At 59.8% G+C, this 55,426-nt stretch carries 56 protein-coding genes and 2 rRNA genes (2 of these 58 only partly in view); 29 read left to right on the forward strand and 29 right to left on the reverse strand.

What is annotated here, in order from left to right:
• From EY643_RS02005 to EY643_RS02015, 3 genes are all read left to right on the forward strand, one after another.
• Positions 1-1,829 (forward strand): 23S ribosomal RNA (locus EY643_RS02005) (it extends 1,073 nt beyond the left edge of the window).
• Positions 1,830-1,999: 170 nt separating this feature from the next.
• Positions 2,000-2,115 (forward strand): 5S ribosomal RNA (gene rrf / locus EY643_RS02010).
• 163 nt (positions 2,116-2,278) lie between these two features.
• Positions 2,279-2,497, forward strand: coding sequence for an EF-hand domain-containing protein (locus EY643_RS02015; RefSeq protein ID WP_152660636.1), 219 nt, complete (start codon positions 2,279-2,281; stop codon positions 2,495-2,497).
• A 14-nt stretch (positions 2,498-2,511) separates the two neighbouring features.
• Here the strand turns inward: EY643_RS02015 and EY643_RS02020 are convergent, their stop codons facing one another.
• The 3 genes from EY643_RS02020 to EY643_RS02030 all read right to left on the reverse strand — a co-directional run bounded on the left by EY643_RS02020 (position 2,512) and on the right by EY643_RS02030 (position 6,364).
• Complete coding sequence (locus EY643_RS02020; RefSeq protein ID WP_152660637.1) at positions 2,512-4,740, reverse strand: patatin-like phospholipase family protein; 2,229 nt, start codon at positions 4,738-4,740, stop codon at positions 2,512-2,514.
• A gap of 78 nt (positions 4,741-4,818) precedes the next feature.
• On the reverse strand, positions 4,819-5,490 hold the full coding sequence (locus EY643_RS02025; protein WP_152660638.1) for a Fe2+-dependent dioxygenase: 672 nt from the start codon (positions 5,488-5,490) through the stop codon (positions 4,819-4,821).
• Positions 5,491-5,530: 40 nt separating this feature from the next.
• A complete protein-coding gene (locus tag EY643_RS02030) occupies positions 5,531-6,364 on the reverse strand; it encodes an SDR family NAD(P)-dependent oxidoreductase (RefSeq protein ID WP_170287243.1) in 834 nt (277 codons plus the stop codon).
• Positions 6,365-6,441: 77 nt separating this feature from the next.
• Here EY643_RS02030 and EY643_RS02035 point away from each other — a divergent pair, with 77 nt between their 5' ends.
• Positions 6,442-6,813, forward strand: a complete 372-nt coding sequence (locus EY643_RS02035) for a VOC family protein (RefSeq protein WP_152660640.1) — start codon at positions 6,442-6,444, stop codon at positions 6,811-6,813.
• Positions 6,814-6,825: 12 nt separating this feature from the next.
• On the opposite strand, the gene EY643_RS02040 is transcribed toward EY643_RS02035, so the two are convergent.
• Complete coding sequence (locus tag EY643_RS02040) at positions 6,826-8,040, reverse strand: dipeptidase (RefSeq protein ID WP_152660641.1); 1,215 nt, start codon at positions 8,038-8,040, stop codon at positions 6,826-6,828.
• A 331-nt stretch (positions 8,041-8,371) separates the two neighbouring features.
• Between EY643_RS02040 and EY643_RS02045 the strand changes: the two genes are divergently transcribed.
• Entirely contained in the window at positions 8,372-9,208 is an 837-nt protein-coding gene (locus EY643_RS02045; protein WP_205743124.1) for a hypothetical protein, read from the forward strand.
• Between the two features lie 40 nt (positions 9,209-9,248).
• Positions 9,249-9,917 (forward strand): LOG family protein, encoded by a 669-nt coding sequence (locus EY643_RS02050; protein WP_152660643.1) that lies wholly within the window; start codon positions 9,249-9,251, stop codon positions 9,915-9,917.
• A 22-nt stretch (positions 9,918-9,939) separates the two neighbouring features.
• Here the strand turns inward: EY643_RS02050 and EY643_RS02055 are convergent, their stop codons facing one another.
• Together EY643_RS02055 and EY643_RS02060 are read right to left on the reverse strand one after the other, a co-directional pair.
• The gene (locus EY643_RS02055) at positions 9,940-12,264 is read right to left on the reverse strand and encodes a Tex family protein (protein ID WP_153240863.1); all 2,325 of its coding nucleotides are present in this window, start codon (positions 12,262-12,264) and stop codon (positions 9,940-9,942) included.
• Positions 12,265-12,373: 109 nt separating this feature from the next.
• A complete protein-coding gene (locus tag EY643_RS02060; RefSeq protein WP_152660644.1) occupies positions 12,374-12,775 on the reverse strand; it encodes a CBS domain-containing protein in 402 nt (133 codons plus the stop codon).
• Positions 12,776-12,841: 66 nt separating this feature from the next.
• On the opposite strand from EY643_RS02060, the gene EY643_RS02065 reads away from it, so the two are divergent.
• The 5 genes from EY643_RS02065 to EY643_RS02085 all read left to right on the forward strand — a co-directional run bounded on the left by EY643_RS02065 (position 12,842) and on the right by EY643_RS02085 (position 16,002).
• Positions 12,842-13,345, forward strand: a complete 504-nt coding sequence (locus tag EY643_RS02065) for a SixA phosphatase family protein (protein WP_152660645.1) — start codon at positions 12,842-12,844, stop codon at positions 13,343-13,345.
• 72 nt (positions 13,346-13,417) lie between these two features.
• Entirely contained in the window at positions 13,418-13,651 is a 234-nt protein-coding gene (locus EY643_RS02070; RefSeq protein ID WP_152660646.1) for a hypothetical protein, read from the forward strand.
• The gene (locus tag EY643_RS02075) at positions 13,648-14,952 is read left to right on the forward strand and encodes a dicarboxylate/amino acid:cation symporter (RefSeq protein ID WP_152660647.1); all 1,305 of its coding nucleotides are present in this window, start codon (positions 13,648-13,650) and stop codon (positions 14,950-14,952) included. The genes EY643_RS02070 and EY643_RS02075 overlap by 4 nt, the downstream gene beginning before the upstream one ends.
• An 83-nt stretch (positions 14,953-15,035) precedes the next feature.
• Positions 15,036-15,686 (forward strand): MBL fold metallo-hydrolase, encoded by a 651-nt coding sequence (locus tag EY643_RS02080; protein ID WP_152660648.1) that lies wholly within the window; start codon positions 15,036-15,038, stop codon positions 15,684-15,686.
• Positions 15,679-16,002, forward strand: a complete 324-nt coding sequence (locus EY643_RS02085) for a DUF2288 domain-containing protein (RefSeq protein WP_152660649.1) — start codon at positions 15,679-15,681, stop codon at positions 16,000-16,002. The genes EY643_RS02080 and EY643_RS02085 overlap by 8 nt, the downstream gene beginning before the upstream one ends.
• A gap of 9 nt (positions 16,003-16,011) precedes the next feature.
• Here the strand turns inward: EY643_RS02085 and EY643_RS02090 are convergent, their stop codons facing one another.
• The 13 genes from EY643_RS02090 to EY643_RS02150 are packed head-to-tail and all read right to left on the reverse strand — an operon-like array spanning position 16,012 to position 30,486.
• Positions 16,012-17,736 carry an amidohydrolase gene (locus tag EY643_RS02090; protein WP_240732796.1) on the reverse strand — a complete coding sequence of 575 codons (1,725 nt, stop codon included), beginning with the start codon at positions 17,734-17,736 and terminating at the stop codon, positions 16,012-16,014.
• A 31-nt stretch (positions 17,737-17,767) separates the two neighbouring features.
• A complete protein-coding gene (locus EY643_RS02095; RefSeq protein ID WP_152660650.1) occupies positions 17,768-19,138 on the reverse strand; it encodes a M48 family metalloprotease in 1,371 nt (456 codons plus the stop codon).
• A 4-nt stretch (positions 19,139-19,142) separates the two neighbouring features.
• Positions 19,143-19,817 carry a hypothetical protein gene (locus EY643_RS02100; RefSeq protein ID WP_170287245.1) on the reverse strand — a complete coding sequence of 225 codons (675 nt, stop codon included), beginning with the start codon at positions 19,815-19,817 and terminating at the stop codon, positions 19,143-19,145.
• Complete coding sequence (locus EY643_RS02105; protein ID WP_240732797.1) at positions 19,814-20,473, reverse strand: hypothetical protein; 660 nt, start codon at positions 20,471-20,473, stop codon at positions 19,814-19,816. Before EY643_RS02105 ends, EY643_RS02100 begins: the two co-directional genes overlap by 4 nt.
• Positions 20,445-21,443, reverse strand: coding sequence for a VWA domain-containing protein (locus EY643_RS02110; protein ID WP_152660652.1), 999 nt, complete (start codon positions 21,441-21,443; stop codon positions 20,445-20,447). The genes EY643_RS02105 and EY643_RS02110 overlap by 29 nt, the downstream gene beginning before the upstream one ends.
• Positions 21,443-22,534 (reverse strand): vWA domain-containing protein, encoded by a 1,092-nt coding sequence (locus EY643_RS02115; RefSeq protein WP_152660653.1) that lies wholly within the window; start codon positions 22,532-22,534, stop codon positions 21,443-21,445. Before EY643_RS02115 ends, EY643_RS02110 begins: the two co-directional genes overlap by 1 nt.
• A 3-nt stretch (positions 22,535-22,537) precedes the next feature.
• The gene (locus EY643_RS19630) at positions 22,538-23,896 is read right to left on the reverse strand and encodes a hypothetical protein (RefSeq protein ID WP_205743126.1); all 1,359 of its coding nucleotides are present in this window, start codon (positions 23,894-23,896) and stop codon (positions 22,538-22,540) included.
• A gap of 1 nt (position 23,897) precedes the next feature.
• Positions 23,898-24,692 (reverse strand): MotA/TolQ/ExbB proton channel family protein, encoded by a 795-nt coding sequence (locus EY643_RS02125; protein ID WP_152660654.1) that lies wholly within the window; start codon positions 24,690-24,692, stop codon positions 23,898-23,900.
• Between the two features lie 9 nt (positions 24,693-24,701).
• A complete protein-coding gene (locus EY643_RS02130) occupies positions 24,702-24,941 on the reverse strand; it encodes a hypothetical protein (RefSeq protein ID WP_152660655.1) in 240 nt (79 codons plus the stop codon).
• Positions 24,934-27,009, reverse strand: a complete 2,076-nt coding sequence (locus EY643_RS02135) for a PEGA domain-containing protein (protein WP_170287246.1) — start codon at positions 27,007-27,009, stop codon at positions 24,934-24,936. Before EY643_RS02135 ends, EY643_RS02130 begins: the two co-directional genes overlap by 8 nt.
• A complete protein-coding gene (locus EY643_RS02140) occupies positions 27,006-28,538 on the reverse strand; it encodes a tetratricopeptide repeat protein (protein WP_152660656.1) in 1,533 nt (510 codons plus the stop codon). Before EY643_RS02140 ends, EY643_RS02135 begins: the two co-directional genes overlap by 4 nt.
• Before the next feature lie 20 nt (positions 28,539-28,558).
• A complete protein-coding gene (locus EY643_RS02145) occupies positions 28,559-29,782 on the reverse strand; it encodes a hypothetical protein (RefSeq protein WP_240732798.1) in 1,224 nt (407 codons plus the stop codon).
• Positions 29,779-30,486: a hypothetical protein gene (locus EY643_RS02150; protein ID WP_170287247.1), complete on the reverse strand. Its 708-nt coding sequence runs from the start codon at positions 30,484-30,486 to the stop codon at positions 29,779-29,781. Before EY643_RS02150 ends, EY643_RS02145 begins: the two co-directional genes overlap by 4 nt.
• Between EY643_RS02150 and EY643_RS19635 the strand changes: the two genes are divergently transcribed.
• A complete protein-coding gene (locus EY643_RS19635) occupies positions 30,476-31,060 on the forward strand; it encodes a hypothetical protein (protein WP_205743127.1) in 585 nt (194 codons plus the stop codon). The two genes, EY643_RS02150 and EY643_RS19635, sit on opposite strands and share 11 nt — an antisense overlap.
• Here EY643_RS19635 and EY643_RS02160 read toward each other — a convergent pair.
• Positions 30,962-32,212 (reverse strand): energy transducer TonB, encoded by a 1,251-nt coding sequence (locus tag EY643_RS02160; protein WP_152660659.1) that lies wholly within the window; start codon positions 32,210-32,212, stop codon positions 30,962-30,964. The genes EY643_RS19635 and EY643_RS02160 overlap by 99 nt on opposite strands.
• A gap of 110 nt (positions 32,213-32,322) precedes the next feature.
• On the opposite strand from EY643_RS02160, the gene EY643_RS02165 reads away from it, so the two are divergent.
• Together EY643_RS02165 and EY643_RS02170 are read left to right on the forward strand one after the other, a co-directional pair.
• Positions 32,323-32,631 (forward strand): hypothetical protein, encoded by a 309-nt coding sequence (locus EY643_RS02165; RefSeq protein WP_170287248.1) that lies wholly within the window; start codon positions 32,323-32,325, stop codon positions 32,629-32,631.
• Positions 32,632-32,664: 33 nt separating this feature from the next.
• Entirely contained in the window at positions 32,665-33,228 is a 564-nt protein-coding gene (locus tag EY643_RS02170; RefSeq protein WP_152660661.1) for a DUF4136 domain-containing protein, read from the forward strand.
• Here the strand turns inward: EY643_RS02170 and EY643_RS02175 are convergent, their stop codons facing one another.
• Positions 33,229-33,846: a GNAT family N-acetyltransferase gene (locus EY643_RS02175; RefSeq protein WP_152660662.1), complete on the reverse strand. Its 618-nt coding sequence runs from the start codon at positions 33,844-33,846 to the stop codon at positions 33,229-33,231.
• 87 nt (positions 33,847-33,933) lie between these two features.
• Between EY643_RS02175 and pdxH the strand changes: the two genes are divergently transcribed.
• Together pdxH and EY643_RS02185 are read left to right on the forward strand one after the other, a co-directional pair.
• A complete protein-coding gene (pdxH, locus tag EY643_RS02180; RefSeq protein WP_152660663.1) occupies positions 33,934-34,569 on the forward strand; it encodes a pyridoxamine 5'-phosphate oxidase in 636 nt (211 codons plus the stop codon).
• A 16-nt stretch (positions 34,570-34,585) separates the two neighbouring features.
• Positions 34,586-35,062 carry a lipocalin-like domain-containing protein gene (locus EY643_RS02185; RefSeq protein ID WP_170287249.1) on the forward strand — a complete coding sequence of 159 codons (477 nt, stop codon included), beginning with the start codon at positions 34,586-34,588 and terminating at the stop codon, positions 35,060-35,062.
• Here EY643_RS02185 and EY643_RS02190 read toward each other — a convergent pair.
• Positions 35,059-36,354 carry a CinA family nicotinamide mononucleotide deamidase-related protein gene (locus tag EY643_RS02190; protein WP_152660665.1) on the reverse strand — a complete coding sequence of 432 codons (1,296 nt, stop codon included), beginning with the start codon at positions 36,352-36,354 and terminating at the stop codon, positions 35,059-35,061. The two genes, EY643_RS02185 and EY643_RS02190, sit on opposite strands and share 4 nt — an antisense overlap.
• Positions 36,355-36,482: 128 nt before the next feature.
• Here EY643_RS02190 and EY643_RS02195 point away from each other — a divergent pair, with 128 nt between their 5' ends.
• Positions 36,483-37,067, forward strand: a complete 585-nt coding sequence (locus EY643_RS02195) for an NUDIX hydrolase (protein WP_152660666.1) — start codon at positions 36,483-36,485, stop codon at positions 37,065-37,067.
• A gap of 9 nt (positions 37,068-37,076) precedes the next feature.
• On the opposite strand, the gene EY643_RS02200 is transcribed toward EY643_RS02195, so the two are convergent.
• Positions 37,077-37,667 (reverse strand): DUF924 family protein, encoded by a 591-nt coding sequence (locus EY643_RS02200; RefSeq protein ID WP_152660667.1) that lies wholly within the window; start codon positions 37,665-37,667, stop codon positions 37,077-37,079.
• Positions 37,668-37,754: 87 nt separating this feature from the next.
• Here EY643_RS02200 and EY643_RS02205 point away from each other — a divergent pair, with 87 nt between their 5' ends.
• The 3 genes from EY643_RS02205 to EY643_RS02215 all read left to right on the forward strand — a co-directional run bounded on the left by EY643_RS02205 (position 37,755) and on the right by EY643_RS02215 (position 40,154).
• Positions 37,755-38,387, forward strand: a complete 633-nt coding sequence (locus tag EY643_RS02205; protein WP_152660668.1) for a BamJ family beta-barrel-assembly machinery protein — start codon at positions 37,755-37,757, stop codon at positions 38,385-38,387.
• 163 nt (positions 38,388-38,550) lie between these two features.
• On the forward strand, positions 38,551-39,351 hold the full coding sequence (locus EY643_RS02210; protein ID WP_152660669.1) for a ParA family protein: 801 nt from the start codon (positions 38,551-38,553) through the stop codon (positions 39,349-39,351).
• A gap of 158 nt (positions 39,352-39,509) precedes the next feature.
• Entirely contained in the window at positions 39,510-40,154 is a 645-nt protein-coding gene (locus tag EY643_RS02215) for a phosphoadenosine phosphosulfate reductase domain-containing protein (RefSeq protein WP_240732799.1), read from the forward strand.
• A 15-nt stretch (positions 40,155-40,169) separates the two neighbouring features.
• Here the strand turns inward: EY643_RS02215 and EY643_RS19840 are convergent, their stop codons facing one another.
• Complete coding sequence (locus tag EY643_RS19840; RefSeq protein ID WP_276612685.1) at positions 40,170-40,301, reverse strand: hypothetical protein; 132 nt, start codon at positions 40,299-40,301, stop codon at positions 40,170-40,172.
• 234 nt (positions 40,302-40,535) lie between these two features.
• Between EY643_RS19840 and EY643_RS02220 the strand changes: the two genes are divergently transcribed.
• Positions 40,536-41,657 (forward strand): tetratricopeptide repeat protein, encoded by a 1,122-nt coding sequence (locus tag EY643_RS02220; protein ID WP_170287250.1) that lies wholly within the window; start codon positions 40,536-40,538, stop codon positions 41,655-41,657.
• Here the strand turns inward: EY643_RS02220 and EY643_RS02225 are convergent.
• Positions 41,651-42,040 (reverse strand): PPOX class F420-dependent oxidoreductase, encoded by a 390-nt coding sequence (locus tag EY643_RS02225; protein ID WP_152660671.1) that lies wholly within the window; start codon positions 42,038-42,040, stop codon positions 41,651-41,653. The genes EY643_RS02220 and EY643_RS02225 overlap by 7 nt on opposite strands.
• 101 nt (positions 42,041-42,141) lie before the next feature.
• Between EY643_RS02225 and EY643_RS02230 the strand changes: the two genes are divergently transcribed.
• From EY643_RS02230 to EY643_RS02245, 4 genes are all read left to right on the forward strand, one after another.
• Positions 42,142-43,089, forward strand: coding sequence for an SDR family NAD(P)-dependent oxidoreductase (locus EY643_RS02230; protein WP_152660672.1), 948 nt, complete (start codon positions 42,142-42,144; stop codon positions 43,087-43,089).
• Positions 43,090-43,102: 13 nt separating this feature from the next.
• Positions 43,103-43,639: a lipid-binding SYLF domain-containing protein gene (locus EY643_RS02235; RefSeq protein WP_152660673.1), complete on the forward strand. Its 537-nt coding sequence runs from the start codon at positions 43,103-43,105 to the stop codon at positions 43,637-43,639.
• 62 nt (positions 43,640-43,701) lie between these two features.
• Positions 43,702-45,099 (forward strand): asparagine--tRNA ligase, encoded by a 1,398-nt coding sequence (gene asnS / locus EY643_RS02240; RefSeq protein ID WP_152660674.1) that lies wholly within the window; start codon positions 43,702-43,704, stop codon positions 45,097-45,099.
• 134 nt (positions 45,100-45,233) lie between these two features.
• Positions 45,234-45,560: a hypothetical protein gene (locus tag EY643_RS02245; RefSeq protein ID WP_152660675.1), complete on the forward strand. Its 327-nt coding sequence runs from the start codon at positions 45,234-45,236 to the stop codon at positions 45,558-45,560.
• Between the two features lie 10 nt (positions 45,561-45,570).
• On the opposite strand, the gene EY643_RS02250 is transcribed toward EY643_RS02245, so the two are convergent.
• Positions 45,571-47,595, reverse strand: a complete 2,025-nt coding sequence (locus tag EY643_RS02250) for a ribonuclease R family protein (RefSeq protein ID WP_152660676.1) — start codon at positions 47,593-47,595, stop codon at positions 45,571-45,573.
• A 510-nt stretch (positions 47,596-48,105) separates the two neighbouring features.
• On the opposite strand from EY643_RS02250, the gene EY643_RS02255 reads away from it, so the two are divergent.
• Positions 48,106-49,551 carry a PhoH family protein gene (locus EY643_RS02255; RefSeq protein ID WP_152660677.1) on the forward strand — a complete coding sequence of 482 codons (1,446 nt, stop codon included), beginning with the start codon at positions 48,106-48,108 and terminating at the stop codon, positions 49,549-49,551.
• A gap of 43 nt (positions 49,552-49,594) precedes the next feature.
• On the opposite strand, the gene EY643_RS02260 is transcribed toward EY643_RS02255, so the two are convergent.
• Positions 49,595-50,620, reverse strand: coding sequence for a hypothetical protein (locus EY643_RS02260; protein WP_152660678.1), 1,026 nt, complete (start codon positions 50,618-50,620; stop codon positions 49,595-49,597).
• Between the two features lie 46 nt (positions 50,621-50,666).
• On the opposite strand from EY643_RS02260, the gene asd reads away from it, so the two are divergent.
• Positions 50,667-51,518, forward strand: a complete 852-nt coding sequence (gene asd / locus EY643_RS02265; protein WP_152660679.1) for an archaetidylserine decarboxylase — start codon at positions 50,667-50,669, stop codon at positions 51,516-51,518.
• A 15-nt stretch (positions 51,519-51,533) separates the two neighbouring features.
• Here asd and rsgA read toward each other — a convergent pair whose 3' ends face one another.
• Positions 51,534-52,544, reverse strand: coding sequence for a small ribosomal subunit biogenesis GTPase RsgA (gene rsgA / locus EY643_RS02270; RefSeq protein ID WP_152660680.1), 1,011 nt, complete (start codon positions 52,542-52,544; stop codon positions 51,534-51,536).
• Positions 52,545-52,617: 73 nt separating this feature from the next.
• On the opposite strand from rsgA, the gene orn reads away from it, so the two are divergent.
• Complete coding sequence (gene orn / locus EY643_RS02275) at positions 52,618-53,166, forward strand: oligoribonuclease (protein ID WP_152660681.1); 549 nt, start codon at positions 52,618-52,620, stop codon at positions 53,164-53,166.
• On the opposite strand, the gene queG is transcribed toward orn, so the two are convergent.
• A complete protein-coding gene (queG, locus tag EY643_RS02280; protein WP_152660682.1) occupies positions 53,149-54,207 on the reverse strand; it encodes a tRNA epoxyqueuosine(34) reductase QueG in 1,059 nt (352 codons plus the stop codon). The genes orn and queG overlap by 18 nt on opposite strands.
• A gap of 63 nt (positions 54,208-54,270) precedes the next feature.
• Between queG and EY643_RS02285 the strand changes: the two genes are divergently transcribed.
• A protein-coding gene (locus EY643_RS02285) for an NAD(P)H-hydrate dehydratase (RefSeq protein WP_152660683.1) crosses the window boundary here: on the forward strand, positions 54,271-55,426 show its 5' portion. Its footprint extends 326 nt past the window's final position; only the first 1,156 of its 1,482 coding nucleotides appear in the window; it begins with the start codon at positions 54,271-54,273; the stop codon falls past the right edge of the window.

Consider the following 55,426-nt stretch of genomic DNA (forward strand, 5'->3'; position numbering starts at 1 on the left):
CCCTTTAAAGAAAGCGTAATAGCTCACTAGTCGAGTCGGCCTGCGCGGAAGATGTAACGGGGCTAAATAGTGTACCGAAGCTGCGGATGCGTGCTTGCACGCATGGTAGAGGAGCGTTCTGTAAGCCGTTGAAGGTGAACCGGGAGGTTTGCTGGAGGTATCAGAAGTGCGAATGCTGACATGAGTAACGATAAGGGGGGTGAAAAACCTCCCCGCCGGAAGATCAAGGTTTCCTGCGCAACGCTAATCGGCGCAGGGTGAGTCGGCCCCTAAGGCGAGGCAGAAATGCGTAGTCGATGGGAAGCAGGTTAATATTCCTGCACTTCTTATTATTGCGATGGAGGGACGGAGAAGGCTAAACCATCAGGGCGTTGGTTGTCCCTGTTTAAGGTTGTAGGCTGGTGACTTAGGTAAATCCGGGTTGCTAAGGCCGAGAGCTGATGACGAGCTCAAAGCGAAAGCTGCGAGTGAAGTGGTTGATGCCATGCTTCCAAGAAAAGCTTCTAAGCTTCAGATAATGAGGAACCGTACTGTAAACCGACACAGGTGATCAGGTAGAGAATACCAAGGCGCTTGAGAGAACTCGGGTGAAGGAACTAGGCAAAATGGTACCGTAACTTCGGGAGAAGGTACGCCGGCTTTGGTGATGGGACTTGCTCCCTAAGCTGAGGCCGGTCGAAGTGACCAGGTGGCTGCGACTGTTTATTAAAAACATAGCACTCTGCAAACACGTAAGTGGACGTATAGGGTGTGACGCCTGCCCGGTGCCGGAAGGTTAATTGATGGGGTTATCTTCGGAGAAGCTCTTGATCGAAGCCCCGGTAAACGGCGGCCGTAACTATAACGGTCCTAAGGTAGCGAAATTCCTTGTCGGGTAAGTTCCGACCTGCACGAATGGCGTAACGATGGCCACACTGTCTCCACCCGAGACTCAGTGAAATTGAAATTGCGGTTAAGATGCCGTATACCCGCGGCTAGACGGAAAGACCCCGTGAACCTTTACTATAGCTTCACACTGGACTTTGACTTTACTTGTGTAGGATAGCTGGGAGGCTTTGAAACTGTGGCGCCAGCTGCAGTGGAGCCAACCTTGAAATACCAGCCTGGTAACGTTGAGGTTCTAACTTAGGTCCGTAATCCGGATCGAGGACAGTGTGTGGTGGGTAGTTTGACTGGGGCGGTCTCCTCCCAAAGTGTAACGGAGGAGCACGAAGGTGCGCTAATCATGGTCGGAAATCATGAGGTTAGTGTAAAGGCACAAGCGCGCTTGACTGTGAGTCTGACAAGACGAACAGGTACGAAAGTAGGTCTTAGTGATCCGGCGGTTCTGAATGGAAGGGCCGTCGCTCAACGGATAAAAGGTACTCCGGGGATAACAGGCTGATACCGCCCAAGAGTTCACATCGACGGCGGTGTTTGGCACCTCGATGTCGGCTCATCACATCCTGGGGCTGAAGCCGGTCCCAAGGGTATGGCTGTTCGCCATTTAAAGTGGTACGCGAGCTGGGTTTAGAACGTCGTGAGACAGTTCGGTCCCTATCTGCCGTGGGCGTTGGAGAATTGAGGGAAGCTGCTCCTAGTACGAGAGGACCGGAGTGGACGAACCTCTGGTGTTCGGGTTGTGTCGCCAGACGCATTGCCCGGTAGCTACGTTCGGACAGGATAACCGCTGAAAGCATCTAAGCGGGAAGCCCCTCCCAAGATTAGTTCTCCCTGAGACTTTAAGTCTCCTAAAGGGCCCTTGAAGACTACAAGGTTGATAGGCTGGGTGTGGAAGCGCTGTGAGGCGTTGAGCTAACCAGTACTAATTGCCCGTGAGGCTTGACCATATAATCCAAGTTATTTGCGCATGAGAATGTGCGAAGTTAAGAAGACAACGGATGTTGTGATTGAGTCCAGTGTTGAGATACACACAGAACATACAGTTTGATTTACCACCCTATTTGTTGAGACGAGGCAGTCCTTAGGGGCTTAAGACCGACGACAGCAAGCCAGTTTGCCTGGCGACAATAGAGCAATGGAACCACCTGACCCCATCCCGAACTCAGAAGTGAAACGTTGCATCGCCGATGGTAGTGTGGGGATTCCCCATGTGAGAGTAGGTCATCGCCAGGCTTCTAAAAAAGAAAACCCCAGTAGCGCCATGCTACTGGGGTTTTGCTTTTTGGGGCCCCTGATTTCTTTGCGGTTCTGTCGCAGTGTAGCCGCCATGTGACGCAACCTGTTTACCAAACGATGGTCTATCCTCTATAGCGAAACCCTGAATGGACCTCATCCAATGACTGATCTCTCTACAGAAGAACTGCGCGAAAACTTCGACCACTTTGACGCCAACGGCGACGGCTTTCTCGACCGCAAGGAATTTGGTCGCCTGATGGAGGCGTTGGGGGCAGTCGAGCCCGGCCAGGACTCAGGCCGTGGCTTTAGCTCTATAGACACCGACAGCAGCGGCAAGGTGGAATTCGATGAATTTGTACGCTGGTTCCGTACGTCCTGATATGGGGGGCGCCGTTAGCGCCCCAACATGTGCATGTTGCTGAGGAAGGGCCAGCCAAGAGCCAGGTAGATCGCGTCCAGGTTGTCTTCCGTGCGGCCATAGGCGAAGTAAATGGGCCCTACAGGAGAGTCCAGTGCAATATAGACGCTCCCTGCGTTGACGAAGTCGCCCGAGGAAACATCAGATCTTTCAGACCACAAATTCCCCCCCTCTATCGACGCGCCTACATAAGAAGGCATGTCAAAGGGCAGCACTGTGTCGCCCGACAGACGGAACTGGTACTGGGCCATGGCGAAAGCCATCTGCCTGCCAGACAAGTAATTCTGGCTTAGCCCTGACAGGTTGAACAAGCCACCCAACTGGTAGTAGTTGTTGGGCTGGTTAGGAGCGTCCAGTGACTGGCCGGTCTTGGCGGTCAGGATTAACGTATTGCGGCCATGGCTGAATGCCGCCTGGCCCAGAGCCTGCCAGCGTTCGTAGTTGGCATCGGCACCGAGATCTTCAGTATAAGCACTGTAGTCGGTGAAAAAGAATTGGCCCTTGGTGGGGAAGTAGAGGTCGTCGAGGTTGTCGTAGCGCAGGCTGAACATCGCGCCGCCCTCGTCATACTTTTCCTCCGGCAGGTTGCCCCCCAACTCCACATCAGCGCGATTCTCGCCCTTGTTGCGGAACACACCCAGCCGCGCTTGCACGCTGTCGAACAGGTTGATGCCACCATCCAGTTGCGTCGAGAGTCTGCGCACGCGCCAGGTGCCTACCAGCTCGTCTAGCTCGTACTCGGGGCCCAGTGTTGTTGCATCCTGATCGTGATAGCTGATTTGCGGAACGACGAAGAACCGTGATTTCACGTCCAGCGGTTGGTAGAACTGGACGCCCGCCAGAATCGTGTCACCGATCTGGCCGCGCGCATAGAGCTCACCGCCCAGGTCTGTGAGACCGGACCACAGGTAACTCGCTCCCAGATTGATATCACTGCTGCCCTCGAGGTCGGTCACCAGGTTCATACCAAATTTAAGCTCGTCGTCACCCCAGGACTTCGCCCGGGCATCGATAGACAGCACATTGCCCTCGGTCACCTTGTAATCAATGATTTCCCAGTGACCGAGTGCATAGACCTCTTCAATATCTTCGCCTAGCTGTTGTCGATCCAGGGGTTCGCCAATTTTCTGGCTCAGGCGAACGCGGATGAGTTCATCCCTGACCGGGTGATTGTTGGAGATATCAATTCTGGCGATTACCGGTGTGTCGGACACGGGCAGCACTCTGGCGGCCAGGTAGTCAGACCATTGCGAGTCGCTGAGCGCAAGTGATTGTAGCTGGTCGCGTTTCGCCATTGCCGCATCGTAGCCGCGTTGGTAGATTTGCTCCGTCTCTGCGAAGTCCAACATGCCGATGCCATCGAGGTCTGGATTGATGAGGATGTCGTCCTCGCCCATGGTTGCCAGTTGATCTAGCGAATTCCTGCGGGTGAGGAAGTTCAGCATCTGGTCGGTCACCCCGAGAATACTGGTGATCTCGTCGCGTTTGCGCAGTGGTGTGCCGATATCCACTACGATGAGCCGTTTCCCGCCCATGTTGCGGCCGACCTGCACCGGAATGTTCATGGCCAGGCCGCCATCGACCAGCAGGCGTCCGTCGTGCTCTACCGGCGCCAGCAGTGCCGGCAGTGACATACTGGCGCGCATCGCGGTAACCAGGTTGCCTTCGTCAAATATGTAGGCATCGCCGGTTTCGATGTCGGTCGCTACGGCGCGGTAGGGGATCGCCAGTTGGTTGAAATCCCGAATGTGCTCTGCCGGTAGTACGAGTTCCTTGATGATCTGCTGAACTTGCTGTCCCTGCACCAGGCCGAGAGGGACCGAGAAACTGCCGTTTTTGAAAGACACCGAGATAGAAGAGGGGTAGTCATAGTCGTCGCTTTTGCGTCGCGGTGGCAGGCCGTCTCGATCAATCGAGTCCTTGAACGCGTCCTCCCAGGCCATATTGTCGACGATAAGCTTGAGCTGCTCTGCATTGAGGCCTGTGGCGTAGAGGCCCCCGACCAATGCGCCCATGCTGGTGCCCGCAATGGCATCTACAGGTACCTGCATTTCTTCCAGTGCGGCAATGACTCCGGCGTGGGCAATGCCCCGGGCGCCTCCGCCAGCCAGCACCAGGGCGTTGGTGGAGGGTTCCTGAGCTGAAGATGGCAGCGCAGCGACCAGGCCGGCAATGAGCCCGGCAGTTCGCAGAAAGGATTTCATACAGAGATACCTGAGTGTATAGCGCCTAATTATCCCCGTTGCCCTCGGGGTTAATCAACACGCATTAGTGCGCATTAATCAGGGTTCTGCGTACTGCCTGAGCAGGTTGGTGTAGGTCTTGGCGGCCAGATCAAACTCACGACATTTGCCGCTGCGTTTGAAGATATTATTGCGGATGGTGGTCAGGTCGTAGAGCATCTCGCGCACGCCCGCATCTCGCACCAGACTGTGGATCCAGGCGACCACGACGATGCGCTCACCCCGGGTCACCGGCATTACCCGATGCAGGGTGGTCGAAGGGTAGGCGATGATGGAGCGGGGGTTGCGCTTGAACCTGAAGTCGCCGCTGCCCGATTCGAAGGACAGCTCGCCGCCGTCGTAGTCATCAGGGTGGTTGAGAAACAGGGTCATGGAGATATCGGTGCGCCACTGAACGTCGCGCCCCATCATTGCATTGTCGACATGGTAGCCATAGTCCATGCCGGGCTCGTAGCGGCTGATCAGGAGTGAGTGCAGTTGTTTTGGCTGGGTTCCGGCGCGAAATTCTTCGCTGCGGCGGAGCGCATTCAGAACTATTTCGTTGACGGTCTTGGTGGCAGTGCTGCCTCCCTTGACCTGAGTGTTGTTCTTCACCCCGCGGGCAGCCCAGCCAGCGGTGGCCTTGCCGTCGACGAATTCAGCGTTGCGGACTGCCTCCATAATAGTGGCATGTTCTGCCTCGGTAATAACATCGTCGAAGGTGAGGATCATCTTTATATCCGTGTGTCTCAGGCAATATTGCCCTAGCAATCTAGCGGGAAAGCTCTGGCGCGACAAGCCGCGGTTCGATGGCTGTCACGTCGATATCCGCCCGCTTCCCAGTGATCAGGCGCAACAGCACATGCGGCAACAGCCTGCGATGCCGGTTTTCCTTTTTGATGGGCGCGGTCTGCAGCGCCAGCGCTGCGAGTGATCGCGCCGGTTCGCTGGCTGGATCGCCGATGAGAGGCAGAATCGTGCGCAGGCCTTTCATTTGCTGTGCTTCGTTGCCCGCCAGGATCATGGGCCTGGCGGTAATACCGGTTAGTGTCAGCCCCGGGTTAAACGTGCCTATTTCGATACCGTGTTCCCGCTCTTCCATAGCCAGCGCCAGGGTGAAGTTGCGCAGCCAGGCCTTGCTCGAGCTGTAAAGTGCGGCATTCTTCACCGGCCCCTTGTCGCCGCGCCCGGTCATATTAATGATTCGGCCCGCGCAACCGGCGTTGCGGAAGTGGCGAACCGCCGTCACTGAGCCGTAGTAGGTGCCGAGGATATTGGTATTGATCAGCTGCTCGCCCAGCGCCATCGGAACCAGCGCGCCATTCCCTGAAGGTGCGGCCATGCCGGCATTGTTAATCCACACATCCAGCCCGCCATAGCGCAGTTGAGCCTGGGTCGCGAGAGCCTCCACCTGGTCGGGATTAGTGACATCCGCGACCAGGCCGCTGAGGCGGTCGCTCTCGCCACCCATGGCTGTCAGCGTTTTCAGCAGGGCCGCTTCATTCTCGGAACAGATCACCAGTCGTGCGCCTGCCGCGGCCAACTGCTCCGCGGTGGCCTTGCCCAGACCGCTGGTTGCACCCGTAATCACGATTCGTTTGCTCATCATTGCCCCTGCGTTTTCATTTATCGCTATACTCGCTGCAGCATAACAGGCCAACACACCCTGAGGAGGGCAAGAGAATGATTGGATATGTAACCATCGGCGTTAACGACATGGAAAAAGCCAAGGCGTTTTACACTGAACTGCTGGCAGACATGGGCGCTTCAGTATTGATGGACATTGGGCGAATTGCGTTTATTGGCACTGATATGAGCGCGCCGATGCTCTCGGTGTGCATTCCCCATAATGAGGACGACCCACAGCCTGGCAATGGCAATATGGTCGCCTTTACTGCGCCGAGTAAGGAAAAGGCCGATGAGCTATACCACAAGGCGATCGCTCTGGGCGCGACTTGTGAGGGTGAACCGGGCCAGCGTATTCCGGATATGTTCTACGGAGCGTATGTCCGCGACCCGGACGGCAACAAAATGGTGTTCTACGTTTTCGGCTAGAACGCCTCGCGCTCAGGAGCCGTGGGCATGCTGCTCCACGGCTTCCCAGACCCGCAGCAGGTTTTCACCCCAGATTTTGCGAATGTCCGTTTCGCTGTAGCCACGCTTGAGCATTTCCTCGGTGAGAATCAGCGATTCATCGATGGACCACCAGCCGTGGATACCACCGCCGCCGCCGAAATCAGAGGAGATGCCGGCGTGGTCGACGCCGACAAGCTCAACCACGTGATCGACATGATCGATCAGGGTCGTTACCGACGCCTTTGGATACTTCGCGTTCAAGGCCGCATTGCGGCTGCGTAGCTCACCGAACTGCTCCTGGGTAACGTCCTTCATCCCGCGCGGATCGATTCCCAGGTCCTTCAGAATCGTTTTTTGTGCGTCCCGTTCCTCTTCCGAGATATCGCGCATGTAGCGATCAAACGCCACCAGTTGCACGACGCCGCCCCTGGCTGCGATTGCCTTGATAGCGTCGTCCGACAGGTTGCGATTGTGCGCATAGAGCGCGGCAACGCCCGAGTGTGAGGCAATGACCGGTGTTTTCGAGCGGGCCACTGCATCCATAGTCGACTGATGCGAGGTGTGTGACACGTCCACCATAATCCCCAGTCGATTCATATCATCGATTAACGCAAGGCCTCGGTCTGTGAGCCCTGTCACCTCGGGCTCGCCGTCTTCGCCAAAGGCCTTGGAACTTTCGCCGAAGTGGTTGTTGCCGAAATGGGTGAGGGAAATGTACCTGGCGCCGCGGTCGTAAAATTCTTGCAGATGTTCGTGGTTGGGTCCCAGTGGGTAGGCATTTTCCACGCCGATGGCTGCTACCAGCTTGCCGTCGGCGGCGGCAGCGCGCAACTCGGTGGGGTTGCGCACCAGCACGATCTCATCAGGACTATTGGCCAACATTCTTTCGATGGCATCAAACTTGGCCTGTGCCTTTTCATAGGCTTGTTGGTAACCGGCGGCATCGACCGAGCGTTGGCCGACATAGACAATGAAGAAACCTGCATCGAGCCCTCCCTCGCGCATTTTCGGCAGATCGACCTGCATGGGGCCGTGCAAGCGTGGATCCGCTGCAGTGGTACCCAGGGAAGTGGGAACATCGATATGGGTGTCTATGGTGAGTAAGCGTTCGTGCAGGCTAGCTGCAGCAGGGTCGCTCGCCAGCGCAGGCGTAGCCGCCAGCACTGCGGCGAATATCGCCGTCGGCAGGAAAGGTGTCATCGGCATTATTGTTCTACTTATTCCAGTTATTCAGCGTATCCTCCTCGAATGGAACCTGGTTGTCTAGCGCGACCAGGGCGGCCACTGCAGTGAGGCCTCGCGGGAAAATCATACTGTTTTTGTACGCGTTCATCGGTCACGTCGCCGTGCTGTGCTAGATTTCACCTGAACCAATACGAAATTCATGCCACCAGAATGCAACAGACCTTTGTCTTTCTCTTGCACTTTATGCGCTGCAGAGGTGCAAGTGCGCCTCGATAGCGTCAGATTTTTGTGCGCCGCCTTATGCCTGTGCGCGTTTTGCAGTGTGGCCTGGGCTGAAGCTGTTCCAGGCCCTGTGGAGGCTTCGCGTTACCAGCGTACAGTGAGCGCCTTGACGATGGGCGATGAGGAAACACGTGGCCAGTTCGCCAGCGTAGCGCTGTTCGAGTTGGCCGAGGTCTATATGGCCGAGGCAGATCTGGCGCGTGGCGAGGCGCGGGAATCAGAGGAGGCAGGCAGATTGCTCAGTTGGTCACGCGCGGTGGAGCAGTATGCGAGCCAGTTGTTACTGGTGCTGGAGGATATAGAGCTGGGCTTTCCGGTCGAATTGCGCAGCCACGAGCGCGAGGTGCCCGCCGTTGAGGTGGCGGGGCGGATCGTGATGCTCGCCCACCCGCGTAAAGATCAGCAACCCGCCTATGAGCGGGCGGTGCTCAGCCGATTTTGTAGCGGCCATGCGTGTAAGCAACTCACCCAAACGCTATCGGATGAGGCGCCGATACCCATGTCGGCCGCCAGTGTCGCTCCGCACTGGGATTTTAGCGCTACAGGCCCTGTGTGCAGCAGCAACGGTCTGTCACTCGCATTTCATGCGGGCGGCCAGCTGGCGGCACAACGCAGCCTGTGTGCGCAGCTGCTGCAGGAAGCCGAGGTACTGGCGACAGAGCTGGCATGGCAGCAACGCCACAGCGTGAATGTCGACTGGGATGGGTTGAAGATACTGCCGACGCCGCAACGGCCGCAACATCTGGTGCTGCTTAATGAAGCCGGGGATTCGTTGCTGCTGACGCTGCCGTTGATTTACGGCACGCCTGGCCTGCTGCAAAAACTCTCACCCTGGCTGCGGCAGAGGCATCAGGCCGCCGGCGCCGCATCTTTGGCTCTGGTGGCGGCTGAGTTGGGATGGGAGTGATTGGTATAAACTAAGTCGACTCCCAACCTTAGAGAACACTATGTCCGAATCAACACTGCCCCCAGGTGTGGGCCTTAGCCCGCAGGAAAAAGAACGCATTGCCCGGATTGGCGATGAACTGCGCGAGGGTATTTCCAGCCTCTCGGAAATCGGTGCCGCCGTCAGTATTTTCGGTAGTGCGCGTTCGCAAGCTGACGCCTGGGAATACGGAGCGGCACGCGACCTCGCGCGGGCGCTTGCGGCTGAGGGCATCACGGTGATCACGGGCGGTGGGCCCGGCGTGATGGAAGCGGGCAATCTCGGCGCCAGTGGCGAGCCGGGACAGTCCGTGGGGCTGAATATTGAATTACCTCATGAGCAGCTCGCCAACCCCTATCTCGATATCGATATCGACTTTCGCTACTTCTTTACCCGCAAGTTCATGCTGATCCGCTATGCCATAGGCTTCGCTATCTTCCCCGGTGGTTTTGGCACGATTGACGAGCTGTTCGAACTGCTGACCCTGGTGCAGACCGGTAAGCTGGAGCAGCGTCCCATCGTGCTGGTGGGCAAAGACCACTGGGCCGGGTTGTACGAATGGGTGGTTGAGAAGGTCCAGGGCGGTCGCTTCATCAGCGACAGCGACCTGGAGATTTTGTCATTGGTGGACACCCCGGAGGAGGCGGCCGACATTTTACTGGCTTACTACCGCAACCACTGCCCACAGTAGTTGCAGGAACTCGAACGGCGCTCTACTTGCGCTGCTTGGCGTTGGCAAAGGCCGCCGCGAAGGCGTTGTTGGCCGCGGGCTTTTCCTGGCGTGGCTTGGTATTACGACCACCGCCACGCTGTTCCTTGCGCGGGTTATTGCCGCGTTGTTCCTGCTCACCGGCTTTGTCGCTCAGGCGCATGGTAAGGCCGATGCGCTTGCGCGGCTGGTCTACCTCCATCACTTTTACTCGCACAATATCGCCGGCTTTGACCACGTCTCGCGGGTCCTTGACGAACTTGTCCGCCAGCGCAGAGATATGTACCAGGCCGTCCTGATGGACACCGATGTCGACGAACGCACCGAAGTTGGTAACGTTGGTGACGGTGCCTTCCAGGACCATGTCAGGGCGCAAGTCTGAGATTTTCTCCACCCCTTCCTGAAACTCGGCCATTTTGAATTCCGGGCGCGGGTCGCGGCCGGGCTTGTCCAGTTCCGAAATAATGTCGCGGACGGTGGGCAGGCCTACGCTGTCGCTGATGTAGTCCGCGGGATTGAGGGCCTTGAGGAAGCTGCTGTCGCCGATGATGCTGCTCATATCGCGCTGCCTTTGCGCTGCGATCTGTTCAACCACGCCATAAGATTCCGGGTGCACAGCTGAGGCGTCCAGTGGGTTGTCGCCGCCACTGACGCGGAGGAAGCCCGCGGCCTGTTCGAAGGTCTTGTCGCCGAAGCGGGATACGCCGAGCAGCGCCTTGCGATCAGCAAATTTACCCTGGGCGTCACGCAGGCTCACGATGTTGGTGGCGATACTCTGGTTGAGGCCTGACACGCGAGTCAGTAGTGGGACAGATGCAGTGTTTACGTCGACACCCACAGCGTTTACACAGTCCTCGACTACCGCATCGAGTTGGCGCGCCAACTGGACCTGACTCACATCGTGCTGGTACTGGCCAACGCCGATGGACTTCGGCTCGATCTTCACCAGCTCCGCGAGAGGATCTTGCAGGCGGCGTGCAATAGAGATAGCGCCTCTGATTGTCACGTCCAGGTCAGGAAATTCACGCGCCGCAAACTCGGAGGCGGAATAAATGGATGCGCCGGCCTCGTTCACCATCACCTTGCGCACGTTCAGGTCCGGGTTGGCCTTGAGCATGTCGCCGACAAACTTGTCAGTTTCACGGCTGGCAGTGCCGTTGCCGATGGCGATCAGTTCCACGCCGTGCTTACGGATCATATGTAGCAGTGTCGCCTCCGCTTCGTGCAACTTCTTCTGTGGCGGATTGGGAAAGATGGCACCGTGATCAAGTACCTTGCCCGTGGCATCAATCACCGCGACCTTGACCCCGGTGCGGAGCCCCGGGTCCAGCCCCAGCGTGGCTTTCTGCCCGGCGGGGGCCGCCAGTAGCAGATCTTTCAAGTTGTGGGCGAAGACCTCGATAGCCTCGGCCTCAGCGCTCTCGCGCAACTGGCCCAGTAGATCGGTCTGCAGGTGAGTGAGCAGTTTTACGCGCCACGTCCAGCGCACCGCCTCACGTAGCCAGCGGTCGGCGGGCCGGCCGTGGTCTTCGATGTGCCAGTGGTCGGCGACCATGGCCTCGCAGGGGTGGGCCTGACTGGCCGCGACCGGGGAAGATGCTTCCTCGGCGTCCATCACCAGGTTGATACTGAGAATACCTTCGTTGCGCCCGCGGAACATCGCCAGGGCACGGTGCGAGGGCACTTTGGCCAGGGCTTCGGTGTGTTCAAAATAATCGCGGAACTTGGCGCCTTCCTGTTCCTTGCCGTCCATCATGCGCGATGCGAGCAGAGCGTTGTCGGTGAGAAACTGACGCAGCTTAGCCAGCAGATCGGCATCCTCGGCGAACCGCTCCATCAGGATCTGGCGCGCGCCATCCAGCGCGGCCTTGGTATCTTCGATGCCTGCGTCGCTATTGAAGTAGGCCGCTGCGAGTGTGTCAGGGTCTTGTGTGGGATCTGCCAGCAGGCTGTCCGCCAGCGGTTCAAGGCCTGCCTCGCGAGCGATCTGGGCCTTGGTACGACGTTTGGGCTTGTAGGGCAGGTACAGGTCTTCCAGTCGGTTCTTGGTGTCTGCCTGGAGCAGGGACTGTTTGAGCTGTGGCGTGAGCTTGCCCTGTTCCTCAATCGAGGAAAGGATGGCCTTACGGCGCTCCTCCATGTCCCGCAGGTAGTGTAATCGCTCCTCGAGGTTACGCATCTGGGTGTCGTCCAGTGCGCCGGTGACCTCCTTGCGGTAGCGGGCGATGAAGGGGACGGTGGCACCCTCGTCGAGTAGGCCTATAGCGGCGTTAACCTGCGCTTCGCGCACGCTGAGTTCTTCAGCAATACGCTGGGGGATTGTTTGAATCATTGGCTAGTATTCTGGCTGATAAAGGTGAGAAAGACTGCGTGGACTCGCATTATGCGGCACTGTTGGCCGCATGAAAACAGGCGTCAGCCTGTTTTGTGGAATGACCCTAGCGTTGGAAGCGAGTAATGGCTTTGAGTAACTGGCGGCAGGTGACCTGGCCGATCAACTTGCCGTTCTCTACCACTGGCCGGCGGCGCTTGTTCTTGGCCAGCATATCCTGGGCCACATGGATGATATCTTCCTCAGGGTGGGCGACGATGAGATTGCTGGCGGCCATGTGGTCGCGCACCATGCCGACACCGCTGTCGTTGTAGAGCGAGCCCAGCGAGGCTTCCAGGCAGTCCAGTTCCGACAGGATGCCGACCAGGTTGTGCTGGCTATCGACCACGCAAACCCCTGATATCTTGTTGTCGATAATCACCTTCATGGCGGCCAGAACGCTGTCGTCTGGCTGCACAGTTGCCGGGTTGGGGATAAGGTAGTCGCGGAGTTTTACCGATGGCGACATGTAGGATTCCTCGCTTGCAGATCCTTCCAAGTATAGACTCAATGGCCTCGCCTGCCGGGAATAAGCATGAAAACACTGCACTTGCTTCGCCACGCCAAGTCCTCATGGAGTCAGCCCGGGCTCGCCGACCGCGAGCGCGGCCTGAACAAGCGTGGTCGCCGGGATGCGCCTCGTATGGGCGCTGCCCTGGCCACCCAGGTTACGGCCATAAGTATTGCCGTCAGCCCGGCCAGGCGGGCTCAATTGACTCTCGATGGCCTGTGCCAGGGCTGGCCCGCGCTCGCCGCTTTGCCCCATGTTACAGATGAAGGCCTTTATACCTTCGCGTCGGAAGACGTTCTCAGCTGGATTCAGGCCCAGGATGATAGCCGTAGTGAGCTGTTCATTATCGGCCACAATCCTGCGTTCACCGAGTTGATCAACGCGTTGGCGGGCCGATGGGAGCTGGATAATCTGCCCACCTGTGCCTATGCGCGCCTGGATCTGGACGCCGGCCACTGGCGGGAGGTGGGTCCCGGCTGTGCTGAACTGGCGCAAACGCTCCTGCCTCGCCTGCTCGACGAGGGCTGACACGATTGCCGCTCTTGGTTTAAGGGTGTTAGGCTTGCGCAATTAAATAACACCGAATCCGGAGTGCCACCCATGCGCAATGCCCTGGGCTTATTGCTGTTACTTGTTCTGGCAGGATGCCAAACACAGCCAATCCCCTCACTCGTCACCCAGTGTTCCGGCGAACGCCCCCAGGTGTGCACCATGGAATACAATCCAGTGTGTGCTGATCTTGTTGGTGGTGGCAAGAAAACCTATGCGTCCGGCTGCAACGCCTGCGCCGACGACGCCGTTTCGGGTTACCTGGGCGGAGAGTGCCCCGAATGAGCCTCACTAACCGCATTCTTATCGCCATGGTGGCAGGTATTGTCACCGGCTCAATTATCAACCTGATCATGCACAGCTCTGGCGTGGGCGAGGGCTTCAAACAGACGATTGATGCCTACCTCGTGGGCGGCGTGTTCGATGTGGTTGGCCGTATTTTTGTAGCTTCACTCAAATTGCTGGTAGTGCCGCTGGTTATGGTATCCCTGATCTGCGGCGCCTCGTCGCTGGGCGACAGTGCGCGCATGGGCCCGATAGCCGTCAAGACCCTGGGTTTTTACCTGGCCACGACCGCGATAGCGATCAGCCTTGCATTGTTCTTCGCTTCCCTGATCAGCCCGGGTTCTGGTGTGGAAATAGCCGGTGCTTCAAGCTTTGAACCGCGCCCTGCGCCTCCGCTGAGCGATGTCCTGGTCGATATCTTTCCCTCCAACCCTGTGCGGGCGATGGCGGATGGCAAGATGCTGCAGATCATCGTTTTCGCATTACTCTTCGGCTACGCAATTTCGCATGCCGGCGAACCCGGTCGTCGCATGGCGAGCTTCTTCCGTGATATGGACGCGATCATCATGAAGATGGTCGAGATCCTCATGAATCTTGCGCCCTACGGTGTCTTTGCGCTGTTGTCCAAGCTGTTTTCCACTCTGGGTATCGGTGCCATTCTTGATCTTGCCGCATACGTGTTCACGGTCATCGGCGTGCTGCTGTTGCACGCGCTGGGCGTTTACACCCTGCTGCTGAAATCCCTGACTGGCCTCTCGCCCAGGATGTTGCTGAAAAAGATGCGGCCCATCTGGGCGTTCGCATTCAGCACCGCATCCTCGGGTGCAACCCTGCCGATTACCTTGCGCACGGTCGAGAGACGCCTGGGCGTGCACAATTCTGTGGCAGGTTTCACGGTTCCACTGGGTGCCACCATCAATATGGATGGCACCGCTATCATGCAGGGTGTAGCCACGGTATTTATTGCCCAGGTCTACGGCGTCGATCTGTCTATGGGTGATTTCATTACCGTGATTCTGACTGCTACGCTGGCATCTATCGGCACCGCGGCTGTGCCGGGTGTTGGCCTGATAACCCTGGCTCTGGTGCTCGAGCAAGCCGGCCTGCCGGTCGAGGGTATTGCCCTGATTATCGGCGTGGACCGCCTCCTCGATATGGTGCGCACGGCAGTGAATGTCACTGGCGATGCGACTATTTCGGTCATCGTTGGCAAATCCGAGAATCAGTTTGAACAGGGCGTTTTCGACGATCCCAATGCGGATCAAAGCGACGACGAAACGACCGTCACCGCCCGCGCCTGACCTGCGGTTGTAGCAACTGATCGACCACAGCCCGGGCCCGGGCTGTGGTATCCTTCCCGCCCCGATATTTCGCAGGTCTGCCTATGACTATTCAGTGCACCATTGTGCCGGTGACCCCCTACCAACAGAATTGCTCCGTTATCCAGTGCCAGGCAAGTAAGAAGGCCGCGATCGTGGACCCAGGCGGGGATGTCGATCGAATTCTGGAAGCGGTGGCGAAGATGGACGCCACGGTGGAGAAGATTATTCTCACCCACGCCCACATGGACCACTGTGCCGCGGCTGATGTGCTGCGTCAGCAGCTCAATGTAACCATCGAAGGCCCGCACGAGGACGATAATTTCTGGCTGGAGAAGCTGCCGGAGTGGTGCAAGATGTCCGGTTTTCCGCACGCGGAAGCATTCACCCCGGATCGCTGGCTGCACGATGGCGACACCGTGACGGTAGGTGAGCAGACCCTGCAGGTCGTTCACTGTCCGGGCCACACGCCTGGCCACGTGGTCTTTCACTACCAGCCGCAACAAGTCGCCTGGGTGGGCGACGTTCTGTTCCAGGGCTCAATCGGCCGCACGGATTTCCCCAAGGGCAATCACGACGACCTGGTCAGCTCCATCCGCGACAAGCTCTTCCCGCTGGGCGATGACATCACTTTTATTCCAGGCCACGGGCCCACCAGTACATTCGGTCAGGAGCGCCGCACCAACCCCTTCGTAGCGGATGAAAAATATGGTTGATCAGCCAGAGGGAGAAGAGGACAAAGAGAGCCTGCTGCGGCGCGAATACCACGGCCAGACCGCGCGTATTCAATGGCACGATCTGCAGACCTACTATGCCCGTGGCTCGATAGTGCGGGTGAGTGGCGAACTGGATCTGGTGGAGGTGGCCGTGCAATTGGGGCTGGATAACACGGCACAGTTCAAAGGCTGGATCGAAACCGGCGATGTCGCCGCGGTGCCCGAAATTCAGGCACTGAAGTGGTATGAGAGCAATCAGGAACTGTGGGCAGTGGTTGCCGCGCCCTGGGTACTGGTCCAGCTGCGCGACGGATAACCCCAGAGTTTATTCTACGGGGTGTAGCTCACCTTCGAACACCACTCCCCATATATCGATGTCCTTCAGGCGCTCTGCTTTGACTCGATAGGGGTCGCTTTCCAAGACCGTGAAGTCTGCTCGCTTGCCGGCGCGGATGGAGCCTATGTCATCTTCTGCACCCATAACCCAGGCCGCGTCGATAGTAATTGCGCGCAGTGCGGAGTGCAGGTCTATTCGCTCAGGTGTAGCGTTATCCTTGCCACTGATGCTCTCTCGCTGCACGGCTGCCGCCGCTAGCGTCAGCGGCGACAGCGGTGCCATGGGGCAGTCGGAATGCAGTCCGAAGGGAACGCCGTGGCGCTGCAGTGAACCCAAACGGACCATTTGGCGGCCGCGATCCGGTCCCAGCCATTCGTCGGCATAAATGTCCGCTAGCAGGTACTGGTAGTACGGGTTGGCTGAGACCACCATCCCCAGCGCTGCCATTTGTCGGCTCTGGTCGTCGGTAGAATAGGCAAAGTGCTCTAGCGAAGTGCGGTGATCCGGGCGCGGATGAACCTCTTGCATGGTACGTACCATATCGATCAACGCCGCCGCACTCAGGTCGCCGTTGGTGTGGGCGTGGATCTGGTACCCCTCGCTCCAGAAAAATTGGGCCCATTGGGCCGTTGTTTCCAGCGGTGCCATCCACAGGCCTTCGTGCCCATCCAGGTAGCCCGGCGGGCCCATCTGCGCCAGGCCGCTGAAGATGGCACCGTCCATCATGATCTTGAAGTGTTTGCCCACCGAGACCCTGCGCGAGTCACTGGCTCGCCAGGCTTCGATCTCTGCCAGTGCCTCCTGCGGACTTTTTCCGCGGGCCAGAAAGTCGGTGATGATCGGGGTGAGAATAATACGGCCCGGCGCGGATATGCCCTCCGCCGAGCGGCGTATCAGGTCGATCTCTGCAGTGGGATTACCGAAGATACCGGTGCCCATGTCCAGGGCGGTGGTGACGCCGCCCCGGTGCATCATCTCGATAAAGTTCTGCATACCCTTGCCGTAGCGCTCGGGTGCAAACAGGAAGCTCAGTCGGGGGATCAGAAACTTGAGGCCATTCTCCCAGAAATGCCCTCTGGCCCAGTCTATTTCAGCCTGGCCAGCCACGTCGTCCTCGGTGACGCCCAACATTGCCAGCGCCGCATCGTTGCCGATCAACTCGTGGAATGAACGGTGCCAGAGCATGACTGGCTGATCGCCAAACCAGTCATTCAGTTGTTCTCTGTAGACGTCCCCGTGCCACAGTGGGTGGTAACCCCAGGCGATAAAAGGCGTGGCGTCATCGCTGTGCCGGGCTGCCAGAGCCTTGAGTTGTTTTTCGTACGAGGCAGGGTCAGTTGCCCCCGGGAATTCGCCGGTGGGCAGCGACCAGTCGTCGGGGGCAAGAAAGGGGAACTGGGTCAGCACCGCAGGCAGAGACGGGTGCACATGGGGGTCGATGAAGCCAGGGAGCAGGATCTTGTCGCTCAGGCTGCGATCGACCCGGCCGCCGAGTTTTTCTGCCAGGCTCTCAAGCTCCTTCTCGCTGCCGACCGCAAAAATACGGCCGTCCTTTACCGCCACGGCATTGGCCTCTGGCAGCGCCGTCTCCATGGTGATGATTTTCTTTGCGGTGTAGACGATGAGTTCGGCGCTGGCGCTGGCCGATGCCACGGCAAAAACGGATAACAAGCTGATCTGCAGGAAAAGGCGGTACATGATTCGGAGGCTCATAGGTTGGTATGCCCTGAGTATAGCCGAGGAATTATTGTACTACCTTGAACCAGTCCCCGGTGCGGGGTTCGCCGCGGGGATAGAGCCCGTTGATCAAACGCAGCTGATCCTCCGCATGGGGGATTTTCATCTCCGCCGCGATGCTCGCCACAGTTGCGCCTCGCGGTACCCGGATGTAGCGCAGGTAGCGCGCTTCACCGGCGGGTTTTTCTTTCGGGTGGGTCGGGCGGAAGCTTTTGATCATATCCAGCAGTGCCGGGTCGCTGGCGGCAAAGTCCGTTGCTTCCCCCTGCAGCAGGTAACTGTATCGGTAGTCGATCACGGCCAGCCGGCGAGATGTGCCACCGGCACTGGCGGTGGCGGTATAGCCACTCAGGCCTGCTTGTTCCAGCGGCTCTCCGTCACTGAGCTCACCCTTGGCATTGGCCTCGAGCACCGCCTGGGGCGTGCTGGAGGGGTCGCGTCGCCGCAGCGAGATGGTGAGGGAAGCACTCTGGTCTGGCGCGCGCGCCACCACCGCCTGACCACCGGTCTGGACTGTCCATCCGGGTGGGTGCTCGAAGGTGAACTCCAGTTTGTTGTGGTAGAAGCGGTTTTCGTCACGCGCGCTCTGTACGCTGTCGCCCCAGACCAGGCCATCCATTTGCTGTTTAAACTCGCCCGGAATTTCCGGGCTTTCGATGTAGCTGCCGTCGTCCAGCTCCGCTGCTGCCCCGATCACTGTTTGCAGCCGTTTGTCGTTGCGCGGGTGTGACGCGTAGACACCGTGGTAAGTGCCGCCGGGTTTGCCGCTGGCCCGGGCGACAGTGCGCTGGAATTGTTCGTGATCCTTGAGCACGCCGATAACCTGTAACAGCGCCTGCGGGTCATAGCCTGCGCGGTACATATACTCCGCACCGAGGCCGTCCGCCTCCAGTTCCATCTCCCGGCCAAAGCCGCTGATCAGCTCCGCACCATACATGGAGGAGGCGTCGGCGAGTTCGCCGCTACCGGTGAGAATATAGGTGGTGGTTGCCACGATTTTGCTGGTGACATCGGCTGTCTTGCGCCGGCTGTGATGGCTGCCGGTGATATGGCCGATCTCATGCCCAAGGACGCCTGCCAACTCGTCCTCATTCTCCAGGTAGGGCAGCAGGCCGCGGCTGATGTAAATATAACCGCCCTGGGCGGCGAAGGCGTTGATCACGTCGGTATCGATGACACTGAAGGTGAAATCCCCGTTGGGCTCATCGCTGTGTGCAACCAGACGCTGGCCGATGCGGTCGATGTATTGCTGCAGCTCGGGGTCGTCGTAGAGCTGACCGGCGTCGACGATTTCCTGATGAGCCTTCTCGTATTTGTCAGCGGCCTGCACCGCCATCGAGAGCGAGAGGAGTAGTGCGCAGCAACTTAAAAGACGCATCGGTTCAGTATTCGCTGGAGAGGAATTCCAGCAGTTGGTCGCCAATGCCATCGCAGGCCGTGCCTTGCACCGGCGCAATGATGGGAATCGGGACCACGACTGCGGGCATATAGGATTGGCCGCTGGCAGTGGTATTCACACGGCCGACTTCTGCGCGGTCAGTGAAGTCCCAGATAACCGCCTCGTAGTCGGAATCGTCGCTCCAGGTGCCAAAGCCAAAGCAGCCCGCGCCGCCCGGGCCAATGCCGCAGGTCATGGAACCCATGGAGTCGGAGCGCTCGGTCTTGCCGTCGATCCAGATCATGTACTCGGTCTTCAGCTCCGCCATACGTTCGGCAACCGGCTCCTGCAGCAGCAGACGGTCGATATTCTGGGGGTGGAGCGGCGCGGTGCGCGGCTCGAACCAGGGGTAGAGAGAGTTTACGAACTCCAGTTCGCCAATCACTGTAATACTGCGGTCGCGGCTGGAAATATGGTCACCAACGCACTGAATGAAGTCTGGTTCGGTCTCGTAGTCGGCCGCGTGACGCCGGCCGAGAATGACCACAGTGGAGTCGCCGATACCTTCCACCGGTTCGTTGAAGACCATCTCGTCTACAGTCGAGGTGACGCATGCCGCGGTAGACAGGCCCGCGAGCAGAACGGTGGCTAATCGCAATAAACGAGGGACTGCTCTCATAGTCCACTTTCCAGGGGCACGATACCGCGTTCATCGAGGAACACCTGTACCTGTGGCACACGGGTAAAATTGGTGGCGAAGTTGGCGCCGGCGTCGCGCAGCGCCATGACCGCAGCGAGATTGACTGCTGCCTGGTCACTCTGGAGGAATGCGGTGGGAGTTTTGCCGTAGGCGGTCATGGTCCAGTCGCCGATGGGCTCACCACCGGAGGTCACCAGCTTGAAGCGATAGCGCATCCAGATCTCGTAGACCTTGACGTTGGTGTGCGCAGGAATGGCGTACTGGAGTTCGTCGACTTCAGGAATGAGTACCGCGTCCACGAGTTGGTTCATCTGCTCCGGCCCGGGTTCTCCTTTCATGTGGATGGTTTCCACGAACATACCCTCCAGCAGCGTATCCCACATTGCTACCTGGGCCGCTCCGGTCTGCACAATCCAGCTTGAATCGGAGCGGGTCTTGGCCTCATCGAAAAATTCGTGGCCACTGAATGTCTCCGGGTACCAGATCCCGAGTTTCATCGGTAACGGTTCGATCAACGGCGAGGGAAAGTTACCTTCCACGACGACCTTGGTCGGCCCGCAGCCCGCCAATAACAGCCCCAGCACTGCTAATAGCAGTAAGCGTAGGTCAGGGACGGAAATCGTTGAGCGCGACAAAAGTGCCTCCATTACGGTATGCCAGTTCTCTCATCAGTGTAGCGAAGCGAATGCCTGTCGTCTGCAGGTGTGGTGCTCGAATGTATTGTACGGGAAAGCCGACACCGTGGATTCTTACCAGGCGATTGCCGTTGGCGTCCGCGCGGTTGATTCTATCGACTGTGGCGACAACCTCGGCGATAGACTGGCCAGTGAATTCGTCGCCGAAAACATACAGGCTGATTTTTTTGCCGGGGTCGTAGAAGGTGCGAATCGCCGCGGTAATACCTTCCACCGGGCTGGAGTTGCTGAACACGTTCCAGTTGCGCAGGTTCTGCATGATCACGTTGCGCCGCCCGGGCGTGTCGGGAATCCACTGCCCGCGATAGCGGCTGAACATGTATTGCCCCATATCGTTCATCACCTGGATGCCTTTCACTTCCGGATAGATGCTGAGCGTGGCCTCGACCTCGCGGACCATGCGCTCCCAGGCGTAGGAGAACATTGAGCCAGATGTGTCGATGATGAAAATGATGTACTCGCTGTCGACCGGGATGCCGCCGATCAGGTTGTTTTTTGACTGATACTCGCGGCCCAGTAGGCGCTCCATTTCTTCAGACAGTTGCTGTCTCGCTACAGCCAATTGGTCGGTGATGATCTCGTTGCTGCTCGTTTCGGTTTGCAGGCTGTCGTAACGCGAGCGGGTGGCGGCGAGCTTGCCCCGCAGGATAGCAATGCGCTCGTCGTGCTCGGACAATTGTTCGTGCTTGGCGTTCAGGTCGCGATTGAGAATGACGGTCTCGCCGCGGATCTCATGCACTTGCTCCTGCAACTCGGCGAGCTTGCCCTCGAGGTTGACGGTGGATGCCTCGATGATCTGTGGCTGCACCGTCTTGGTGATCATGAGCAGCAGAATAACCGCGCCAAAGCCGCAGCAGATGACGTCGAGAAACGACAGTGAGAATTCTTCAGGCGTTCTACGTTTCGCCATCAGGGCCAATCCTTTGAAGGGCTAAGTAGTGAGCCGCGCGTTAATTGAGCCAACTGCCAGAACTCGGAGGCTGCCATTGGGTCGCCTTCCATCGGCGCCAGGATGATATTAACCGGCACGCCGGGAGGCAGTTGCTTGATGGCCTCGCGGTAGTGCCTGAGCCGCGCCTGACCACTCACCTTGCTGCCTTTGGGGCCGCCGCGACCCTGGGTCGGGAGACCATCGGTGATCAGGAAAATATTGTCGGGCGCCGGTGCCAGTCGTTGTAAAGCCAGAAACGCATTTTCGAGACTGGTGCCCCCTGCCGGGGTGAGCTTGTCGAGACGGGCGGTGATGTCTTCCAGCCTAGCCTGGTCGGCGACTTCCAGCCACTTGCCCGCTGTTTCGGGCACAGCCCATGTCGCCTGGGTATTGAAGGTGATGAGTTGGTAATCGGCGTTGACCGGTAGTTGGGCGGTCAGCCAGTTCACGGTATTGACGGCACGGGTCCATTTGTCCGCTTTGCGTTGCAGCGCGGGGTCCATATTGCGCAGGCGGATAATGTTGACCAGTCGGTCGGCGAGCATACTGGCCGACGCATCCAGCAGGATGGCGATATTGCGTCCGCCCAGGTTCAGCCCAGTGAGGTACTGGCGGTTGCCTTCGCCCAGGTAGGAGCGGGCACTGCGGCCGCCGTCTTCTTGCGCCGCCGATTGCATTTTTTTGAGCTCGGATTCCAGTGCCAGAATCTCTGCCTTGAGTGCGTCGATGTCGTCATCGTCGTCATAGCCGTCGGCGCGCAGGGTCTCGATCAGCGCCTCGTATTCTTCTATATCGTCATTGATTCGAGTGGCCAGGCCCTGGGCCTCGACCATTTGCAGGTCCGTGTCCGAGAGTGTGTTGCGCAGGCGTACCAGGCCCTCCTTGCCTTCGAGCACTTCCTCCTCGAGGAAATTCACTTCCGACATCAGGTCCTGGTTCAGGTCTTGGGTCTTTACTTCGATCGAGTGGTCGATGATCAGGAACACCAATACAACGGCGCCGAATCCGCAGGACATGATGTCGAGGAAACTCAGGTTGAAGGTGGTGAACTCGCGCTTGCGCCTGGCCACGGTTTAACTCCCGGCTGGCAGCACTTCGATCAGACGCAGGCTGGTGCCGTCGGCTGTGACGATTTCATCGCCGGTGGCGAGGGCCTGGCCAATGCGCCAGGTCTGGCCGTTGACCTGCACCGGTGCCGGTGAGCGGATCAACCAGTTGCCATCGCGCATGTAGAGCGTGACGTCTGCTGCAACGATAGTCCCTGCCGGATCGAGAGGTGAGGCGGTACTGGCGGCGAGGATGTGACTGGGGCCTTCAGCTGGCCCAGCTAAGACTGCCGCCTCGTGAGCAGGCTCGGGTGCCGGTTCTGGCGTGGGCTCTGATGTTGGCTCGGGCCTGGTCTCTGCTATCGGTTCCGGTTCCGGTTCCGGTTCCGGTGCTGGCTCGGGTACTGGCGCAGAAGCCACCAGTCTTGGCAGTCGTTCGACAAAACTCAAGCCAGCGTCGCCGGCGCGCAGCACGTCACCGTGTTCGCTGGCGGCCTGCCAGCAGGCATCGCCCTCGGTAGGAGTGATGCCGGGCAAGCGTTGTTGCGCGCCGGGCAGCAGCGCCAACAGCGGTTCCACCAGCAACGTGGCCTGGCTCGCATGGGTGCCCATCGCTGTGGTGGCGGTTTCGAAGAGTTTGTTGCCACAGGGCGCGAGATCATCACGGCCGAGGCGGGCCCGATAGCCCTGCACTTCAATATTGGTTTCTGTCTCACTGGCCAGAGCGCGCAGGACATCCGGCACGCAGTCATAGAGCGTCTGTTCGGTGGCGGCCTTGCGGCGCGGGTCGAACCGGGTCTGACGAATAAACTGGGCCGCCAGGACCTCGACAATGCGCTCCTGTATTTGGAGCAGGCCGCAGCCCGGCAGCGCCTGGGAACGGGCGACGGTCACGTCGTCGGCCCCGCTGTTCAGTTCACAGAGCACTGCCTGGTGAAGTTGAATTTCCAGATGGTAGCTGGGCCCGTCGCCAACGTAGGCACTGCCGAGCAGCGCACTGCGGTTGACCAGGCCGACCACTTCAAATGGACATTGCTGGACGATGCCGAGCAATAGCGACAGCTGCTCCCGGCCCATGGTGGCTGGCGCGGCGAGCAGAATTTCAGCGGGCGCTCCCGCCTGACGATGGAGTTCGAGAAGGTGACCGTGCACAAGGTCGGCAGTGTGCCGGGCCGGGCCCAGTGGTGGCTGCAGCGGCTCTGTATTCAACTGCCACCAGTATCGGGTGTTGACCTTGCGCGGTTCCAGCCGCGCCGCAGCGCGGGCGCCGGTGCCATAGCGATAGTCCTTGCCCTGCAGCAGGGCGTAGCCGGGGCTGGGCTGTGTGCCTTCCTCGTGCCACAGGCGCAGATTGCAGTCGTTGATATCCAGTAACGCAACGGCCATATCAGTTCACCAGGTGGCGCATCAGGCGCTTGTCGGCGTAGCGTTGGCTGTCCAGTACCAGGCGCTCTTGCGAGAGCTGCAACTGGTGCAGGCAGAACATGATAATGATCGACAGTACCAGGGCGACGAAGGTGCTATTGAACGCTACCCCGAGGCTGACGGTAACCCCGGAGATGTCGCCCTCGACTGCCTTGTAGGCCTGACCCAGAGCGTCGCCGATACCGCGTACGGTGCCGATAAACCCGATGGATGGAATGGCCCAGGCGATATAGCGCACCATGGACAGTTCTGAATCCAGTCGGTCAGATTCAATTTCACAGCTCTCTTTCACGGTGTCAGACACCGCCTGGATACTGCCGGTGGTGGCGAAGCGTTGCAGTGCAGCGAGCAGCGTGCGCGGCAACAGGAAGTCTTGTTCCTGCTCGGGCAGAGCCTCCAGCGATCGACTGTACTCGCGAGCGTCCTCCGGCAACACGCTGGTTCCCTCGGGGATGTCCAGCAAGCGGCGGTCGAGAATGGCGTGTTCCTGCATTGTGCGCCGGCCCTTGTAGCCCATTATGGCCAGTGCCCACAGCAGCAGGATAAAACAGGCCTCCTGTTCGAAGTCGCGGATGACCACGGCAATAGTGCGCTCAGGCACATAGTCCTCACCGCTGGCCTGGAGTTCCATTTCCTTTTGGATCTGGACTTCCGCAGCCGGGCGGATGGCGCCGACATAAACCGCGTGCACCACGATCACCGCAATGAGCAGGGCGAACAGTTGGAAGATAAATTCGGATGACATCCGTCGTTTCATTTATAAGTCCTATATGTCCACCGGGAAGGATACGGACAGATCTTCTGAGATTTGTTCCGATGCTTCGTAATCAAAAGGCGAGCCACGCTCACTGAGGTTCGCGTCACTCTCGGCGTTGGTTGACGCAGGCTCGGCAGTGTCTGTTTCAGGTGGCTCATCGTCGGCGTCTTGTGCCGTGGCGATGTTCGTGCCAAACAGCATCAAAACCGCGGCCAGCAGCGTAAGTTGGCGCAATGGTTGTCTACTCATCTGCATACCGCGCCACTCTGAAACCGACATCGTCGCGCCCACCGGCACCGTAGTCGCGATAGCTCAAGCGCAATTCACCGATGCGACTGTGCGACCAGCTCGCGCCGCGAATCACGTAGTTGTCGCCGGTTTGAGCGCCCAGCGGGTCGGTGACTGTGGTGCCGTCAGCGCTGGGAATGGTGTAAACGTCGTGCACCCACTCCGCCACGTTGCCGCCCATATCGTATAGGCCGCGGTGGTTGGGCTGGTAAGAGCCGACGGGAGCGCTCACCACATGACCGTCTTTGTAGCCGTTGAGAATGCGCCCGGTGACATAGGCCGATGTATTGTCAGCATAGTTCTCGGCAGTGGCGGGCGGCGGGAAGGCCGAGCCCCAGGGAAATTTCAGCAGGCTGCCGTTGAAGGTGCGCGCCGCCCAGGCCCACTCGGCCTCGGTGGGCAGCCGGTAGCCAGTAGATGAGGGATTGAAGCCGGTGATCACGCCCTGGTTCTCCCGGTAGAAGGCTGGCAGGCCTTCCCGTTTGCTGAGCCAGTTGCAGAATGAGGCGGCTTGTTGCCAGCTCAGGGCGACGGCGGGCTGATCGTTGCGGTTGAGGCTGTTCCCCTCTATCTGGCCGGACTTGTGGTCCGCCTGGTAGGCGCGGAACTGGGCGTTGGTGACCTCGGTTGTCTGCAGGTAGAACATGCGTCGGAGTGAGACCGGATGCATGACTTCATTGGCCCTGCGGCCCGCCTCGCGGCGCGATGCGCCCATGCTGAAATCTGCCATACCTGATTCTTGCGGGTTGAAGAGTACCAGGGTCTGGCCCAACGCGGTCTCAAGCTCTGGCTTGTTGCGCGCCAGGCGGGCTTCATTTTCCGTTTGCAGGGTGATGGAGACCTGTTGCAGCAGGCCCGGACGAGGTGTCACTGTTTGAATCTGGGACGCATACCCCGGTAGGGAGACCTCGATGCGGTGTGCGATCGCCGGCAGTTCGAGTGTGCGACTGCCCTTGCCCATCGCGCGGCCGTTGACGCGCAGCTCGGCGCTGGCAGGGGATATCCTGAATTTCACATCCCCTTTTCTGGCCTTGAGTACAACCGTACGTTCCTCGGTTTGCGCTGCGGCCAGCTCGATCGTTTCACTGCGGCGGTCGTAACCTGGCTTGGACAGGGCGATGCGGTGCTTAAGGCCCGGCTCAATGGTCAGTTGCAGTGGCGTCTGGCCCTGGAATTCACCATCCATGGTGACGTTGGCGCCGGCGGGATCGCTGTTGAGGGAGAGAATGCCCGCGGCGGGTTCCAACTCGATTGTGCCCAGCGTGTCGTCCATGCCGGCGGTCACGGTCAACGCTGTGTCCCATGTTGTGTAGGCCGCCCGGCTGAGCTGCAGCTGGCGCTCGCCCTGCAGGAGTTCAACGGTGGCCGGTGTCTGGCCGACCACTTCGCCGTCGATCAGGATGTCCGCGCCCTGGGGCACTGAGTCGATGCTGTAGCTGGCCCAGGCGGGAAGCAATGCAAAACTTAACTGCTGGGCCTGGTTGCGGCCGGTGATCTCGATCTCCCGTGACTGCGCAAAATAGCGGGGCGAGGTGATTTCGAGCTGGTGCACACCCGCTTCTACCGGCAGTTCCAGCAGCGGCGTCTTGCCGATGCTCTCGCCATCAAGCAGTAGCTCAGCCCCGGCAGGGGAAGAATCGATGCTCAGCAGGCCGGGCAGGGGGGCGAGCACCAGTGTGGTGCGCTGGTTGTCGGCGTCGCCTACAGTGACCTCGGTGGTGAGCGGGTGGTAGCCCGGCGCAGTTGCCGACACCTCGTACTGGCCCGGGCGCAACAGGTAGCGATCACCGAAAGGGATGGCCAGCCCTGACACATCGACCTCTGCGTCGGTCTCGGCTTCAACGGTGATGTCGAGTGAGCGCGAACTCAGCACAAACGCCATGGGCAGGATAAACAGGATTGCTGCGCCAGCCAGCACCCACCGTGTAGTGTTGCGTTTTACAGGGGCAGCCGGCGCGGCAGCATCCAGCGGCTCGAAAGCGCTGGGCGTTATGCTCGCGGGCTGGATATCGTCCCTGTTCTCACTCAATTGATGGGCTCCCTACAGGCGATAAGTATCGGGTTCGCCGGACCGTCAGGGGTGATAGTAATTTTTTCCAGCACGTCGCGATAGCCATTGCGACTGCCTCTCACAGTATAGGTGCCCGGGCGCAGGGTGAGCTCCCGTTGCTGAAACCGACCCAAGCGCGCCACCTTGTAGACGATCACTTCGGTCTGTTCGTCCGAGGTCAGGATCACCTGGACCTGGGTGTTGGCGCGCTGTACGAGTGTGTCGAGCTGGTCTATCTGCCGGCTGAGTACGGGGCCGCGCGGCTCGACTTCTCGTGCCTGAGCCAGCAGCAGAGCCGTGTCCTGCGCCACAGCGATATCGGAGAGTCGCTCCGGTGCATCGATAACTGCCCGCAGCTGCTTGTCCAGTTCTGCGCGCACGGCGGCGCGGCTGGCGCCCTCGCTGGCGTAACTCACGTTGCTGTCGATCTTGAGTGCGCGCTGATAGCTTGTCAGTGCCTTCTGCCAGGCCTCGTTCTGTTCATGCCGGGCGCCCTCGCGTTGCAGTCGCACCAGGGTGGCCCCCTGTTCTGCGCCGGCCAGTTCCTGCAGCGCGCTGCTGGCCTCGCTGGAACCCGGTCGAAGAGCGGCTGCGGCCTTGAAGCGCTGCCGGGCAGTGTTGAATTCGCCGTCGTCCAGCGCGGCGTAACCCTCGCTCATCGCGGCGTTGAACTGCTGGTCGGTGAGAGCTGTGCCAACCCGCTCCAGTTCACTCGCAGCAAACAGGTGTTCTGCATCCAGCGCAGTTGCAGCCGCGAGCGTCTCTTTTGCTGTGGCCAGGTCGCCGGCTGCTTCGGCCGCCTCTGCCGCGGCGAGCTGTTCCAGCAGCGCGGGGTAGTTGGCTGCGCGGCGCTGGAGGTCGGGCAGGGCGGCATTCTCTGGTTCGATCAGCGCTGCCAGCTCGAGCGCCTCGGCCACCTGGTCCGGGGTGCCCTCCTGCAGGGCGTCGCGGGTTTGTTGCAGCAGCTCATCCACGCGCTGGGGCATGCTGTCGCTAATGGCCATCAATTGTTCCAGCCCTCGCTGGTATTGCTCTGTGGCCTGTTCGTACTCGCGCTGTCGATACAGCTCGTCACCTTCCAGTGCGGTCGCGTTGGCCGCTGCAAATGGTTCACTGGCCCACAGGGCGACGTTGCGCTCTTCCAGGGTGAACTGGATGTCCAGCAACTGCGCCAGCACATCCTGGGCGCCTTTGCGTAGCTTGGCGTCCTGAGCATCTGACCAGGGGGAGCTGGGGTTGTTGTCTGGCTGGGCACCGGGCTTTGCCGCGGTGTCTGCAGTTCCGCTACCGGCTACGCTATCCGCCGTCTCTGCGGTCTGTTCGGGAGGGCTCACCAGGCTGGGCAGCCAGAACACGACCACCACCGCGAGCAGCAGCAGGCCGCCCAGTGCTGGCAGGATCCATTGGGGCGTGCCGCGTGATGGCTCGGGTGCCGACACCGCAGCCGTTTCCGGGGCCGGGGCGACATCAAAGGGCGTGGGCTTGAGTTGCTCGTTATCTACTGACATCAAATGAGGGCGCTTTAAAACTAGAGTGTATCAGCTGCGCCGATGGTTTCGGGTTGTTCCAGGCTGCCGATTTCGGTGGCGTAGATCTCGGCCAGCAATGAGCGCCACTGGGCGTACTGGTCATCCACGCTGCCTTTAAGGGTCACGCTCTGGTCTTCGAGTTCGATTACCTGGGGGGTGATTTCTGATTCCAGCGACAGCCCCACTTCCTCCAGCGCCTGAACGTGGATCTGGGCTTCATTGCGTTTTTCCAGACCGCTCTTGAATAAGTAACCGCCTCCGAGAATGGCAACATCACTCGCGGCGGCCTCGCCATAGCTATCGGAGTTGATGGCGCCGGCGATCCCCGCAGCCACGGCAATGGCCCCGACGATCATTCTGCGCTGGCTCTCGGCCCGCAGTTCTTGCATGGCGACGACTTCTTCATAACTCAGGCGCCGCCACTCATCGTAGGGGTCGAGCATTTCTTCACCGAAGTTGTCGTAGTAGGCCTGCATGGTGTCGATGTACATGTGATCCCGCTCGCGAATCGTGCGCACGCGTTCGAGCATGGGGTCGTTGTCAGCGGGCAGGCGCATCACCAGGTAAACGTCGCTCGGGTTTTTCGCCAGGTAACCGTCGAAGGCCTCAGGGGAGAATTCCTGGGCGAACAGGAGTTCGCTGACGAGGCGGACATTCATACGGTCCTGCTCGCGGAGTTTCTGCTGGGCCTGGAGAATGTCGTTGGCGATGGTGTTGTAGACGGCCTGGAATGGATCGTGACTGTTGCGGGTCGTGGTTTTGTAGGCGTACTTGCTGGCGTGTGACTCGTAGCCTTTGTCCAGCCATTCGTAACCGCGTGAATCGACAGCGGTAATACGTAACTCCAGGCGTTCACCATCGGAGTGGACGATTTTGCCGTGGACTGACAGGTCTGAGACTCGCTCGGGGTCGGGTACCACACGCACTGCGCCCCAGGCGCCGCTCTGCTGCATAGCCTGCGCGAGCTGGTTGGGCATGAACCGCGCCTCGGCCTTGCGCACCTCGGTGTAAACAGGCTGTTCGTCATCATCCGGAACCTCGTCCAGGCCGGGGTCGAAAACGGCGATGCCCACGTCGAGCAGCAACTCGTCAGTTACAACTTCCTGCGCCGTCGCGATGGGTGGCACCGAGGTGCTTTTCACGGTTTGATTGACGCAGCCTGTACCGAGCAGGCAGGCGCTTGCAAAGAGCAGGGTGGAAAATGGCCGGGAGAGGATGTTCACTCAGAAATTCCCTTGTACTTGCGGTATTCGTCCCACAGTTTTTCGCGCACGGCCGGGTCGGCTTCGCGCATCGCTGCCTCACGCAACTGGCGGGCGACCACGTCGTCATCTTCGCCTGAGGGTACGTCTTCAGGGGGTGGGAAGCGCGCGGTATCCTCGGGGATTGGCTGGCCGCCTCCGACGCCGCCGATACCGCCACCGTAGCTGCCGGAAGTACTGGCGGTGCCGCCCCCGGGGTAGCTGGTGTCGAGGCCGCCATTGCCGTAACTACCGGAACCACTGCTTCCTCCGGCATCACTGCTCTCGCTGGCTGTCGAGGCGCTGGAGCTGCGAGTGGCTGTGCGCTGTTGATTCTGTTGCTCCAGGATCATCGCATCGAAATCACTGGTGCCTGCCTCGAGCTGGGCATCGAGGATCGCGACTTGTTCGGCAGGTGTCAGCGGGCCACTCCCGCCACTGCCGCTCGTGCCGGGAATGACGCCGGGAATAGCCCCAGGGATGACGCCGGGAATAGTACCGGGCATGCCGGGGATGCTGGCGCTGACGGCGACGCCATCGCCACTGCCACCGGCCGTGCTCCCGGCGGCTCCGCCGCTTGCGCTGCCGCTGCCACCGGCGCTGCCCGCGCTGCTGCCACTGTCACTGCCACTAGCGGAGCCTGAGGCCTCCGTCATACTGTCCTCCATGCTGGGGATGTCTTCCATGGAGGGCAGGCCGCCGCTTTCTCCAGGCTCAAAGCCGGGTTCACCGCTGGCTCCGCTGCTACTCGCCGTGCCCTCCAGCCCGTCGTCCGATTGGCCGGCACCCTTGCCGTGCCATTCGCCTGCTTGCGAACCGGCCTCGGCCGCGCTGTCATTGCCCGCGCTGCTGCTTGAATCTTGGCTGCCCTCGGAACCACGATTGCCTGTGTCTCCGGAGCTTGAGGCACTGCTCGAACTGCTGCTTGAACTGCTGCTCGAGGAGGGACTTGCCGAACTGCTGGACGAGCTACTGGATGAACTGCTGGACGAACTGGATGAGCTGCTCGAGCTACTGCTGGGAGGCGGGGTAGCGCTGGGCGTACTTGGGGGTGTGGTTGGATTACTCGCACTGGGGCAGCCCGCCAGTAGCAGGCAGGCGGCCGTCACGGCGGCGCACAGGCGCGCGCGTTCTAGCGCGGTCGCGGCTGGGCGTGTTGAGTCACTGAATGTCATAGGCTCTCAGGACCCTCTGGGTATCGACCGGCTCGCCCAGGGCCAGTTGTGGGCGGAACCGTGTGCGGCGCAGTTTGCGCATTAACTTGTTGGCAGTGGCATCGTCCAGGGTGTTTTCATCCACCCGTTCGAGCTCTCTCACCTTGCCGGTTGCTGTTACCGAGAATGCCAACTGTACAGCGCCATCGCCGGGCTGAACAGGCTGGGGCAGGGGGCGAACGCCGTCGAAATTGGGCAGCGCCACGGGCTCGGCAAAAGTGGCCTCTATAGTCTGTTGGTCAGCGCCGCGCGCGACAAGTTCCGCATTGGCTTGCTGGTAGGCGCGCAGCGCCGCCTCCTTGTCACCGTGCCAGAAGATCCAGTCACCCATCATGACCATGGTCTCGGTGGTTTCCGCACTGTTCTCGCCATGGTTTACAAGGTGTAGATCGTAGATCGCCTGGATGACTGCGCGGCCCCGCTTGTAGCTCTCACGCTGGTAGCGATTGAAACGGTTGTCCTGCGTTTGCAGTGAAACGCCCAGGTCTGTCTGGGATTTTGGGCTGGACGTCCTTTCGTAACCGCTGATCAGATACTGTGCCAGCAGCATGCCCTCGAGGGGTTCCAGCAGGTAGGCAGACGTTTTACCGTGGGTATTGATGGTGTCGTTCAGGGCCAGGCGGTAGAGATCCCACATGTTCATGAGGCGCAGGTAGGGTGCGGGTCCCAGATCCAGGCGATAGGCGTTGTATTGCCACTGGGCCTGTTCCATGAACACCTTGGAGCGGTCAGCGCCATTGTTCATGGTGCGCATCTGTACGCGGTACATATAGTGCTGACGCTCGTCGGCCTTGGCGAAATCGCCCAGCGCGATATGGCTGATGATTTCCTGTTGTACCAGCGCCACCTGGCCTGCGCTGTACAAGCCATTGTTGATGCGATCCAAATGTACGCCGCGACGAAAAACGTCCAGCGCATCGGTATGCCGGCCCTCTTGCTGCAAAGTCAGGCCGAGGCTGAGCAGTTGTTCTGGCAGTGCCGCTGAGTAGGCGCCGTGCTCGGACTCAAGCGCGGTGATGCCGGCGAAGTAGTTGTCCGTGTTCGCTGTGCTGGCGCGCAGGGCCGTATCTCCGCTGGCCGGTTCGGCTGCAGGTTCGGATGCTTCGGGCGATGCTGTTACCGCGAGAGGTACGCTGCCGGCCACTGTGGCCAGCAGCAGGGCGCGCAACAGGACCGCCGCTATCGGCGCTCTACACATAGTATGACTCATACGGCTGGGTACAGCCGCGCAGATCTCTTATTAAACTGACTGTAAGTATATACACTATCACTGGCTGATAAAGATACCGTCTGGGGGCGAGCGTGCAAATGGCGATTGGGCAAATATTGTTGGACGAATTGCAGCGGCGCTGGACCGACATGTTTGCGGCCCTGGCCCGAGGCGATGATGTGGCCCCTGCGGCCGGCCTGCGCGCCGAGGGCTTAATGGAGGCGGCGGTGTTGACGGGAGCCGCTGACGAAGCCGGGATAGACAGAATGCTGGATGCTGCTCACAAGGCCGCGAAGGGTGAGAGCCTCGCGGCCTCACTCGGTGACAACTGGCGCGAGTTTCATCATTTCCCCGAGATACCGCTCTATATGCATCGCGCACCGGTGGTTCCCAGCACCCCCGATTGACTATAATGCCCAGCCAACCTGGAGGATGACCTTATGATCGTACGCACAATCCGAAGCCTCGGCGCGCTGGCAATGCTCGCGCTGCTCGCTGCCTGTACCACAACAGCACTTGAAGCGACGATGGATTTCGATGACAGCTTTGACTTCACCGGGGTAAAGAAAATTGCCATACAGCCAGTGGATCGGGTCGGCTTGAGCGCGATCAAGGTCAGCGATATGCAGATATCTCGCATTGACTCGGCGCTGGCCGACGAGCTGGCCCGGCGCGGGTTCCAGTTGGTTGACGACAACGCTGACGCCGACGCCTACCTCACCTGGCATTTGGTGACCGAGGAGCGCACCGATGTGCGTACCTACAACAGTATGAGTTACTACAACTGCTGGCGCTGCGGCCCGAGCGTCTCGGATGTGAGTGTGCGCCAGTACACCCAGGGCACGTTTATCGTGGATATCATTGACCCTTCACGCAACAAGTCAGTGTGGCGTTCAGTGATTGAGTCCAGGCTGCAGTCCGACCCGGACCCCGCCTCTCTGGAATCTGAGCAGCGCCGTGCCGAAGCGGCCCAGGCGATTTTTGCCGAATTCCCGCCCCTGTAGTTACCGGGTGGGAGGTGCCTGACGGGCCTCGCGCCACATAAACCACACCGGGGGGCCGCCCCCCGGCATGTTGTCCTCTGATACCACTTCAAAGCCGTGCCGCTCATACAGCGGCACGTTGCGCTCATTGGAACTTTCCAGGTAGGCGGGCATGCCTGCTTTATCAACGGTGCGCAGGCCCTCTTTGATCAGGGCTGAGCCTACGCCCTGGCCCTGGTTGGCATGCCTGGCGCCCACAAATAGCAGGTGATAGTGCGGCGCCTCTGGGTGGTGACGGTCGAACACCGCAGCCTGCTGTGGGATGCGCCGCAGCGGTGCGAGGCTGCTTTTGAGTATCAGCTTCAGCATCAGCCCGATAAGGCCGGGGCCGGGCTTCAGGTCGAACTTCTCGCCAGGGGGCAGCCACAGGCCAGCGCCGCGGTCTGCCGTTTCGACGTGGCATAAACCCTTCGGCAGGAAGATGTCGCGCGTGATCAGGCGGAAAAAACCGGGATAAATATCGGTTGCCGGCAGCACCCAGTTCATCACCGGGTCGGTGCTGAACGAGTCGGCGAGGATCGCAGCCATCTGGTCCAGTTCGGCGCTGCTGCCGTTGATTATTTGCGGTGCCTTGTCCATATGCGGGTTTTGCCTCTCCCTTGCAGTGGGGCTACTATTGGTGCCCCATTTCGGGGCAACAGCCTCACAGCGTAGCAGGAACCTTCATTGCATTACGAGGACTACAGGCGGGAATACACAGCAGGCGGTCTTACCCGCGACATGCTCAATGCCTGCCCGATGACACAGTTCGAGCACTGGCTGGAGCAGTCGGTGCGTGCGCAACTGGAAGACCCTACCGCCATGGTGCTCTCTACCATCGACGACGCGGGCACGCCCTGGCAGCGGATTGTGTTGCTGAAAGGGCTTTCTCACGGCGGTTTCGTCTTCTACACCAATTACGGTAGCGCCAAGGCGCAGGCTATCGCGGCCAATCCACGGGTCTCGCTGTTGTTCCCCTGGAATGAAATCGACCGTCAGGTCATCGCCACCGGGGTGGCCGAGAAAATGAGTGTCGCTGAGTCTGCCGCCTATTTCGTCACCCGTCCCCGCGAGAGCCAGATCGCCGCCTGGGCTTCGCGCCAGAGCCGGCCCGTGTCTGCCCGCGCCATGCTGGAGAAGCAGGTGCAGGTATTAAAGGACAAGTTCGGCAAGGGGGAAGTGCCGGTGCCCGATTTCTGGGGAGGCTACCGCATTATTCCCGAGCGAATCGAATTCTGGCAAGGCGGTGAACATCGCCTGCACGACCGCTTCCTCTACAGCCGCGAGGACGATGGTTGGGCCATCGAACAATTGCAGCCCTGAACAAGGAAATTGCATCATGATTAGCAAAGAAGATCTGGTAGGCACCTGGGAACTGGAGTCGTGGACGGTGGGTTATTCCGACCGGGATGAGTTCAGCTATCCTTATGGGGAAGAGCCTCGCGGGCTATTGGTCTATGCCAATGACGGTTGGATGAGCGCTTCTATCGCGCGTAACGATCGCGCCGGCCTACCCACTGATATCTCCTACCGTAAGATCCCGGATGCCCTCAAGGCCGAGGCATTTTCGTCCTATTTTCACTACGCCGGACGCTTTCAGGTGCACGGTGGGGATGTAGTCCACTACGTCACCCAGAGTCTCAATCCGGACTTCCCCGGTACCGAGCAACTACGCCACGCCGAACTGGACGGCCAGACCCTGGTGCTGTCAGGCAAGGATCAGGTGGGCGAAGTGGTGCGCTTTCATTCGCTGGTGTGGCATCGCACCACGCCGACGCCAGAGCCCACGGAAGATCGCCCGCCGCTGGACGCCTAGCGCCCTTTGCCGGCACCCCGCTGGGCGAAGTAGCGCGGCTCATCGTCTATGCCCAGTAGCGTGCGGCGGATCATATCCAGACCCGCCGCCGCGATCATTGTCTGGAACAAGGTGCGCTCCACCGGCCAGCACAGACAGCGGGTGCGGATGTCTTCTCTACTGCCCCAGGCCAGCCATACGGTGCCCACCGGTTTGTCCTCGCTGCCGCCGCCCGGGCCTGCAATACCGGACACTGCGATTGCGTAGTCGGCACCGCTGCGTTCCAGCGCGCCCAGCGCCATGCTGCGCACCACGGCTTCACTCACCGCGCCTTCGCTGGCCAGTACCTCGTTGGGCACACCCAGGACAGCATGCTTGATCTCGTTGGCGTAAGTGACAAAGCCCGCGTGGAAGCCGTCGGAGGAGCCGGCAATACGGGTGAGCATGGAGGCGATCAGGCCGCCGGTGCAGGACTCTGCGGTGGTCAGTGTCTGGCCCCGCTGGCGCAGTAACGCCAGAACACGCTCTGCCAGCTGGCAGCCGCCTTCACCAATGATGTGATCACCGAACAGGGTCTCGAGTTGCTCCCGGCACCACTGCCGCGCCGGCAGATCGGCAGCGCGGTCCACCATGAGTTTGATCTCCATTTGCGGCGCTCCGGCGCGAAAGCCCAGGTCTACCTCAGCCGGCCAGTCGCTGATGTGGTCGGCGATCATCTGCTGCGCAGAGGACTCGCCCAGGCCGAAGGTCTGCAGACGCAGGATGTCCCGTTCCACCGGCGCGTCCTGTGCGGCCGCCAGCTGCGCCACAATCAGGTCCATCATGGGCGCCAGTTCGCTGGGTACGCCGGGCGTGCAGATCACCCGACAGCCGTTCACGGTCAGGGCGAACCCCACAGCGCTGCCGACGGGGTTGTCCACGACCTCGCAGCCCTCGGGCAGCATCGCCTGCTTCATATTGGCGGCGTTGAGGGCCAGGTTGCGTTTACCGCACCAGTGTTGCAGATGGGCCACTGCCTGCGGGTGCTCTACCGTGGGCACACCGGCAACCGCGGCCAGCACCTCGGCTGTGAGGTCATCTACCGTGGGTCCGAGGCCGCCGTTGACGATGACCAGGTCGGCGTTGTGGGTCATCTGGGTCAGTTCCTGCTGCAGCAGGGGCACATCGTCGCCCACGGTCACTTTGCGATACACGCCGATGGCGAGTGCGGCCAGGCGTTGGGCGATCATGGCCGAATTGGAGTCCACCGTGTCGCCGCTCATGATCTCGTTGCCAGTGAGCAGCAGCTGCACGCGGGGGTTCTGGTCTGTCATTTTGGATTACCTGGGTCGCTTTGCGAAGCAAGCATAGCGCCAATGCTTTCGCTGGGGCAAAGTGCTATTTTGGATTTACGCACGCTACTCATACTCACGGTTCCAGCACTTTATGACAACGAGAGCATATGTCCGGCACCCGCTACTGCCCTGAATGCGGCGCAGCCCTGGCCCGTCACGTCGTTGGTGGCGAGACGCGCAATCACTGGATCTGCACCGGTTGCAGCGCGTTGCACCACGATTCCCCTATGATCGTGGTAACGGCGTTTGTCGCTTGTGAGGACCGCCTGCTGTGGGTGCAACGCGGCATTGAGCCCCAGCGTGGGCAGTGGGCCATTCCCGGCGGGTTCATGGAGCAACAAGAAACGCTGGCCCAGGGTGCCGCGCGGGAACTGCACGAAGAGGCGGGGGTGTTATTGCCGCCGGAGCAGCTGCAGCTCTACATGACCGGCACCATTACGTTTATCAATCAGGTCTACGTGGCGTTTCGCGCGCGAGTGGATACGGATTTCTGTGAGCCGGGGCCTGAGTCTCAGGCCTGTGGTTTCTTCAGCCGCGACGAATGCCCCTGGCTTGATGTCGCCTACCCTCAGGTCAACGACTCCATCGAGCAGGCCTATAGCGACCTGGAGAGCGGCCGTTTCGATGTCTGGCAGGCGGAGATGACGGAGGGGCGCTATGACTTCTGGTCGGTGTCCCAGTCAGGGCGCTGACGCAGCCAATCAGAAACCGCCGTGGGTTTTCAGGTGATCGATCTCAGCGGGGGTGGATTCGCGCCCGAGGGCGGCATTGCGGTGAGGAAAGCGGCCGAATCTGGCGATAACCTCCCGGTGGGCAACGGCAAAACGGCTGTATCCGGCTATGGCTTCAAGCCCGGTAACGGCCTCCAGTTCAGCGAATAATTCGACGCACTCTTCCTGCGCATCCAGATTCTCTGCGTGTTCAAGCGGCAGGAACAAAAACACCTGATGCACCGCCGGCATGCGGGCGTGGTGGCCGTGGGCGATCTGGTGCTGGGCCAGCGCAAACGCACGTGCGTCGCCGGAGAAAGCCCTGGCCTCACCGCGAAACAGGGTGCGAGTGAACTGATCGAGCAGTAGTATCAGGGCAATGACACCGCGATCGCTGGTTTCCCAGTCGCTCAGGCCACCCGCCAGTGCTTCCTCCACGAGCTCGCCAAACAAGTCGCCACAGCGTGCGTCGTCGGCCGGCGTTGACTGGAACCAGAGTTGGTTGCGACTTTTGGCGGCCATGCCGTACTCGTCCAGCTCGCCAAACCAGTACTGGTGAATCGCATCGATACTGTCTGTCATCGCCTTACTCTCTATGAGACTCGATAGCCCTGCGCCGGATGTGATAAATTGCGCGTCCTTTTTGACACAGCATAGCGGAAATTTTTCATGGCACTACAACCTGAGGTGGATCTTGCCACCGACGAACAGAAGGTAAGTTACGGCTTTGGTCTCCAGTTCGGCGACCAGCTGAAGCGCAATGATTTTGAAGGCCTGGACGTGGAGGCGGTCATCGCCGCGATTCGCCATTGGTATGTGCATGGCGAAACGGCCATGAGTGACGCAGACCTGAACCCGGCGTTCCAGCGCATCCAGGACCGGCAGAAAGCGAAAGAGGCCGAGGAGGCCAGCAAGTACCAGGTACTGGCTGAGGAATTCATGAAGCGCAATGGGGAACGCGAGGAAGTAAGCGTGACCGAGAGCGGCCTGCAGTGGGAAGTGCTGGAAGCGGGCAGCGGCGACAAGCCGGGTGCGACTGACACGGTGGTGACTCACTATCACGGGACTTTCCCCGACGGCCGGGTCTTCGACAGCTCGGTTGAGCGTGGCGAGCCGGCTGAATTCGGCGTTAACCAGGTCATTCCGGGTTGGACTGAGGCGCTGCAGATGATGTCAGTGGGCGACAAGTGGCGCATCGCTTGTCCGCCGCAGTTGGCCTATGGCGAGCAGGGGGCTGGTGGGTCTATTCCTCCCAATAGTGCGCTCGTTTTCGAGATTCATCTCATAGAGATCAAAGCTTAGGTCTTGTTCTGGCTAAGCGGTCCGGGAGCGGTCCAAGCCCTCCCGAACCTCTATTCCGGCTGATTCCAGCCAGAATTTCTTGTTCGCCGCTTACATTGAAATCGGTGATTGATTACACTGAGAATCATCCCTTCAAGTGATATCAGAGAGCGGTAATCCAGCCATGAGACGTGTCGTTTTTAACCAGAAAGGCGGGGTCGGCAAGACCAGCATCACCTGCAATCTTGCGGCTATCAGTGCCAGCATGGGCTATCGCACGCTGGTTCTTGACCTGGATGTGCAGGGCAATACCACTCACTATCTCGTGGGCGAGATCGATGCCGATGCCTTTCCGGCGGAAGCTCAGGGCGTGGCGGGGTTGTTCAAGCAGACCGTCGGTTCCCGACGGATGCAGAAGAACCCGGATTCCTTCGTCTGGGAGACCCCCTACGAGAACCTCTATCTCATGCCCTCCAGTCCCGTGCTCTCCGACATGGAGAAGGAGCTTGAGTCACGCTACAAAATCTACAAGCTCCGTGATGCACTGGACAAACTGGTAGATGAGTACGACCGGATCTACATCGACACGCCGCCCAATTTCAACTTCTACTCCAAATCAGCGCTGATCGCCGCGGACACCGTACTGGTGCCGTTTGACTGCGACAGCTTCGCGCGCCAGTCCCTCTACTCGCTGATGGACAACATGGCCGAGCTGCAGGAAGACCACAATCCCGAGCTGGTAGTGGAAGGCATCGTGATCAACCAGTTCAACTCCCAGGCCCGCTTGCCCGGCGAACTGGTGGCCGAGCTCGAAGACGAGGGCTACCCCGTGTTCGACACCTACCTCAACACCTCGGTGAAGATGAAAGAATCCCACCGCGAACACCGTCCCCTGATCGACATGGCCCCCAGCCACAAACTCACCGGTCAGTTCCTCGACCTCCATGCCGAGCTTGAGAAGTCCCCTTCCGTCGCAGCGGCTTAGTTTATTGCGCTACTTACTGAGGGACGCGGGGAAGACGCCAGAGGCTCAAACTATCTTCTGGCCAGTGGGCTAAAACCGTTCTCACAGGAATATATTTATAAACTTCGGTTATTTGTAACCACTCTATTGATTCGATAAAGTTCTGACCCTCGAATATTGTGAGCAAACTACCCGTGTTGGATCTGGACCTCGACAATGTAAATGCATCCCTGCGCGACAAGAGCGCCGGGGAGATTGTGCGTTGGGCATTGGGGTTGCAGGTGCCCACCATATCCACCACCAGCATGGGCAAAAACGCAGCAGTCATGCTGCATCTCGTCAGCGAGCAGGACAAGAAAGTGCCCGTCATCTGGGTGGATTCAGGCTATAACCTGCGCGATACCTATGTCGTAGCCGAGCGCCTGATCGAGAAGCTCGACCTGAACATGCATGTATTTTCGCCGCAAATGACCTCCGAACGACGCAACGCCATCATGGGTGGCGTGCCTACCGTGGACGAGGAGGAGCGGCATCAGGAGTTTACCCGGCAGGTGAAGCTCGAACCCTTCGGCCGTGCTCTCGATACCTTCAAGCCCGAAATCTGGCTCACCGGTATTCGCAGGGAAGAGACCGAGCACCGCAAGACCCTCGACATCGTGTCGATGGACAACCGGGGCATCATCAAGGTCGCGCCTATTTTCAACTGGTCGGATGACGATGTTGAGGATTATATGGAGCGCTTTGAGCTACCCACCTGCCGCCACTATTTCGACCCCACCAAGGTACATGACGGCCGCGAGTGCGGCTTGCATACCGCCGCCTGAACCGCCTGGCGGGCGTCAGCCCGCTACAAACGCCACGCCGGCTGCCAGCGCGATAGTGGCCAATGCAAATATGCCAATTACCGTGGCGAGCTGGCGCATCGCTTTCTTGTCGGCCAGAGTGTCATCTTCGAGAAAGTGCTGAGTCATGTTGCTGCTCCTGTTAGCATTTTTAGTCGGAGGAATACATTCACACGCCTGGCAGCATGCGGCGGTGAAGGTCGATCCGCATTGACCTCGATCAAGCTGCGCTATTCTGCGGGCTGAGTTACACTGAAGCTGGAGGTCGCCATGTTCCACTGTCCGCGACAATGCCTTGAATCCATACACCTGCCCCGATGCCGGTGGAGGGATGTCTTTGTCTTGCCACTTGCGGGCCTGCTCGTGTCGACATTGGCCGCTTGCGCCACCAGCACGCCAGCGCCTGAAGTCACAAATCTTGAACCCATCCAGTTACCCGGGCAGACGATTGGCGTGGACGAGGTTGCCGCCCAGGCGCCTACACCCGACCTTCTCGTGCTTGATGCAGACATGAAAAAGTTTGTCTCGACCTACGCCGGCGAAGAGCTGGGCAAACGCGAGCGTCTGCGCTCGCTGCACCGGGCGGTGTCTGGCCCATCGATTCTGGGGATGGATTACGATCCGACGGCGGAGGGCAGTGCGATAGAAGCCTTTCACCGGGAAACGGCCAACTGCCTGTCTTACGCCAATATGTTTGTGGCCCTGGCCCGGGAGGCCGGTCTGGATGCTCGCTATCAATGGGTGGAAGTGCGCCCCCAGTGGACGCGTATGGGGGAGCGAGTCGCTGTTCGCCTGCATGTGAATGCAGTGGTCCACCTGAACCGCCAGGATCGCTTCATGGTGGATATTGACCCCCTGCCATCCCGAGATTTCGCCGGAACCCAGGAGATCTCCGACAGTGACGCCCAGGCCCTGTATCACAACAATATCGCCATGGACGCGCTGGCTCGGGAAGAACTCGATATAGCCTGGACTCAGGCTGTGCGCGCTCTGCAACTGGCACCGCAGATGCCTCACTTGTGGGTGAACCTGGGGGCCGTATACCGCCGCACTCATCAGTACGATGCAGCCGAGGCTGCTTATATGCAGGCGCTGGCGCTGGACGGCATGGAGCGCTCCGCCATGAACAATCTACTGGTCTTGTACCAGGTCACCGGCGACACCGAGCAAGTTGAATACTGGAAAGAGCGTGTTCTCAAGTACCGCGACAGCAATCCCTATTACCACGCCTGGTTGGGCGATCTGGCGGCGGAAGAGGGAGACTGGCGCAGCGCCAGTGACTACTACCAGCGGGCACTGGGGCTGCAGCCGGAAGACGCTACCCTGCTGTTTTCACTGGGCTTGATTTACGAGCAGTTGGATGAGCTCAAGGCTGCCCAGCGCTATGTGGAACAGGCGCTCTCAAAGTCCAGTCTGGTGCGCGAGCGCGAGCGCTACCGGATCAAGTTGGACGAACTGAATCGAATCCAGACGGCCGCCTACTGAGGGATATGCACCCGGATGTAGGCGCGCTTGTCTTTCTTACCTGTCAGACCGGAAAAGAAGTCGGTCACTTTCATGCTCAGGCCATACTTTTTATGCAGTGCCTCCAGCGCGGTGGCGATGTCCTCGGGGCTGTCCAGTAGTTCGGCCTGGGTGTCCATGAATTCGCCCTTGAGTTTGCCCGATACGGTGCACGGCGCCACGCGCGCTTCACTGAAGTTGCGCAAGCGCTTTACCTTGCCGGCGTCCTCAGCGGAGAAGAGGTAGTAGTGTCCATTCAGCGGGGCAAACCAGACCGGCGTGGCCACGTAGTCGCCAGAGCGTTTGAGGGTGGCGAAGCTCAGGTATTTGCCCGCTTCGAGTTTTGCTATTTGTTGCTTGCTCATGGTTTTTGCTATTCCCGTACAAAGGTATCTGGCCTAAGCCACCATTAAAACGCTATTGTGCCGGGGCGACAATATGCGGCCAATACGATGGGAGTTCCAGCATGAGCCAATTCAACAACACTTCGACCACCGACGACGTTATCGCCGGGATCGACCTCAGTGGCAAGCGCGCCGTGATTACCGGGGCTTCCTCCGGGCTGGGCGTGGAAACGGCCCGCACCCTGGCGAACGCGGGCGCCGCAGTGACTCTGGTTGCCCGCGACGAAAGCAAGCTGGCGACGGCACTCGCGGGCCTGCAGGAGGCGGTGCCCGGCGCCAGCTTCGACATGGCGGTACTGGATCTGGCAGACCTGGACAGTGTGCGCCGTGGCGCGGCTACCATACTCGCCCAGACAGGCAGCATTGATATGCTGGTAAATAACGCCGGGGTGATGGCCTGCCCGTTGCTGCGCACGGCGCAGGGCTTTGAGATGCAGTTCGGTACTAACCATCTGGGCCACTTCCTGCTCACCTCACTGTTGATGCCAGCACTGCTGGCAGGGGCGCCTTCGCGAGTTGTGAACCTCAGCTCCGCCGCCCATAAATTTGCCCCGCTAAATCTCGATGACCCGAACTACCTTGAACGCGACTACCACAAGTGGCAGTCGTACGGGGAGTCGAAAACCGCCAACGTGTTGTTCAGTGTCGAGCTGGAGCAGAGATTCGGTACCAGGGGTGTGCATTCCCTGGCGGTGCATCCGGGGATGATCGCGACTGAGCTCGGTCGGCATATGGAGCCCGCGGATTTTGAGTTGATCGCCGGCGATACCGATCCGGCAGACCTGCCTTACAAAACCGTACCCGCGGGGGCTGCCACCAGCGTTTGGGCGGCGACTTCCCCTCATTTGGAAGGGACCGGTGGCCTTTATCTCGAAGATTGTCACATTGCGGAAGCGGCGGCTGGCAATTCGACCGGAGGTATAGAATCCTATGCTCTGGATCGGCAGTACGCCGAGCAATTGTGGCTGCTGTCAGAAGAGCTGATCGGCGAGCCTTTCTATAGCCATTGACCTGGAGGTCACCGTGAATCGCATTGTCTGGTCGCTCACGTTACTGCTGTTATTGTTGAGTGGGCCGTTGCGCGCCGACTCGGTAGAACATATCAATTCCGAGAGTGTGCGAGTACTCGGGCTCCTGCAGGACGAGGTGCCCGGTGCTGATGGGATGATCCGCGCTGCAGCGGGTGTGCTGGTGTTCCCTGACGTGGTCAAGCTCGGCTTTGGTGTGGGCGGCCAGTACGGTGAGGGCGTGCTTCTGGTCGCGGGCGAGCCCGAGGGTTATTACGCTACCGCGGGTGCCTCTTTTGGCTTGCAACTGGGCGCCGTGCGCAAATCGGAAGTGATCCTGTTCATGACGGACGAGGCGCTGCAGCAGTTTAGCGGCAGCCGCGGCTGGCAGGTGGGGATCGATGGCAATGTCACTGTGGTAAAGCACAGTGCGGGTGCCCATCTGGATTCGCGCGAAGCGCAGGATCCGGTGGTCGCTTTTATCCTCTCTGATGAAGGCCTGATGGCCGACCTTTCGCTGGAAGGCGCCAAGATCACTCGTCTCGCACGCTAGGCATGGTGAGAGACTGCAGGATCGGTTATCCTCCGCGACTTTAGCATCTCGGAGTTCTCGCCATGTCCACATTTACGACCGTCGCCGCTGCCCTGAAGGGCGAGCATGCCACCGGTTCACAGGTTACGGTCAAAGGCTGGCTGCGCAGCAAGCGCGACTCCAAGGCCGGCATCTCATTCCTGGCAGTGCACGATGGCACCGCATTCGACGCGATCCAGGCCGTGGTCCCCAGCACACTCGACAACTACGAGAGTGAAGTACTGAAAACCGGCACAGGCTGCGCCGTGGTGATCAGTGGCGAGTTGGTGGAATCCCAGGGCAAGGGCCAGTCAGTCGAAATCCAGGCGTCTGCGGTTGAAGTGGTGGGCTGGGTGGACGACGCCGAGAGCTACCCCATCGCCAAGAAGCGCCACACCTTCGAATACCTGCGCACCCAGGCGCATCTGCGCCCGCGCACCAACACCTTTGGCGCCATCACCAGGGTGCGCACCACCCTGGCCAATGCCATCCACAACTACTTCCACGACAATGGCTTCAACTGGATCAATACCCCGATCATTACCGGGAGCGATTGCGAGGGCGCCGGTGAGCTGTTCCGCGTGAGCACCCTGGATATGGCTAATCCGCCGCGTGCCGAGCAGGGCGGTGTTGATTTCAGCGAGGACTTTTTCCACGACGAGGCCTTCCTCACTGTATCTGGCCAGCTGGAAGTGGAGGCTTACTGTCTCGCGATGAGCAAGGTCTATACCTTCGGCCCGACATTTCGCGCCGAGAATTCCAACACCAGCCGCCATCTGGCCGAGTTCTGGATGGTTGAACCGGAAATCGCTTTCGCTGACCTCAACGACGATGCGGACCTGGCGGAGGACCTGCTCAAGCATGTGTTCACCCGGGTATTGGAGGAGCGCGAGGACGATATGGCGTTCTTCCAGCAGCGAATTGATAAGACGGTCATCGAACGCCTGCAGACGGTGATCGACAACAATTTCGAGCGCATGGACTACACCGAGGCGGTGGATATTCTGAAGAACTGTGGGAAGAAGTTCGAGTTCCCGGTGGAGTGGGGCATTGACCTGGCTTCCGAGCACGAACGTTTTCTGGCGGAGGAGCATGTTGGCCGTCCGGTGGTGCTCATGAACTACCCGCGCGATATCAAAGCCTTCTATATGCGCCTGAATGACGACGAAAAAACCGTCGCCGCGATGGATGTTCTGGCCCCGGGTATCGGCGAGATTATCGGTGGCAGTCAGCGCGAGGAGCGCCTCGATGTGCTCGAGTCACGTATGGATGCCCAGCTCAAAGAGGAGCTGTGGTGGTATCGCGACCTGCGCCGCTACGGCACCGTGCCCCACGCTGGTTTCGGCCTGGGTTTCGAGCGTCTGCTGAACTATGTCACCGGCATGGAGAACGTGCGCGATGCGATTCCCTACCCGCGGACACCGGGTAATGCCCACTTCTGACCCATATTTGTCGCGCTTCTGGTTAAAAAATGAGCGCAAAATGCCAAATATTGCCTAAAATTTGATCAGGGTTTTGCTCTGCGTGGCCCATACTGAAAGGTAAGGACCATGGAAAGCCATGGATTGAGGCAGGCATGAAACGTTCAAACAAGCACCAGGATGGTAGCTGTATCTCCGAAATGGCCATCGTCGACACGTTCACCAAACTGATTTTTGGTGAGGAAGACCGCTATACCCATCGCGAGCTGCGGATCATTCAGGCGTTTCGCGCGGTCGATACCAATGTGGTGCTGGATTCCCACCGGGATATGGGCGCCTATCTGCGCGCGCTCGGTGTTCAGGAAATGATTCGCCTTGTGACCCGGGTTCAGGGCCAGCTGGTCGATGGTGAGCCGGTGATGGCGGAAGTAGCCGCTATGGAGCAGGCCAGCAAAGGCGCCCTGGGGCGCCGGGTTCATTGATGGCGACGGCCTAGCTCTCTTCGCCAGCGTTCTTTTCGCTGGATTCTTTCGGCGGCTTCAGGCCGCAGCCCGCCACCAGGGTGAAACTGGCCTGGTACTGATTACCGACATCTACCCCTGCAAAGTGAATTTCTGCCTCATCGTCCAGCGCGAAACGCCGGGTGGTGCTGGTGAGGCTCGCGGTCCACTTGTCGTAGCTGAATTTCTCTGGGTCCTTGCGCAGGTCGACGAAGCCGTCGAGGCCTGAGTCGAGCAGACGCACATTGAAGCCGGAGCTGTTCACGTGGGTGATCTGGGCCTTGAAGGTCGGCTTGGCCTCGCTTTCACTATTGTCTTCCCCGTTACCTTCACACTGACGCGCCAGGTACTTGCCTGCGAGCCAGCGTTCGGCTTCCAGGGTGGCAGCGCGAACGGTGGTCAGGCGCTCGGACAACTGGTCCAGCATGGCCTGATCGACGATTTTGGCTTCTTCGCCGTGCAGCAGCGCCTTGATCTGCAGATGGACCAGGAAATCGGCGTACTTGCGCAGCGGTGAGGTGCAGTTGCTGTATTGCTCCAGCGCCATGCCCATGTGTGGGCCGGGTTCGGTGGCAAACTGGGCGCGGGTCAGGAGGCGATTGACCATGCCGCGCAGGGGCAGGGCCTGGTCTGTGCCGGACAGGGTGCGCATGATGTCGCGGTAGCCGATCACTTCCTTGGGATCCAGCGCAGTGGTATCCGGCGCGTGCATCTCGAGGAATTTCAGAGTCTCTTCCATGCGATCGCCGCGGAAGCCCGGGTGGGTAACAAAGGGGCCGCTGGCACCTTTCTCTGCCAGGAAGCGCGCGGCGCAGCGGTTGGTGGCGATCATGCACTCTTCCACCAGCTTCTGCGACAGCATTTTTTCAAACGGCTCGATGTGGTCGATCTGCTTGTTGTCGCCCATGATCCAGCGGTATTCGCGGCGGTCTTCCATCACCAGGTGATTCTCTTCCCGATGGGTACGCAGGGCGCGGTACAGCTGGTACAGCGCCTCCAGCGGTGTCGCGTGGGACATCAGGTCGTCGCGCTGGCCTGTGAGGTAGCGATCCACGTTGTAATAGGACAGCTTGGCCCGGGAGCGGATGGTCGCTTCCATGAATTCGTATTCGCCCACCTCGCCGTTCTCGGCCAGGGAGATTTTACATACCAGTGCCGGCCGGTCGGCGCCTTCTGAAAGCGCGCAGGTGTCCTGCGATAGTTCCTCGGGCAGCATCGGCAGCACGTCACCGTGAAAATACACGGAGGTGCCGCGGGCCGCGACATCGCGGTACAGGCTGGAGTCGGTGGCGATATAGGACGTGGGGTCGGCGATCGCGACGTAGAGGATCCAGCCACTGTCGACAACCTCCGCGTACAGCGCGTCGTCGATGTCCTGGGTCTTGGCCGCGTCGATGGACACGAACTCGAGGTCGGTCAGGTCGCGCCGGCCCTCGTCTGCCAGCGGCTGACACTTGGCGAGCTGCTGTTCGAGGTCTTTACGGCTGCTGCTGCCCCATTCTGCTGACAGCCGGTACTTGGCCATGCTGTAGAGGTTTTCGATGCCGGGGGTGTCTTCGTTGCCGATGACGCTGAGGATCTTGGCCTGTGGTTTGCCGTCGCGGATAGGGTGGCGCAGGATTGCGCAGCGCACGTAGTCGCCTTCCTGCACGCCGTTGCGGGCGTGCGGCGGAATAAATAGCCAGCGGCGCAGTTGGGGCAGGTCGGGCTCGACGAACATGGCCTTGCCCTTGCGCACGCAGCGCCCGGTAAAGTCACCGAGTGGGCTGTCGATCAGCTTCTCGATGTCGGCGATGGTCTTGTTGTCCTTGGTCGGCCGGATGCACACGTGCACCCTGTCGTCAGGGAAGGCTTTGAGCATCTCATCGGGGGGAATAAAGATTTCCCGGCCATCGTCCAGGATGGCAAACCCGTAGCGGGCCTGAGTGCCCTTTACCACGGCCTCGGCACGCTCTTTCTCGGCCTCCATCTGGGTTTTCAGGCCTTTAAGCTGCGAGAGTGAATCCTGGTTAAGCATTGGGGGGGAGTTCTTAAAATCTATCAATCAAGCCGCGTATCCTAGCTGAAATCGCTCTCTGTGTCAGGAGGATAGTTGCTTCAGTGCGGAGTAAAGGGCCCAGAGGTTCCCTAAGCCCTCTTAATCGCGCGCTAATACCGCTTTCAGTATTGACAGCCCAACGAATCCGGTTTGTAATCGTTAGCAACGCTGTTGTAACAACCCTTCCGGTTGGATGTGCGATTTGAATGAATCCCGGACGCAGGGCTGAGAGAATTTGAGCCCATACGCGTTAATCAATAAGCGCCTGAGCGCTGCCACTGAGCCCTTCGAGCTCCGGCCTCCTTCGCGCTTCAAGACAGCTACCTTCCACACCTATCATCAAAACCCCCGCCGAACACAGAAGTCGGCCACTCTCACGGAAAAACCACAACCAGCAGTGCCGCGCGCAGTTTTTGCCTGTGCGTATCTTTCGCAAGATTCCAAGTACTCAAGACCATTACCCAGTGAACATCTCGTGAGGAATCATTCATGGATTCAGGCTCCGCCCTGCGCGTAGAAAAAAGACCTACCCAATTAAAATCTGTTGTGAGGAAGACCTACGTTCTGGACACCAATGTCCTGCTGCACGACCCGACCGCCGTCACCGCGTTTAAAGAAAATCATGTGGTGATCCCAATGACCGTCCTGGAAGAACTCGACCACATCAAAGACCGCCGGGACAAAACGGTGAGCCGTGAGGCTCGCATTGCAATTCAGATGATCGACAAGGTGGTGGACTCCGCGTCACCACAGGAGATTCAGGAAGGGGTGGAAGTGCCCGGGTCGGAGCTCGAGGGGATGAGCTCCGGCACGCTGGCGATCTACCCGGACCAGCTGATCACCGACGATGCGGATATCCCGTTTCTGGATGGCACCCAGGATCAGGCGAACGACAATCGCATCATCAATGTGGCGCTGAAGCTGCAGTCGGACCACCCGGACGAGGTTGTCTGCCTCATCACCAAAGACATCAATATGCGCATCAAGGCCAAGGGTTCGGGCCTGATGCATGTCGAGGACTACCGCCGTGACCGGGTGCTGGACGATATCGACCTGCTCGCCAAGGGTTACGAGCATATCGAGGGGGATTTCTGGTCCACCATCAGTGAGGTGGATACCTTGCGCGAAGGCGATGTGACCCTGCATCGGATTCCGCGGGCGTCGCTGCCCCATGCGTATCCCAATATGTTCCTGCACGACGACCAGGAGTTCATGGCCTTTGTGAAGCGGGTGGACAAGGAATTTGTCTACCTGCGCTGTGACAGCCGCGACAACCTGATGCACAAGCGCTTCTGGGGCCTGGCACCGCGCAACCTGGAGCAGGCGATGGCCATGTCATTGCTGGATGACGACAGCGTCGACATGACCGTGATGACCGGTCCGGCCGGTTCGGGTAAGACGCTGCTGGCACTGTCCTACGGGCTGCATGCCATTCTCGAGCAGAAGAAATATTCCAAACTGATTGTGGCGCGATCCACACCGCCCATTGCCGAGGAAATCGGTTTTCTGCCGGGTACTGAGGAGGAAAAAATGGCGCCCTGGCTGGCCGCGTTCGATGACAACCTGGAGATATTGCACGGCACGGATGAGTCCTGTCACGGGAGTATCGACTATGTGAAGGAGCGGGCAAATATCCAGTTCAAGTCGCTCAATTTCATGCGTGGTCGTTCTTTCAATAACGCCTACATCATTATTGATGAGAGTCAGGGGCTGACCCAGTTTCAGCTGAAGAGCGTCATCAGCCGGGTGGGGGCGGATTCCAAAATCGTCGTCCTGGGTAACCTCGCTCAGATCGACAATAAGTACATCTCACCGCTGACCTCGGGCCTCACTTACCTGGTAGAGAAGAGCAAGCGCTACCCGCATGCGGGCATCATGCATGTGAATGGCATTGTGCGGTCGCGGCTGGCAGCGTTTGCCGAGGAAAATCTCTAGCGACAGTTTGAGAGGCTAGCTGGAGAGGGGCTGGGCTCGCGGCCTAGTCCTTCTTCTTCTTTTTTCTGGCGAAGTCCTTCGCCAGATGAATTTCCATGCGCAACATGATTTGCCAGGCGACCTGCCGCTCCTCGTCGTACTCCGGCTGGCGGTAGTTCAACGTGGGCTCTACCTCGAAGAACAGAAAATCCCGATACACCTGGCGGCGCCACAGAGTACCGAGCGTGTAGTTCTGTATATACGACTTGGGCTTGGTCTCGCCGCGCACCGTCACAAAGTGGTTCAGCGCCAGTGGGCGCTTGGTAGTTTCGCCAAATCGCTGGAACAAGGACAGCCGGGTGCGCCACTCGACGCCATCGGTCTCTTCTCCCCACTTCATGCGATTGCTCCAGCGAATCACGTGCTCGTTCTCCAGCGCCTGATAGAGGTCTACCTGGCCCAGGGTGAAGAACTGCTCGTCGTTGGCCCATTGCACGCGCTGTACATAGCGATAACTGCGGCCCTCGCGGATGTCGCCCTCGTTGCGAAAGCGCACGCCGGGCTTGGGTGCGCCGTCAGACCAGCTCAGCGTGCCATCCAGCCTCGACCGTTTGGATTCACGCACGTTGACCTGGAGCGAGATGTTGTCCTGGTCGGCTCGCTCTTCGCGGTCGTTGGAGTCGGTGTCGTCATCGTTGAAGAGCAGGTTGGCGCGCTGACTGATCTTGGGCAGCTGTACTTTGCCGCGCAAGCGCACGCCGAAATCGTTGCCGTCGTCCTGATCCCATTCGTTCTCGAATTCCAGTCGCAGGAAGGATTCGGCCTTCTCGAGGTCGTAGGTGGGGTCGCCGAAGAAGTCGTCCATCCATTCCACCAGGGCCTGGGCGGAATCCGCAGCCGTGGTGTGAGAAGCGTCTACCCACGTCTCGGGCAGCTCTTCGTCATCAGTGGTGGCCTCGGGGACCGGCGTGTCCCGCAGCACCGGCACGACCTCCGTGGCCGGTACTACCGCCTCGGATTCTTCCTCGACCTGTTCCTGAGCCAGTACTGAGGCTGGCAGCAACACGAGCAATGCAAGCCAAATCTTCACGCCTTTCGATACCGCGTTTCCCCTGATAAGCGATACACTACGCCGCATGGACAAAATTTTCATCTTTTTACAACATGTGGTGCCGCAGCATTTGCTGTCGCGCGTGACGGGCTGGCTGGCAGAACTGGAACATCCTGCGTGGTTGAAAAACTGGGTGATCGGCGCGTTCATCAAGCAGTTCAAGGTGGATATGTCCGAGGCGGCGGAGCCGGACCACGAGCGCTATCCCAATTTCAATGCCTTCTTCACCCGAGAATTGGTAGAGGGCGCCAGGCCCATCGCTGCGGCAGATGTGGTCTGCCCTGCAGATGGTGCGATCAGCCAGCTGGGCGACATTGTCGACGGGCGGATTTTTCAGGCCAAGGGTCAGGACTACAGCGCCTTTGAACTGCTGGGCGGCGACGCCGAGTGGGCGGCGCGTTTTGCCGGCGGAAAATTTGCCACCATCTATCTTTCGCCGCGCGATTACCACCGGGTACATATGCCCCTGGGCGGTCGCTTGCTGGCGACAACGTATGTGCCGGGCGACCTGTTCTCAGTGAATGGTGTGACGGCTGAAAATGTGGACCGCCTGTTCGCGCGCAACGAGCGTCTGGTGTGTTATTTCGAGACCGGCTTTGGGCCTGTGGCCATGATTCTTGTGGGGGCCATGGTTGTGGCCGGTATTGAGACGGTGTGGGGTGGGCAGATTGCACCGCCGCCGAAAACAACCCGCAGCGAGCGCTTTGACAATACCGTGGCACCAGTAGAACTCGCTCGTGGTGAAGAGATGGGCCGCTTTAAACTCGGGTCCACTGTCATTCTGTTGTTCCCGCAGGATACTGTTGAGTGGGATCAGGCCTTTAGCGCCGGCACGTCCACGACGCTGGGCCAGCCATTGGCCAGCGCTATTGATTGAGGGTATTGATCGAAGTTATTGATCGAGGCTGTTGATGATGTGCCGGTAGCTGCCCAGTCGCTCTTCCGTGATCACGCCTTCGTCCAGCGCCTGCAGAATGGCGCAGCCGGGCTCATGTTCGTGCTGGCAGTCGCGGAATTTGCAGTAGCCGAGTAGCTCGCGGAATTCGCGGAAACCCTGTTCCACTTCCCCCCGGCTCATGTGCCACAAGCCAAACTCACGAATGCCTGGCGAGTCGATCAGGCTGCCGCCGCAATCCATATGAAACAACTGCGCCGTGGTCGTGGTGTGCGTGCCCTTGAGGGTGTTTTCTGACAGGGCGCCTACTCGCAAGCCCGCCTCGGGCAGTAATTTGTTCACCAGCGAAGACTTGCCGACACCGGACTGCCCCACGAAAACGCTGGTGCGTTCATGCAGGGCCGCCTGCAATTCGTCCAGACCATCATCCTTGTTTGAGGTCCGCAAAATGCGGTAGCCGAGGCTGGGATAAACCTCCAGTAACATGTCCATCAGCTGCTGCTGCGCCGGGTCCTGGTCCAACAGGTCAGTCTTGTTGACCACGATCACCGGCTCGATGCCTACTACTTCCGAAGCCACCAGGTAGCGGTCCAGCAGATTGGCGTGGGGCTCAGGGTAGGGGGCAATAACAATGAGAATCTGGTCGATATTGGCCGCGACGGCTTTGAGCTTGCCGTGGGGGTCTGGCCGGCAGAGTACCGTGTCGCGTTCGAGTTGGGCCACGATCACGCCGGTAGGTTCACCCTCGCACCACACGACCTTGTCGCCGGTGACGAGCCCATCGATATTGGCGCGAATATGGCAGCGCTGCACGGTGCCTGTATCGGACTCCACTGCCACCTGGGTGCCGTAGTGGGCGATCACCATACCCTCGCGTTCCGGGCCCAGTTCCCCCTCGGCGAGAGATTCCTCGGCGACCTCGGCCCTGCGGGCCGCGCGCTTGGCGCGCTCCTGCTGGATTTTTTCAACTCGCCAGGCCTGTTGCCGGCTGAGCTTACGCTTTGACATGTTGGCATTATTGGGCCCCCGCCCTCTCGCGACAAGTGATAAACTCACAGGATCAACAGGAATGGGTAGTGCGATGGCGGACGCAAACAACCTGATCTGGGTCGATCTGGAAATGACGGGCCTGGAACCAGACAATGATGTGGTGATCGAAATCGCCACCATCGTGACCGACAGCGATCTGAATACGCTGGCTGAAGGCCCGGTGATCGCGATCCACACCAGCGATGAACGCCTCAACGGAATGGATGAGTGGAACACCACGCATCACACTCGTTCGGGGCTGGTGGACCGGGTGCGCGCCAGCGCCTATGACCCGGATCGGGCTACCGATGAGACCATCGCATTTCTGCAGGAGTGGGTACCGGAGAACGCGTCACCCATGTGCGGCAATACCATCTGTCAGGATCGACGCTTTATGGCCAGGCACATGCCGCGGCTGGAGGCGTATTTCCATTACCGCAACCTCGATGTCAGTACACTGAAAATCCTGATGCAGCGCTGGCGGCCGGAGCTTGAAGGTGGTTTCCGCAAAACGGCCACCCATTTGGCGCTGGATGATATCCGCGAGTCTATCGACGAGATGCGTTACTACCGCGAGCACTTCCTAAAGCTCGACGTTTAGGTTTCCCAGCGCCCAGTCCACGTGTTCGCGGACCATGTCAGAGGGGTGCGTGCGGCGGCTCAGCAGGGCTGAGATCGCAGCATCGCTGGCAGGGCCATTGCCAAGGCCGATCGCGAGATTGCGCAGCCAGCGCTCATGGCCGATCCGGCGAATCGCTGAGCCCTCGGTCTTTTTCAGGTACGTCTCTTCATCCCACAGGAACAGTTCCGTCAGGTCTGAATTATCCAGACCGTGCCGCGGGCTGAAATCGTCTTCTCCCGTCGGCTGCGCAAATTTGTTCCAGGGGCACACCAGCTGGCAGTCGTCACAGCCGAAAACCCGATTGCCCATGAGCGGGCGCAGCGCCTCGTCAATGGCGCCGTGATGCTCGATGGTGAGATAGGAAATGCACTTGCGTGCGTCCAGTGAAAACGGGCCGGTGAATGCATCGGTAGGGCACACCTCGAGGCAGGCGGTGCAGGTACCGCAGTGCTTGCTAGCTTGCGGCGGGTCTTCAGGCAGCGGCAGGTCAGTGTAGATTTCCCCGAGGAAAAACCAGGAGCCAGCGTCGGCGTTGATCAGCATCGTGTTCTTGGCGATCCAGCCGAGGCCGGCGCGCTCGGCGAGGGCGCGCTCCAGCACCGGGGCGCTGTCAACGAAGGCGCGATAGTTGCCGCCCCCTGCCAGCCCTTCAATGAACGAGGCCAGTTGCGCCAGGCGCTTGCGGATCAGTTTGTGGTAGTCGCGGCCGAGGGTATAGCGGGAAATATAGGCCTTCTCGCTGTTGGCGAGCACGTCTTCGGCGCCTGCAGCGGGTACGTGGTAGTCCATGCGTAGTGACAGCACGCGGCAGGTGCCGGGCACCAGTTCCTCAGGCCGGGACCGCTTGCTGCCGTGTTTGGCCATGTAATCCATGCTGCCGTGATAGCCCGCGTCCAGCCACTTCTGCAGGTAGGCCTCGTGCTCGGCCAGATTGACGTCCGTCACGCCGACCTGCTGGAAGCCCAGCTCGGCTGCATGTTGGCGAATATCGGCTAAAAGCTGTGCGGGATCCTGGTGCAATGGGGGGCCACGGTGGCGTACATGTAGGTATAATTCTCCCACAACTCAGTGAGGACAACACCGTTGGATTTAAACAACGCTGATCCGCTCTATACCGCGGAACAAACTCGCGCTCTGGACCGCTGTGCCATCGAAGGCGCGGGTATCCCGGGCATTACCCTGATGTCGCGTGCGGCCCACGCTGCGGTTGAGGCCATGCTCGACCTTTGGCCCGAGCCGGAGCAGCTGCAGGTTTTGTGTGGCACGGGCAACAATGGTGGCGATGGTTTCCTGGTGGCGGACATTGCCCACAAGCGGGGTATTCCCGTGGTGGTCTACCAGCTGGGGGACGCTGCAAAGGTGAGCGGCGACGCGCTGCTGGCTCGCGAGCAGGCGCTGGCGAACGGTGTCGCGGTCCAGCCGTTTGACGACACCGAGCTATTGCCGCTGGGGGTGGTGGTCGACGGAATGCTCGGCACCGGCCTGGGTGGTGATGTGCGTGGCCCCTATCTTGATGCCATTGCGGCGGTCAATGCTGCCGGTGCCAGAGTGCTGGCGCTGGATATTCCTTCCGGCCTCTGTGCCGATACTGGCAAGGTGCTGGGCAGCGCTGTGGTGGCCGATCTCACAGTGACGTTTATTGGCCTGAAGCGCGGCCTGTTCACTGGCCAGGCCCCGGACTACGTGGGCGAGCTGCAATTTGCCGACCTTATGGTGCCGCCAGAAACCTATCGTCAGCTTGAAGCCGACGCCTATCGTCTCGACCTGGCGGAATTGCTCGAAGCGCTGCCGGCCCGGCCAGCCAATGCGCATAAGGGCCTGTACGGCACAGTACTGGTGGTCGGTGGTGACTACGGGATGGCCGGTGCGGTGGCCATGGCAGCAGAGGCAGCCCTGCGCTGCGGTGCCGGACTGGTGCGCGTGGCGACCCGACTTGAGCATGTTGCGGCACTGGTGGCGCGAACGCCTGAAGTCATGCCGCTGGGGGTGGCGTCCGGCGATGACCTCAAACCCTTGCTCGACAGCGCTGATGTAGTGGTTGTGGGGCCCGGCCTCGGCCAGTCGGAGTGGTCTCGCTTCCTCGCGCAGGCGGCAGTGGCCAGCGGCAAGCCGCTGGTGCTGGATGCTGATGGTCTTAACCTGCTCGCGGCGGGGGAGCTGAGCCTTGCCGGTGCGGCGCATGTTATCACTCCGCATCCCGGTGAGGCGGCACGCCTGCTGGGCATCGCTAACGCAGAGG

It is taken from the genome of Halioglobus maricola (genome assembly GCF_009388985.1).
GTDB classification, from domain to species: domain Bacteria; phylum Pseudomonadota; class Gammaproteobacteria; order Pseudomonadales; family Halieaceae; genus Halioglobus; species Halioglobus maricola.

Excerpts from the sequence above, each read along its gene's own strand:
- EY643_RS02015 (WP_152660636.1), top strand. The coding sequence starts at position 2,279 with ATGACTGATCTCTCTACAGAAGAACTGCGCGAAAACTTCGACCACTTT.
- EY643_RS02020 (WP_152660637.1), bottom strand. The coding sequence starts at position 4,740 with ATGAAATCCTTTCTGCGAACTGCCGGGCTCATTGCCGGCCTGGTCGCT.
- EY643_RS02025 (WP_152660638.1), bottom strand. The coding sequence starts at position 5,490 with ATGATCCTCACCTTCGACGATGTTATTACCGAGGCAGAACATGCCACT.
- EY643_RS02030 (WP_170287243.1), bottom strand. The coding sequence starts at position 6,364 with ATGAGCAAACGAATCGTGATTACGGGTGCAACCAGCGGTCTGGGCAAG.
- EY643_RS02035 (WP_152660640.1), top strand. The coding sequence starts at position 6,442 with ATGATTGGATATGTAACCATCGGCGTTAACGACATGGAAAAAGCCAAG.
- EY643_RS02040 (WP_152660641.1), bottom strand. The coding sequence starts at position 8,040 with ATGCCGATGACACCTTTCCTGCCGACGGCGATATTCGCCGCAGTGCTG.
- EY643_RS02050 (WP_152660643.1), top strand. The coding sequence starts at position 9,249 with ATGTCCGAATCAACACTGCCCCCAGGTGTGGGCCTTAGCCCGCAGGAA.
- EY643_RS02060 (WP_152660644.1), bottom strand. The coding sequence starts at position 12,775 with ATGTCGCCATCGGTAAAACTCCGCGACTACCTTATCCCCAACCCGGCA.
- EY643_RS02065 (WP_152660645.1), top strand. The coding sequence starts at position 12,842 with ATGAAAACACTGCACTTGCTTCGCCACGCCAAGTCCTCATGGAGTCAG.
- EY643_RS02070 (WP_152660646.1), top strand. The coding sequence starts at position 13,418 with ATGCGCAATGCCCTGGGCTTATTGCTGTTACTTGTTCTGGCAGGATGC.
- EY643_RS02075 (WP_152660647.1), top strand. The coding sequence starts at position 13,648 with ATGAGCCTCACTAACCGCATTCTTATCGCCATGGTGGCAGGTATTGTC.
- EY643_RS02080 (WP_152660648.1), top strand. The coding sequence starts at position 15,036 with ATGACTATTCAGTGCACCATTGTGCCGGTGACCCCCTACCAACAGAAT.
- EY643_RS02085 (WP_152660649.1), top strand. The coding sequence starts at position 15,679 with ATGGTTGATCAGCCAGAGGGAGAAGAGGACAAAGAGAGCCTGCTGCGG.
- EY643_RS02090 (WP_240732796.1), bottom strand. The coding sequence starts at position 17,736 with ATGAGCCTCCGAATCATGTACCGCCTTTTCCTGCAGATCAGCTTGTTA.
- EY643_RS02095 (WP_152660650.1), bottom strand. The coding sequence starts at position 19,138 with ATGCGTCTTTTAAGTTGCTGCGCACTACTCCTCTCGCTCTCGATGGCG.
- EY643_RS02100 (WP_170287245.1), bottom strand. The coding sequence starts at position 19,817 with ATGAGAGCAGTCCCTCGTTTATTGCGATTAGCCACCGTTCTGCTCGCG.
- EY643_RS02110 (WP_152660652.1), bottom strand. The coding sequence starts at position 21,443 with ATGGCGAAACGTAGAACGCCTGAAGAATTCTCACTGTCGTTTCTCGAC.
- EY643_RS19630 (WP_205743126.1), bottom strand. The coding sequence starts at position 23,896 with ATGGCCGTTGCGTTACTGGATATCAACGACTGCAATCTGCGCCTGTGG.
- EY643_RS02125 (WP_152660654.1), bottom strand. The coding sequence starts at position 24,692 with ATGAAACGACGGATGTCATCCGAATTTATCTTCCAACTGTTCGCCCTG.
- EY643_RS02130 (WP_152660655.1), bottom strand. The coding sequence starts at position 24,941 with ATGAGTAGACAACCATTGCGCCAACTTACGCTGCTGGCCGCGGTTTTG.
- EY643_RS02140 (WP_152660656.1), bottom strand. The coding sequence starts at position 28,538 with ATGTCAGTAGATAACGAGCAACTCAAGCCCACGCCCTTTGATGTCGCC.
- EY643_RS19635 (WP_205743127.1), top strand. The coding sequence starts at position 30,476 with ATGTCTTCCATGGAGGGCAGGCCGCCGCTTTCTCCAGGCTCAAAGCCG.
- EY643_RS02150 (WP_170287247.1), bottom strand. The coding sequence starts at position 30,486 with ATGGAAGACATCCCCAGCATGGAGGACAGTATGACGGAGGCCTCAGGC.
- EY643_RS02160 (WP_152660659.1), bottom strand. The coding sequence starts at position 32,212 with ATGTGTAGAGCGCCGATAGCGGCGGTCCTGTTGCGCGCCCTGCTGCTG.
- EY643_RS02165 (WP_170287248.1), top strand. The coding sequence starts at position 32,323 with ATGGCGATTGGGCAAATATTGTTGGACGAATTGCAGCGGCGCTGGACC.
- EY643_RS02170 (WP_152660661.1), top strand. The coding sequence starts at position 32,665 with ATGATCGTACGCACAATCCGAAGCCTCGGCGCGCTGGCAATGCTCGCG.
- EY643_RS02175 (WP_152660662.1), bottom strand. The coding sequence starts at position 33,846 with ATGGACAAGGCACCGCAAATAATCAACGGCAGCAGCGCCGAACTGGAC.
- EY643_RS02185 (WP_170287249.1), top strand. The coding sequence starts at position 34,586 with ATGATTAGCAAAGAAGATCTGGTAGGCACCTGGGAACTGGAGTCGTGG.
- EY643_RS02190 (WP_152660665.1), bottom strand. The coding sequence starts at position 36,354 with ATGACAGACCAGAACCCCCGCGTGCAGCTGCTGCTCACTGGCAACGAG.
- EY643_RS02195 (WP_152660666.1), top strand. The coding sequence starts at position 36,483 with ATGTCCGGCACCCGCTACTGCCCTGAATGCGGCGCAGCCCTGGCCCGT.
- EY643_RS02200 (WP_152660667.1), bottom strand. The coding sequence starts at position 37,667 with ATGACAGACAGTATCGATGCGATTCACCAGTACTGGTTTGGCGAGCTG.
- EY643_RS02205 (WP_152660668.1), top strand. The coding sequence starts at position 37,755 with ATGGCACTACAACCTGAGGTGGATCTTGCCACCGACGAACAGAAGGTA.
- EY643_RS02210 (WP_152660669.1), top strand. The coding sequence starts at position 38,551 with ATGAGACGTGTCGTTTTTAACCAGAAAGGCGGGGTCGGCAAGACCAGC.
- EY643_RS19840 (WP_276612685.1), bottom strand. The coding sequence starts at position 40,301 with ATGACTCAGCACTTTCTCGAAGATGACACTCTGGCCGACAAGAAAGCG.
- EY643_RS02225 (WP_152660671.1), bottom strand. The coding sequence starts at position 42,040 with ATGAGCAAGCAACAAATAGCAAAACTCGAAGCGGGCAAATACCTGAGC.
- EY643_RS02230 (WP_152660672.1), top strand. The coding sequence starts at position 42,142 with ATGAGCCAATTCAACAACACTTCGACCACCGACGACGTTATCGCCGGG.
- asnS (WP_152660674.1), top strand. The coding sequence starts at position 43,702 with ATGTCCACATTTACGACCGTCGCCGCTGCCCTGAAGGGCGAGCATGCC.
- EY643_RS02245 (WP_152660675.1), top strand. The coding sequence starts at position 45,234 with ATGAAACGTTCAAACAAGCACCAGGATGGTAGCTGTATCTCCGAAATG.
- EY643_RS02250 (WP_152660676.1), bottom strand. The coding sequence starts at position 47,595 with ATGCTTAACCAGGATTCACTCTCGCAGCTTAAAGGCCTGAAAACCCAG.
- EY643_RS02255 (WP_152660677.1), top strand. The coding sequence starts at position 48,106 with ATGGATTCAGGCTCCGCCCTGCGCGTAGAAAAAAGACCTACCCAATTA.
- asd (WP_152660679.1), top strand. The coding sequence starts at position 50,667 with ATGGACAAAATTTTCATCTTTTTACAACATGTGGTGCCGCAGCATTTG.
- rsgA (WP_152660680.1), bottom strand. The coding sequence starts at position 52,544 with ATGTCAAAGCGTAAGCTCAGCCGGCAACAGGCCTGGCGAGTTGAAAAA.
- orn (WP_152660681.1), top strand. The coding sequence starts at position 52,618 with ATGGCGGACGCAAACAACCTGATCTGGGTCGATCTGGAAATGACGGGC.